The organism is Arthrobacter sp. SO3 (assembly GCF_020532825.1).
In the GTDB taxonomy this organism is placed as follows: domain Bacteria; phylum Actinomycetota; class Actinomycetes; order Actinomycetales; family Micrococcaceae; genus Arthrobacter.
The window spans coordinates 1-55873 of sequence record NZ_MQTS01000148.1 but is presented as its reverse complement, the minus strand read 5'-3'; the positions used below and the strand labels follow the sequence as shown (position 1 = coordinate 55873).

The window sequence follows — 55873 nt, the reverse complement described above, 5'->3', positions numbered from 1 at the left end:
GGCCACATCCTCCGGATTCCAGGCCGGGTTCAGCGCCGGGCCGGTGAAAAGGGAGTCGTCCAGCAGCACAGTCAAGGGGACGGCAGCGCCGTCGTCCTGCAGTGCGTGGATGGTCGACTGCGCGAGGCTGGCGAGCCCGGCGTGGCCCAGCACCGCCCCGGGGGCCGATTCGCCGGCGCCGAGGAGCACGTCTCCGCCGCCGGTGAGGACGACCGAGCCGGGGGCGGCCCCTGCCACCGCCTTGGTGCTGAAGCGGCGCTCCGGCCCGAGGGTGCGCAGGGCCGCCGCGGCCGTGAGGAGCTTCATGTTGGACGCGGGAACGCGGACCGTGTCGCCGGAACGGTCGAAGAGGACCTCCCCGGTGAGGGCGTCCTGCACCACGCCCGTGAAGCTTCCGGCGCCGTCGACCTTCAGGGTTTCGTTGAGCTGGGCCGCCAGCGACCCGGGCGCCGGGACCGGGGCCGAGCCGGTGAGCGGTTCGATGCCGGCCGGGGTGCTGCCGGCCGCCGGGCCGTCGCGGGGGGCCAGCGTGCCGGGGACCTGCTGCCAGGGCGGGGTGGCCGGTGCGGGAGTGTCGGACGGGCCGGGGCCCAGGAAGGCCGGCGCGACCGCAAAGCCGGCGGGGAGGGCGAGCGCCACTACCAGCAGGGCCTGCAGGAGCAGCGGAAGGCTCCGCCGCAACGGCCCGGGCACCGGGTCCGCGCCCGGGCGGCTCGTTCTGCGTTTCATGCTGCTGCTGGTCCTTTAGTCCTGAAATGTCCCCACTAGTTCCTGAAACCAGGGCCTCTCGCTATATCCTCAATAGTAGTCGGCGGCACCGGCAGCCCTTTGTGTGTGCCGCGCAGCCCTGAAAACCGTCGAGGAGCAGTCCATGAAGCATGACGTGACCATCGAGATCCCCAGAGGATCACGAGTCAAGTATGAAGTCGACCACGAAACGGGCCGCGTCCGCCTGGACCGCGTCCTGTTCACCTCCATGCAGTACCCGACGCACTACGGCTACTTCGAAAACACCCTGGGTGAGGACGGCGACCCGCTGGACGCCCTGGTGCTGCTGCAGGACTTCGACCTGCACCCCGGCGTGATCGTTGAATCCCGCCCCATCGGCGTGTTCAACATGACCGACGACGGCGGCGGCGACGCCAAGGTGCTCTGCGTGCCGGTCGACGCCCGCTTCGATCACATCAACGAGATCAGCGACGTCAGCGAATTCCTGATCAAGGAAATCGAGCACTTCTTCACCCGTTACAAGGACCTCGAGCCGGGCAAGTGGGTCAAGGCCGAAGGCTGGGGGGACCGCGCCGCCGCCGAGGCCGAGCTCGAGGCATCCATCAAGCGTTACGTTCCGCATACGCACTAACCTCCCCACCCACCTCCAGCTCCAACGCGGGGTCACTTAGCGCCCATCCGGACACCGGACATGGGCCGTAAGTGACCCCGCGTTGCTGTTTAACGGGCGGGAGTTGTCCGTGGCGGGTCAGGAATGTGTGAAATCGTTAACCCATGAACGTTGTGCCTGCCTTCAGTCCTCCCTGCGGTCCTATCACCGGATGGCGGGACGGCGACGTTGTACGCGCCACGGGGATCCCCTATGCCAGCGCGGGCCGTTTCCAGCCTCCGGTGAGTGCCCCCGACCGGACCGGCGTCCTCGCGGCAACGTCCCTGTCCCCGGCGTGCCCGCAGGGTCCGGTGCCGTTCCTGGACGACATCCTGGGCACTAGTTACGGGGAACTTCCCGGCAGCGAGGACTGCCAGCGGCTCTCCATCACCATGCCCGCCGGCCTCGACGACGGCGAGCGGGTCCCGGTGATGGTGTGGCTGCACGGCGGGTCCTACACGTCCGGCTCCGGCGACCTCGCGATCTTCGATCCCAAAGCCCTCGTCGCCGAAAACCGGGTCATTGTCGTGTCCGTGACCTATCGCCTGGGCCTGTTCGGCTACCTGGCCACCGGCACCGGCCGGCCCGCGAACCTCGGACTGCTGGACCAGCTCGAGGCGTTCCGCTGGGTTCAGCGCAATATCGGCGCCTTCGGCGGGGATCCCGGAAACGTCACCGCCTTCGGTCAGTCCGCCGGAGGCGACGCCGTCGCCCACCTGATGGCGACGCCCGAAGCGCCCGCCCTCTTCCAGCGCGCCATCATTCAAAGCGCACCCCTGGGCATCACACGGGGCCGGGAAAAAATGAGCAGAGCCATGGGCATCGCTGCGGAAACTGTCACCGAAGACACCCCGGCCATGGACGTCGTGGCCGCTGAGGAGCAGGTGTCGCAGGTGGCCCGGAAGTTCGGGCTGATCGCCGCCATGCCGTTCGGCACCCAGTACGGGCACTCCCCCCTGCCGCCGGAATCCGGCATAGAGGACGCCTGGAACGCCACGGCCCCGGAGATCGAGGTTCTCATCGGGCACACCTCCGAGGAGGCGCGGATGTTCCTGCCGCGCAACCGCGCCGTCAGCCGCCTTGGCAGGGTGCCGGGACTCGGGGGCGCCGCCGTCAGGGCCATCAACTGGGGCGTGACGGAGGCGGTGTATGGCCGGTCCGCGAGGAGGTTCGCCCGGCGGCATGCCCAAGCGGGCGGCACAGCCTACAGCTACGTGCTGTCCTGGGCCGCGCCGGGAAACTCTTACGGCGCCGCGCACACCGTGGACCTGCCGCTGCTGTTCGGGGACGAAAAGACCTGGGCGGGAGCGGGGCTGCTCGCGGGCGCAAGCTGGGAGGAAATCGATGCGCAGGGCCGGTCCCTCCGCGCCGTCTGGGCGCGCTTCGCCTCCGGGGAAGGCCTGGACAGCCGGGGAGGGATTCCTGGTGCCCTTCGGTACCATTCGGTCGGCCCTGAGTGACCGGCTGATGGCGTGCCTGCGGCCCCTGACCACCGTCCCCGGCGGACCCCGGTGAGGACCCTCGGCGTCGACCTCGCCGCCGCCGCCAAGAAGACCGCGGCCGCCGTCATCGAGTGGGGCAACGGCACCGCCCGCCTGGCGCACCTTGTCCTCGACGTCGCCGACGAGGAGATTGCGCGGCTCTTCGGCTCCAGCGACATGACCGGGATCGACTGCCCCGTCGGCTGGCCGGACGCTTTCCTGCCGTTCCTTGCCGGGCATCTGGCCTTTGACGCGCACCCCGTGCTGGACTTCGACGGAATCGAAGGCCGCCGGCTCCTGGCCTACCGGGACACCGACCGCTTCGTCACCGCCACGACCGGGCTGATCCCGCTCAGCGTCTCCGCCGACCGGCTGGCCCACCCGGCGATGCGGTGCGCCGTGATCCAGGCAAAGATCTCGCGGGACCACGGCCCGCAGGCAAGGGACGGCAGCGGAAGGCTGGCCGAGGTCTACCCGGCGGCCTCGCTGAAATCCTGGGGCCTGCTGGCCCGCGGCTACAAGGGCCGCGGCGGCGCGGAAACGGAGCGGCTGGCCCTGGTCCTTGACGCGCTCAGGAAGGCTGCACCCTGGCTGGACCTGGCCGGATTCGATGACCAGCTCGCCGGCTCCGATGACATGTTCGACGCGCTCATCGCTTCCCTCACGGCACGGGCCGTCGCCCTCGGGAAGACCGTCCGCCCCGATGACGGCCACGCCAAAGCCGCCCGGACCGAAGGCTGGATCCATCTGCCCTCCGGCGGCCTGGACGGGCTTAACGGCTTCCAGCGGTAGGGAACCCCTGCCATTTCCTCCCGGCACGGTTACGTGCCCGCATCGTGCAAGACTGGCGAAGCATCCAGGCCGGCATGGAAAACGCGCCCGCCGTAGGTTGCCCCGGCCGCCGCAATTAGCCCTCCCGCCCGCCGTCGTCGGACAGCTGATGGGGCTGGGCTGGCGCATTTGCCAGCCTCTGACCACCGGGTAGTGTGGATCCAGAATGTTCACGCTGACCATCAACCAAACAGACAGCAGGCGCGACGGCGACTGCGTGCCGCAGCTCCTCAAGGACCTGCGGCACATCCCGGCGCGCCTCGATTTCGACCGCTCAGTGGAGGACGAGGTCCAGGGCATTGTCGACAGTCCCCGGCAGGCCGTCGATGCGGCAATGATCGCGCTGCGGACCGGCAGCTGGTACGTCGGCATCGGCGTCGGGCCGGTCAATGAACCCCTGCCGAACCAGATCAAGGACGCCACCGGCCACGGGCTGATTTATGCCCGCCGGGCCGTCGACCGGCTCCGCAACGGCAAGGACCGGATCCCGGTGGCCGTGGAGGGCCCGCAGGCCGACCTCGCCGCGGAGTCCGAGGCGGTGCTGCGGCTGCTGGGCCACATCGTGCACGACCGGAGCCCCGCGGAATGGCGGGTACTTGACCTGCTGACCCCCGGGGTCCGCGGGCAGCAGAAGGCGGTGGCCGAGGAACTCGGCATCACCACCCAGGCGGTCAGCAAGGCCGTGGCGCGGGCGCAGTGGAACGAGGAACACGCGGCGCGGCCCGCCGCGGCCAGGCTGCTGGGCCTGATCCTCGACGTGCGCTGACCCGGGTTCCTAGAGCAGCAGGCTGCGAAGCACGTGGGCGGCGCCGTCGTCGAAAACGGAGTGGGTGACCTCGTTCGCGGCGGCGATGACTTCCTCGGGCGCCTGGCCCATGGCCACGCCGCGGGCCGCCCAGCCGAGCATCTCGATGTCATTGCGCCCGTCGCCGACGGCGACCGTAAGGTGCGCCTCGATCTCCAGCCGGCCGCGGAGGTGCTCCAGGGCGCTGGCCTTGGTGACGCCGGCCGCGGCAATGTCCAGCCACGCCGTCCAGCCCACCGAGTAGGTCACCCCGGCCAGGCCGATGTGCCGGATCGCCGCGTTGAACTCCTCGGGGGTGTTCTCGGCGCTGAAGACCACCACGCGCACGGCGGTGGCGTCCAGCATGGTCTGGAAGTCGACGCCGATTGCCTCCACGCCAAAGCTCGCGTCCTGGAAGCGCTCGGTGGAGAGGAAGTTGCCGTCCTCGTCCTCCAGGGCGTACTTGGCAGAGGGCAGCCGCTTGCGCAGGGCGCGGAGGGCGGGGCCCGGGTCGAAGGTGGCCTTGTGCACGATCTCGTAGCCGTCGGACAGGCTGGAGTCCAGCCGCAGGGTGACGCCGCCGTTGGAGCACACGGCGTAGCCGTTTTCGATCCCGATGTGCTCGATGATCGGCAGCGTCGCGTTCAGCGAGCGGCCGGTTGCGATGGTGACGTGGTGGCCCGCAGCCACGACGTCGCGGGCGGCTTCACGGACGGGAACGGACATGTGTCCGTCGTGATCCACGAGGGTGCCGTCGACGTCGAGCGCGACCATCAGCTTGTGGGCCGTGGTGCTGGGGTAGTTCTGGTTGTTGTCTCGCCGGTCATCGTTGCCAGCGACTGAGGTTTCAGTCAATGTTGTCATCTCACAAGTAGAGCAGACACCCCGGGCCGCCGCTAGGACGCAGGCCACAGCACGCGGTGAACCGGGGGTGAACAGCTGTTGACGGACTCTGGCTCAGATGACGGGGAAGACCGTCATGCCGCCGAGGTACTTCTGCAGGGCCTTCGGGATGTTGACGGAGCCGTCCGGGTTCTGGTGGTGCTCCAGGATGGCCACGATCCAGCGCGTAGTGGCGAGCGTGCCGTTGAGCGTGGCGACGGCGCGGGTGCCCTTGGGGGCGCCGTCCTCGTTCAGCACGCGTTGGCGGATGTTGAGCCGGCGGGCCTGGAAGGTGGTGCAGTTGGAGGTCGAGGTGAGCTCGCGGTAGGCGCCCTGCGTCGGAACCCAGGCCTCGCAGTCGAACTTGCGGGCGGCGGAGTTGCCGAGGTCTCCGGCGGCGGTGTCAATCACCCGGTAGGGCAGTTCACACTTGGCCAGCATCTCCTCTTCCCAGGCCAGCAGCCGGGCGTGCTCGGCCGCAGCCTTCTCCACGGTGGTGTAAACGAACATTTCCACCTTGTTGAACTGGTGGACCCGGATGATGCCTCGGGTGTCCTTGCCGTGCGAGCCGGCCTCGCGGCGGTAGCAGGAGCTCTGCCCGGCGTAGCGGATCGGGCCGGCCGAGAAGTCCAGGATCTCGTCCGCATGGTAGCCGGCCAGGGCCACTTCCGAGGTGCCCACGAGGTAGAGGTCGTCCTCGGCGAGACGGTAGATCTCGGCGTCGTGCTTGACGTCGAAACCGGTGCCCTGCATGGTTTCCGGGCGCACCAGCGTCGGGGTGATCATCGGCACGAAGCCGGCGTCGATGGCCTGCTCCATGGCCATCTGCAGCAGCGCCATTTCCAGCCTGGCGCCGGCGCCGCGCAGGAAGTAGAAGCGCGAACCGGACACCTTGGCGCCGCGTTCCATGTCGATGGCGCCGATCAGCTCACCGATCTCCAGGTGGTCCCTGGGTTCGAAGTCGGTGAACTCGCGGGGCGTGCCGACGGTCTTGACCACGATGTAGTCGTCTTCGCCGCCCTCGGGGACGCCGTCCTCGATGAGGTTGGGGATGCCGCGCAGCAGTTCCTCGTGGGCGGCCTGCGCGACGTCGGCCTCGGCGGAGGCGGCCTTGACCTGGCCCGCGAGGACCTTGACCTCGGCCAGCAGGGCCTGCTTCTCCTCGCCCTTGGCCTGCGCCACCTTCTTGCCGAAGGCATTCTGCTCGGCTCTCAGGTTTTCGAAGCGGATCAGGGCCGCGCGCCGGGCCGAGTCCGCGACGATGATCGCGTCCACCACGGATTCATCGGCGCCGCGGGCGCGCTGGCTGGCCCGGAACTTGTCCGGATTTTCGCTGAGGTCTTTTACGTCGATCACCTGACAAGACTATCCAATCCGGCCACCGTTCCCGGGCAATCCGGGCTCCGGCCGCCGGCGGGATAGTGTGGGAGCACAATGCGCGACTGGATGCTTTACCTCGTCATCGCTGGAGTCCTGGCGTTTGCCGTCTCCAGTTGGTGGGGAGTGCGCAAGCTCAAGGCCAGGCACACACGCAGCGCCGTGTGGGAGGAAACGCACAGTCCGGGGCTGGGCCAGCAGAAGGTGGCCGTGGTGATGAACCCGATCAAGTCCCGGTCCGATGAGGCCCGCACCATGATTGAAAGTGCCTGTTCCGCAGCAGGCTGGGTGCCCCCGCGGTTCTTCGACACCACCGCCGAGGACCCCGGGTTCTCACAGGCGCGGGCCGCTGTCGAGTACGGCGCCGACGTCGTCCTCGTGGGCGGCGGTGACGGCACTGTCCGGGTGGTGGCTGACATCCTCGCCGGCACGGACATCGCCATGGGCCTGATCCCGCTCGGCACCGGCAACCTGCTGGCCCGCAACATCCACCTGGATCTGGGTGACCTGCACGGAAGCGTCCAGACCGCACTGTTCGGTCACCAGCGCTTCATCGATACGGCACGGATGCAGGTGGAGAACTCCCGCACCAAAGAGTCCGCGGAGCACACCTTCCTGGTCATCGCCGGCATAGGCATGGACGCCGAGGTTGTGGGCGACACCAACGACGGTCTCAAAAAGGCTGTGGGCTGGCTGGCCTACACCGAAGCCGGCGTGCGGCACCTCCCGGGCCGCCGCAAGAAGGTGTCCATCTCGCTGGACGACCAGCCGGAACAGAGCCGGAAGATCCGCAGCGTACTGTTCGCGAACTGCGGACTGATCCCCGGCGGGATCGATTTCATCCCCCAGGCGATGATCGATGACGGCATGCTGGACGTCGTGGTGATGAGTCCGCGCAGCGCGATCGGGTGGCTGGCAATGTACTGGAAGATCGTGCTGAAGCACAAGAGAAACCTGCCGGTGATGACGTATTACCGTTCCGGCAAGATCACCATCCGCTGCGCGGAGCCGATGCCCACACAGGTCGACGGCGATCCGACCGGCCCGGCCACGAAGGTCACCGTGCAGGTTGCTCCGGGCTCGCTGCTCGTCCGGGTAGAGGACGGCACCGAGGGAGATTAGGCGCTGGCTTCCTTCTTGGAGGCTTCCTTCGCCGCATCCGCGGACTTTTTCGCTTCCGCGGCGGCCTTGGCTGCGCGCGCTTCGGACTGCTCGCGGATCATGGCCTGCTCCTCCTCGAAGCGCAGCCGGTCTGCACGGTCGGCGTCGTCGCCGTCCCAGTCCTGGTTGTCTGCGGTCGGTTTGGGATTCACGATCATTCCCTGGCCGTCGTTTTCTAGGCTGGTATCTGCCATGACCTGCTCCCTCTGTAGAGGACTTCCCCAATATGGATCAGGCAAGCATACGCACAGTTTCCAAGGGGCGGAAGTGCCTGATGTGGCATTTGTCTACGCTGTGGGCGAAGCCTTGGACATATATTCCGGCACCACCGATGCCCCCGACAGTATGTCTTTGACCCAGGCATGCGCCGCCCGGAATGCCTGGTCCGAGGTGTGCGGCTCCACGATCGTGCGGTGCCCGTCGGCCCGGCCGTAGGAGCCCAGGAACCGGGTGGCCGGGCTGATCCGGTGCAGGCCGGCCAGGGCGTCCGCCATGCGGGCGTCGGCCACGTGGCCGTCGGCGTCGATGCTGAAGAAGTAGTGGCCCAGGTACTGGCCGGTCGGCCGCGACTCAATCCGGCTGAGGTTCACACCCCGGGTGGCGAACTGGTCCAGGATCTCCATCAGCGCGCCAGGGCGGTCTTCCGGCAGCGGAACCACAACGGTGGTCTTGTCCGCGCCGGTGGGCTCGGGCAGTTCGCCGGGCCGGCCGACGAGCACAAACCGCGTGACCGCACCGGGGTTGTCGCCGATGTTCTCCGCCAGCACGACGAGCCCGGGCTGTTCGGCGGCCACAATCGGTGCGCAGATTGCCGCGTCGTAGTGGATGTCGCCTTCCAGCAGACCCATCGCCGCCGCGGCCGTCGAGGATCCCGGGATATATTCCGCGTCCGGAATAGTGCTGTCGGCCCAGAGCCGGCACTGTGCCCAGGCGTGGCTGTGGGTGGAGATCCGGCGGATGTCCTCGATCCGGGTCCCGGGGCGGGCCACCAGCACGAAGCTGATCGGTACGAGGGCCTCGCGCAGGATCCGCAGTTCCTGTCCGGTTGCGATCGCATCCAGGGTGGCGGTCACGCCGCCCTCCACGGAGTTTTCGATCGGCACCATGGCCGCGTCAGCCGAGCCGTCGCGGACCTTGTCCAGCGCCGTGTTGACGTTGGACGAGGGAACGCGGATGGCCTGCGCCGCGTCGGGCACCTGCATCAGGGCTGCCTCGGTGAAGGTTCCCGCGGGTCCGAGGAAGGTGTACGTGACGGGTGAGGCGGGCATCGGCGCTTCTTTCTTCAACTACAGGATGACGGGCTTGAGTCCGTTGTCGGACACCAGCGGCATTCCGGTTTCCAGCCACTGGTCCATGCCGCCGGCGACGTTCAGGGCGGAATACCCCTGGCCGGAGAGCCACTGGGCGGCACGGAAGGACCGGCCCCCGGTCCGGCATATGACGTAGAGGTCCTCGTCCGGGTCGAGTTCCCCGAGCCGGGCCGGGAGCTGGTCCATGGGGACGTGCAGCGCCCCTGCCGCGTGCCCGGCGGCCCACTCGTAGTCTTCGCGGACGTCGAGGACCGTGGCCCCTTCAGGGATGTCGGACACGGTCACGGTGTCAAAGTCGCTCATAGTCGTCCTTTCCGCAGAATGCATGGTCTGCCTCCAGCGTATCGCCAGCCACCGGCACCACACCCTTACCCGGCAGCAGGTTACGCTTCTGGCATGGCGCAAAGGAGATCCACGGCAACTGACCGGCTTCCGGCAACTCCCCGCGCCTCCCCCCACCGGACATGCCCTCCCCTTGCCGCCAGGAATGGGCACAATCCCACTATGTCCACCCGCCGGCGCCAGCGCTGGGCATGTCCCGCGGAGCGGACGGCCGGGGAAACGGGGCCGCGTTCCCTTGGCTGAGATCCATGAACTCTCCGCCGTGGAGCTACGCGACGCCCTGCGTTCCGGCGAGCTGTCCTCAAAGCAGGCCACGGAGCATTTCCTGGACCGCATCGCCGCCGAAAACCGGCACCTGGGCGCCTTTATCACCGTCACCGCGGAGCAGGCCCTGCTGGATGCGGCCGCAGCGGACAAGTCCCACGCCCGGGCCGCGCGGGACGGAACCGGGCTGGCGCTGCTGCACGGCGTGCCGGTGGCCTTCAAGGACCTGACGGACGTCGCCGGCGTCGTGACCACCCACGGCAGCGCCGCCCTGGACCACAAACCGGCACTGGCCGACAGCGCCATCGTCGCGACGCTGAAGAGTGCGGGCGTGGTCTCGCTGGGCAAGACCCAGGTTCCGGAGTTCGGCCTCACGGCCTACAGCGAGAACCGGATCGCGCCGCCCTCACGGAACCCGCACGCCCTGAGCCGGAGCTCGGGAGGCTCCTCCGGCGGCAGCGCCGCAGCGGTTGCCGCCGGGCTGGTCCCCTTTGCTCCCGGCTCCGACGGCGGCGGATCGGTCCGCATCCCGGCCGCTGCCTGCGGACTCGTGGGCCTGAAAACCGGCCGGGGCCTGGCGCCCGCGGGTGAAAGCACCGGTGACCCCGCGGGACTGGTCGTGTCCGGCCCGATGGCCCGCTCTGCCGCAGACGCGGCCCTGCTGCTCGATGCGCTGGTGCCGGCTGCGCTGGTCCCCGGCCCGGCCGGGACTGACAGCTCCGGGGATCCCGCTGCCAGCTACCTGGAGCTCGCCCGGCAGGACCCGCCCCGGCTGCGGATCGGAGTAAGCCTGGACAGCCCATGGCAGACGATCTTCCCCTTCACCCCCGCTCCCGAGGCCCTCGATGCCCTCGCCGAAGGCATCAGGCGGCTGGAGGCAGCCGGCCACGAAACCTCGGAAGCCTCCATCCGCTATGACAACCGCTACCCGGCAGCGTTCACCACAGCATGGACCGCCGCCGTCGGGGACGCCCGGATCGTTCCCCAGCGCGAGGCGCTGCTGACCCCACTGACACGGACGTTCCGGCGCCGCGCGCAGCAGCGCGGACCGGCGCAACTCGCCGAGTCGCTCGGGTTCCTGCGCCTGTTCCGGCGCGACACCATCGCCCAGTACGCCGCCTTCGACCTGATCCTGATGCCCGCGCTGGCCCAGACGCCCCGCCCGGTGGGCTGGTTCACCGGTGCGGCCCACGGCGACGGCTATTGGCCCGCCGCCGAATGGACAGGCGATGCCGACGGCGACTACCGCAAGCAATGCGAGTACGCGCCGTGGTCGTCCCTGGTCAACGTGTGCGGGCTGCCCGCAATCACCATCCCGGTGCACTGGACCGGCGGGGCCAAGGGTGCCGGGCTGCCGATGGGCGTGCAGCTGATCGGGCCGATGGGCTCCGAGGCGCTGCTCCTGCAGCTGGCCACCCAGCTGGGGTGCTAGCCCCACGACCCGCGGGATGTGGATGATTTCACGGGCGGGTGCGGATACGGTTTAGCAGAGCAAGGTCAGGACATGTCCAGTCTGGAAACTTCCCACGAGAGGGATCAATGAAGATCACCGGTGCAGTACTTGAGGAAATCGGCCGTCCCCGGCCGTACGCGGACTCCAGGCCCATCAGCATCTCCGAACTGGACCTGGAAGGACCGGGGCCGACCGAGATCCTCGTGCGGATCGAGGCCGCCGGCATCTGCCACTCGGACCTTAGCGTGGTGGACGGCAACCGCGTGCGCCCGGTGCCGATGCTGCTGGGGCATGAGGCTGCCGGACGCGTCGTCGAGGTCGGCTCGTCCGTCACGGACCTCCTGCCGGGCCAGCGCGTCGTAATGTCCTTCCTGCCGCGCTGCGAACAGTGCACGAACTGCGCCGCTGACGGACGGCTCCCTTGCACGGCAGGTTCGAAGAGCAACGGCGAAGGCACGCTCCTGCACGGATCCATGCACCTTGACCGCAACGGCGAAAAGATCTTCCACCACTTGGGCGTCTCCGGCTTCGCCACCCACTCCGTCGTGGACCGCGCCTCGGCCGTTCTGGTCGGCGACGACATCCCGGCGGACGTCGCCGCCGTCCTCGGCTGCGCGGTGCTGACCGGAGGCGGCGCCGTCCTGAACGCCGCCCGGCCGCGGCCGCACGACAGCATCATGATCGTGGGGCTCGGCGGGGTCGGCATGGCCGCGCTGATCACGGCGATCTCCCAGGGTGTCTCGCGGATCGTGGCCGTGGACACGCTGGATGAAAAGCTGGAGCACGCCCGCCGGCTCGGCGCCCACGAAACGTACACCCCGCAGCAGGTCCTCGAGCAGGGCATCAAGGCCAAGTACGTGATCGAATGCGCCGGGAACCCCCGCGCTTTCGAAACCGCCTTCGCCGCGACCGAGGCGGGCGGCACCACGGTCACTGCTGGCTTGCCGCACCCGGACGCCCGCGCCCAGATCCCGCCGCTGACCATCACGGCCCAGGCCCGGACCATCGTCGGCAGCTACCTTGGCTCCGCGGTGCCGTCCCGGGATATCCCCAAATACGCCCAGCTCTGGCGCGAAGGAAAACTGCCTGTCGAGGAGCTGATCACGGCGCGCATCGCCCTGGCGGACATTAACGCGGCCATGGACCAGCTCGCCGACGGGAAAGCGGTCCGCCAGGTCATCATGTTCGACGCCGGCTAGCCCCGGCGCTGGCCCCCCTGCGGCGCCGCCCCATGCAGCTTGCGCTATCACTTGTGGCTGCTAGTGCGCGTCAGTGGCAGCATCATCTGATAGGGCAACGGGGGACGAAACACCCTGCGAATGGCTTGGTCCGGGGCGCCGCTAATGTGACAATCCCGCTTCACACTGTCAGCATTAAGTAAATGAGCACTACTCATTTATCCACGCCCCCCGCTACAACGCCGGGCGACACTTCTTTTTTTGGCCACCCAAAGATGCTGGCCAGCCTCTTCTCCGTAGAGATGTGGGAGCGCTTCTCCTTCTACGGCATGCAGGGGATCCTGCTCTACTACATGTACTTCACAGCCGCCGAGGGCGGACTGGGGATTGAGCAGGGCCTGGCCGCCGGGCTCGTGGGCGCCTACGGCGGCGGCGTCTACCTTTCCACCATCCTCGGCGCGTGGCTCGCGGACCGGCTCTTCGGCTCCGAAAAGGTGCTGTTCGGCTCCGCCATCCTGATCATGGCCGGCCACATCGCCCTCGCCTCCCTGCCGGGCATCCCCGGCCTGATCGCCGGTCTTGTGCTGGTCGGCGTCGGCTCCGGCGGCCTGAAGGCCAACGCCACGGCCCTGGTGGGAAGCCTCTACCGGGAGAAGGATGAACGCCGCGACGCCGGATTCTCCATCTTCTACATGGGCATCAATGCCGGCGCGCTAATCGGCCCGCTGGTCACCGGCTGGCTGCAGGAGAGCCACGGGTTCCACTGGGGCTTCGGCGCCGCCGCGGTCGGCATGGCCGTGGGTCTGGTCGTCTACGCGCTCGGACGCAAGAACCTGCCCGAGGACGCGCACCGGGTGCACAACCCTCTTCCCGCCGACGAGCGCACCAAGTACGGCCTGCGCTTCGGGGCGATCGCCGCCGTGATCGCCGTGCTGCTGGCCACCGGCATCGTCAATGCCGGGAACCTGGCCATGTCCATGGCCTACGCGGCTATCGGTGTGTCCGTGCTCTATTTCGCCCTGATCTTCAGCAGCAAAAAGGTCGACGGCACAGAACGCCGCCGCGTGGCCGCATTCATCCCGCTGTACATAGCCTCCGCCGCATTCTGGGCGCTGTTCCAGCAGCAGTTCACTTTCATCGCCGTGTACTCGGAGGAGAAGCTGGACCGGAACCTGTTCGGCTGGGAAATGCCGGCCGCCTGGGTCCAGTCCATCAACCCGGTGTTCATCATCATCTTCGCCGGCGTCATGGCTGCCCTCTGGACCCGGCTGGGCCGCAGGCAGCCGGGCTCGGCGCTGAAGTTCTCCATTGGCCTCTTTGTGATGGGCCTGGCGTTCCTGGCCTTCATCCCGCTGGCCGGGGACGGCAAGACCCCGATGCTGGCACTGGTGGGGATCCTGTTCCTGTTCACCCTCGCGGAACTGTTCCTGTCCCCCATCGGCCTGTCCGTGACCACCAAGCTGGCTCCGAAGGCCTTCCACACCCAGATGGTGGCGCTGTTCTTCCTCTCGGTGTCCCTGGGCACCACGCTGGCCGGTATTTTGTCCGGCCTGTACAACCCGGCGGATGAACTGCCGTACTTCATCGGCATCGGCGGCACCGCCATGCTGCTGGCCGTCGGCCTGGCCGCGGCCTCGCCGGCGATCAAGAAGCTCATGGGCGGCGTACGCTAAGCCGATGAGCCCGAGGCACCGCGCACCGGTTGAGTCCCGCGTCTACGTCCCCGCCGCAGGCGAGGCGTCCGACGTCGAACTCATGCCGGCGGGCGATGTCACCGACGGCGTGGTGCGGGTCGGCGGCACCATCCGCCGCCCGCACCAGCCGCAGTCCCTGGCCGTCGCCGCTTACCTCGACTGGCTGGAAGACGCCGGTTTCGACGGGTCCCCGCGGTTCCTGGGCCGGGACGCGGAGGGCCGGGACGTGCTGACTTTCCTGCCCGGACGGTGCGCCGGGCCGGTCCCGGCGGCCTGGGTCCAGTCCGAGGAGCTCCTGGCCTCCGTGGCGGAGCTGCTGCGCCGGCTGCATGCGGCGTCGGCCGGGTTCGTGCCGGACGGTCACCCGTTCCCGCCGCGCCCGGTCCGCCAGGATCCGGCAGAGCTCGTCTGCCACCTGGACGTGACCCCGCAGAACGTGGTGGTCCGCGGGGGCCTTGCTGCCGGCGTGGTGGACTTCGACCTGGCCGGTCCCACAACGGCCTTCAAGGATTCCTTCAACACTGCGATGCACTGGGTTCCGCTCCGGGATCCGGCCGATGCGTGGCCCGGATGGGGGGCGGCCGACCCGTTCCGGCGGCTCCGGATCTTCGCCGACGCGTACGGCTGGGATGAAGGGGAACGACGGCGGCTGCCGGCTTTCGGGACCGAGGCCACGGCGCTGAGCTACGAGCGGATGCGGCACAACGCCCACGCGCTCGGCGGCGGCTGGGCCCGGATGTGGGACGACGGCGTGGGCCGCATGATCCGCCGCCGCGGCCTCTGGATCGAGGCCAATGCCGGCCGGCTGGTTGCGGCCCTGACCGGCTGACGGAGGACTCTAGGCCCCGTACCCCCGGTAGCTTGAGCTGCCGATGGCCAGCCCCAGCGCAATGATCACGATGACCAGTATGGTCAGCGCGATCCCCACATATCCCAGCACCAGGCCGGCAATGGCCATGCCCCGGCCCGACGGCTCGCGCTTGAGGGCCAGGTGCCCGAGAATGACCGCCGCGAGCTGCGGCAGGAGGAAGATGCCCAGGCCCACGAAGGCGGCGATGCCGCAGCACAGGCTGGCGATGCTCAGGCCCTTGGATTCCGGCGGCACACCGTAATAGCTCGGCTGCCCGTAGGCATTGAACGGACTGCCCGGCTGGCCATACTGCGGAGGCGCACCATAGGGCTGCTGGCCGAACGGCGGCTGTGGGGCCGCCCCGTAAGGCGTGCCATAGGGCGTGCCGTATGCATCGGCGGGCTGGCTGTAGCCGGGCGCGGGCTGGCCGTACTGCTCCCCGGATTGTCCCGGCGTATCGTTGGGCTGCTGACCGTAGCCTGGCTGTTCGATCTTCGCCGTCGCAGGCCACGAGGGAGCCTTCGGCGGTGCAGGAACGTCGGATTCCTGCGCAGGAATGTACGACGGCGGCTGGTAGCCCTCCGGCGTCCCGTCATGCTCCGGTTTCGGCTGGTCAGTCATGGTTTTCCCCCTCTGGACGTCTCTGGCTTCAGCCTACCGCCGTCCCGTTGCGCTGGGCAGGATATTTCCGCGTCATAGGGGCCGTAATCATGTTCCCTTCCCCGCCGGTCTGGCATGCTGGTGCCATGGCTAGCCGCGCGGGCACTGTTGCCCAACCCCAAGACCTTGTTGATCTCACTGCGCTCCTGGATGCGTACTACGACGTTTCCCCCGATCTGGGCGACCCCGGCCAACGGGTGGCCTTCGGCACCTCCGGGCACCGGGGCTCGAGCCTGAAGGCCTCCTTTAACGAACCCCACATCCTCGCCATCACCCAGGCGATTGTCGAGTACCGGGCCGGCCAAGGCATCACCGGGCCGCTGTACCTCGCCAAGGACACCCATGCGCTGAGCGAACCGGCCCAGAATTCCGCCCTCGAGGTCCTCGCGGCCAACGGCGTCAACGTGCTGATCGACGCCCGCCACGGCTACACCCCCACGCCGTCGCTCAGTCACGCCATCCTGACCCACAACAACAATTCCCCCGCCGGGGCTCCGCAGGCGGACGGCATCGTGGTGACTCCGAGCCACAACCCGCCCGGCGACGGCGGGTTCAAGTACAACCCCCCGCACGGCGGACCCGCTGACACGGACGCCACCGGATGGATTGCCAACCGCGCCAACGAACTGCTGGAGAACGGCCTGCGCGGGGTCAAGCGGATTCCCATTGCCGAGGCCCTCAGCGCCGGCACCACGGGCAAGTTCGACTTCCTCAGCAGCTACGTGGACGACCTCCCTTCCGTGCTGGACCTCAACGCGATCCGCGAGGCCGGCGTCAGGATCGGCGCCGACCCGATGGGCGGCGCGTCGGTGGACTACTGGGGCGAAATCGGCGAACGCCACCACCTCAACCTCACGGTGGTCAACCCCACCGTCGACCCGCAGTGGGCCTTCATGACCCTCGACTGGGACGAGAAGATCCGGATGGACTGCTCCTCGCCCTCGGCCATGGCCTCCCTGATCAACCGGATGTCGGCGGGTGCCGGTTTCGACGTCGCCACCGGCAACGACGCCGACGCCGACCGGCACGGGATCGTGACGCCGTTTATCGATGGGCAGGGCGGGCTGATGAACCCGAACCACTACCTCGCCGTCGCGATCGACTACCTCTACCGGCACCGGACCGGCTGGAACCCGCAGTCTGTGATCGGCAAGACCCTCGTTTCCTCGTCGATTATCGACCGCGTGGCCGAGAGCCTGGGCCGCAAGCTCGTGGAAGTGCCCGTGGGCTTCAAATGGTTCGTCCCGGGGCTGCTCTCCGGCGAGGGCGCCTTCGGCGGCGAGGAATCTGCCGGCGCCTCCTTTAACAAGATGGACGGCAGCGTCTGGACCACCGACAAGGACGGCATCCTGCTGGCCCTGCTGGCGTCGGAGATCACGGCGGTCACCGGCAAGTCACCCTCGCAGCTCTACAAGGGCCTCACGGATAAGTTCGGCGACCCGGTCTACGCCCGGATCGATGCAGCTGCCACCCGGGAGCAGAAAGCGGCCCTCGGCAAGCTCTCGCCGTCGGACGTCACCGCCACCGAACTTGCGGGCGAAACCATCACAGCCAAGCTGACCAAGGCGCCGGGCAACGGCGCAGCGATCGGCGGCCTCAAGGTGGTCACCGAGAACGCGTGGTTTGCGGCCCGCCCCTCCGGCACCGAGGACGTCTACAAGATCTATGCCGAGTCCTTCAAGGGAGCCGAGCACCTCAAGCAGGTGCAGGCCGAGGCCAAGGCGCTGGTGGACGGGGTCATTTCCTAGCTGCCCGGCACTGGGCCCGGACCGATCGGGCGCCCGCTCAGGCCGGCTCTTCCTCGAGGCTGCCGGCGAGCACCGAGCGGTTCCGGCCCAGGGTCTTGGCGCGGTAGAGCGCCGCGTCCGCGGAGGCGATCAGCGCCTCAAGATCCACACGTCCGGGCGCGGTCGAGGCGATGCCGTAGCTGGCGGTGGGCAGCCGCGGGATCACCGGCGACGACGAGGCGTGCAGCCGGGCGCTGATGTCCGCGGCGATTTCCCCCGCCCGCTCCGGGGTCACGCCCGGCAGGAGCATGATGAATTCTTCTCCGCCGTAGCGGCCCACCAGGTCGGTGGAACGGACCGTGGCGGCGCAGGCCTCCGCGAACGCCTGCAGCGCGGCGTCGCCGGCCGAGTGGCCAAACTCGTCGTTGATGCCCTTGAAATGGTCCAGGTCCGCCAGGATCAGCGACGCCGTGGTCCGGCCCCGGTTGAGGCGGCGCAGTTCGTCCTCGGCGAGGTCCAGGAATGCCGTGCGGTTCAGCAGGCCGGTGAGCCCGTCCACCGTTGCCCGGGCGCGGAGGTCCCGGGTCTGCTGTTCGTAACTCAGCTCCGCCATCGTGAAGGATGCCACCACCATGATCACGGCCGAAAAGACCGTCGTCGTCACGGAGCCGAAGACGGACTGGAATACCGGCCCGTCGCGTCCTTCCGCGAGAAAGAAGGCGAAGCGGCCCAGATAGAACCCGGCCAGGATGCCGGAGCCCACCCCCAGCGTGAGGTGAACGCGCGAAAAGTGCCGGTCCAGCAGGAACAGTTCCCGGCAGCCAAGGCCGATCAGCAAGCTCATGAAGCCCAGATAGGCGGGCGCGCCGGACCACACGTTGGTGGCCGGCTGGTCCAGGACCGACGCCACGGCCGTAATGGCCGGGGCCGCCGCGAGGTACCAGATTCTTGGACTGGCGGTCCGCAGTGACCGCGCCCCAGCCCAGATGCTGGCCGCACCCGCCACGAGAAGCACGTTCCCGAGCGGGTTGGACCAGACCTGGTGTGGTGTCCCGTCCAGCAGGTATGCCGCATTGCCGGACAGGAACAGCAGTAGGGCAAGGCACCACCAGCCGCTGTACGCCGAACGCGTCCGGCGGAACGTGATGAAGTAGAAGAGCAGTAGCAGCGTCAGATCGACGACGGCCAAGGCGACCCGCAGGGTTGCGGTGTCAAGCATCATGTAGTGGCCCCCCGGTCCGCTCGCAATAGCCCGATTTGCGCCGACTCCGCGCCGCAGGTGCCCCCAGTATTGCACCCCGTGGCAAAATATGTGACCACCGTCTCCGATATGACCCGCCCGGCACCCGGGGGTACCTGGGGATAACGCCCGCGGTCCTATTATGGACGCCCAAGGGCTCTGGATTGGCTCTGGGGTTATGGCCCCGGGGCGGACTAAGCTGGGAAGCGGCCCCGGATGCGGCCTTGCGCTCACCCGCAGAATAGCGTCCCGAGTGCCTCCGGCCTGTCCCCCATGGTGCCGGAGGCACCTCCGCGCCCGTGCAGTGCCGCAGGGCACCCCACCAGAACAGTCACCGAGCCACCCCACCGCGAGGGAACAGCGTCAGCGCGCGCCTTTCCGTTCGGCAGATTTCGGTTGGGCCGATTTCGCCTAGACCGTGCGGACGACGTCCTCGTAGGCGAACTTCGGCTTCGCGGCACCCCACGCGTCGGCCGCGGGCTGGCCGATGTTGACCACGAGGAAGCTCTTCTGGCCGCCGTCGGGGAAGAAGGCCTCGTCGATCGCGCTGAAGTCCGCGCCCGTCATCGGTCCGGCGGACAGGCCAAGGGACCGGACGGCGAGGATGAAGTAGCCAGCCTGCAGATGGGCGTTGTTGTTGCCGGTGGCCGCGGCGAGCTCCGGGGCGGCGTCGTACATGGCCTTCGGCGCGTTATAGCCGGGCAGGAAGTTGTCCCACTGCTCCTGCCAGGACGTGTCGTAGCTGAGGACGGCGACGAGCGGTGCGGTGGCGGTCTTGGCGCGGTTGCCGTTGGCGAGGGTTCCGACCAGGGTGGCGCGGGCTTCCTCGGAACGGACGTAGGTCACGCGCAACGGCTGCGAGTTGAACGCGGTGGGGCCGAACTTGGTGAGTTCGTAGATGGCCCGGGCCTGCTCGTCGGTGACTTCTCCGGTGAAGGTGTTGGGGGTGCGGGCCTCGGCAAAGATGGCGTCCACTGCGGCGGAGTCGATTACTGCTTCGTCATGGGCGATGGTCATGGGCATCCCTTTCGCTGGATGTGCCCGCCGGGCGGCGGCCACTGGGTGCTGTCCATAGTTGCAACTTCAACCTGCGCCTTCTGCTTCCCGGGACGCCGCGTGACGTGCCGCACAGGGGCGCCGCCGGCGAAGCATGCCGGAAACACCGGCGCGGTAAAGTTGCTCCGGAAGATTCCTTCCCGCCCCGCCACACATTCTCTGAAAGGCCCCGGCAATGAGCATGCTCGGTACCAAATGGAAGCTCCACGGCAACGGCAAGTCCATCCGCCCGGGCGAAGTCGTGAAGCCGGATGAGCGCCTTGCCTGGCCGCTGACCATTGGCGTCGGGATGCAGCACGTTGTCGCCATGTTCGGCGCCACCTTCCTGGTCCCGATCATCACGGGCATGCCGCCGGCCACGACACTGTTCTTTTCCGGCATCGGCACCCTGCTCTTCCTCGTCATCACCAAGGGCCAGGTGCCGAGCTACCTGGGCTCCAGCTTCGCGTTCATCGCGCCGATCATGGCCTCGCAGCAGCAGTACGGCATCCCCGGTGCGCTCGGCGGCGTGGTGCTGGCCGGCGTCGGGCTGGCGATCATCGGCGCGGTGGTGCAGAAGTTCGGTGCCGGCTGGATCAACCGCCTGATGCCGCCCATCGTGACCGGCGCCATCGTCGGGCTGATCGGCCTCAACCTCGCGCCCGCAGCGAGGAACAACTTCGACGCCGCCCCGGTCACGGCCCTCATCACCCTGGCCACGATCATCGTCACCAGCGTCTTCTTCCGCGGCATCCTGGGCCGGCTGAGCATCCTGGTCGGCGTCGTGCTGGGCTATGCCGTGGCGATGATCCGCGGCGAAGTGGACTTCACCAAGGTCGACTCCGCTGCCTGGGTGGGCCTGCCGTTCTTCCAGACCCCCGAGTTCCACCTCGGCGTCGTTGGCCTGTTCGTGCCGGTGGTGCTGGTGCTGGTAGCGGAGAACATCGGCCACGTAAAGTCTGTGTCCGCCATGACCGGCCAGAACCTTGACGGCGTCTCCGGTCGCGCACTGATGGCCGACGGCGCCGCTACCGTGCTTGCCGGCATGGGCGGCGGCTCCGGCACCACGACCTACGCCGAAAACATCGGCGTTATGGCCGCCACGAAGGTTTATTCGACGGCGGCCTACTGGGTCGCCGGTATCTTCGCCGTGGCGCTGAGCTTCTCGCCGAAATTCGGCGAACTGATCGCCACTGTCCCGGCCGGCGTCCTGGGCGGCGCCGCGACGATGCTGTACGGCATGATCGGCGTGCTCGGCGTCAAGATCTGGGTGCAGAACAAGGTGAACTTCGCGAACCCAATCAACCTGACGACGGCCGCCGTGGCGTTGATCGTCGGCATCGCCGACTACACCTGGACCATCGGCGACCTGAAGTTCACCGGCATCGCCCTCGGCTCCGCAGCGGCCCTGGTGATCTACCACGGCATGAAGGCGATCGCGAAGGCCCGCGGCACCGTCGCCGAGCCGGAGACGGAAGGCCCCGTGGCAGCCGCCGCGGCCGCCGCCACCGCCGTGCGGCGTGCGCCGAAGAAGCGCCGCTAGAACCCCTGGCGCCAGGCCGCCGCAGCCGGGAACCGCGCACCAATACGGTGCGCGGTTCCCGGCCTTCGCCGTTCGAAGGCTTTCGCTGGCCGGGGTTTAGCCGGCGTCGAAGGCTTCCTCGTCGTCGCTGTCCTTGTCCTTGGGAGCCTTGTCCTCGGGCAGATCCGTTCCCGATCCGTCGGGCAGCCCGGCCGCGTCCTGGCCGGGCTCTGAGGAGAACGGCCGCCCGGCGTCGGGCTCTTCGGTGTTGCTCTCGTCCATCTCTGCCTCCGAGGACGGCATGGCCGCCTCTGAATTCTCCGAGGCGTCGGCGTCGTAGCCGGGGGTGGTACTGGCGTTTTCTGAACTCATTTGTTCCTCCGTTCCTCCGAAGCGTCCTGCTCCGGGTTCTCCTGCACTGTCCTGGTCTTCGGCGCCGAACTGGCTCAGGTCCGGCGTCCCGGCCGGGTAAGTCTCCCCGTCCGGGCTGTCCTGGCTGAGTCCTGCGGCGTCGAACGCTTCTTCCTCGCGGGGCTGCGCGAACTTCTTGGTGTCACCGGGGGGCAGTTCCTGCTCCGCCGTCGGCGTTCCGTAGCCGCCGGCTTCCTCGATGGGTTCCTGCTGTTTCTCCTGGGTCATACCGTTCCTCCCGTGCTGGAAATGGACGATCGAAGGGCATCTTCCCTGGCCGCGGGCAGTGCCCCGGGCCCTTGAAGCTGTCCCCCGTGAAGTAAACAGTTCCACCCTACCGGGACATTCATCAGCAGCCTTAGTATCGGCTTGAATTTCGCAACACTCAAGCCTAAGTTGAGTGTTAACTGCCCCCGCAGTCTGTTCCGCATCCACCCGGAGGCGCCCCGTGACCGATCCAGAGCCAGTGTCCGCCCCCGGGGGCCCCACCGGAACAACGGAATGAGTCCGCCGTCGAGACACTGGACCGCAACTGGATGGAACTGCTGCAGGAGCTGCGGGTGCTGCAGCCCGGGGTGCAGATCCTGGCGGGATTCCTGCTGACACTGCCCTTCCAGTCGAGGTTCGAGACGCTGGATGGTTTTCAGACCACCCTCTACCTTGCCAACGTGGCGAGGGCCGCCCTCGTGTCCAGCGCGGACAGGATCGCGAAGGTTGCCCTGGCCGGTATCGGGCTGCTCAGCGTCGGCACGTCCGCACTGGTCTCCGACGCCGCGGCGGGCCGGAGAGCGGGCCTGACGGCCGGTGCGGTGCTGCTGACGGTGCTGCTCATCCTGCTCGTCTACGTGCCGAGCAGGCTCCGCCGACAAGCCACCGAAAGGAAATGACATGACGAACACCGTGAGCCAAAAACCCAGCGAGCTGCGAGCCGCCTCTGGTTCGAGTCCTTCCAGAACTGGCAAAGCGAATTCCTCGCCGTCGCCGTGCTCGTTGGCGCTTCGGTGTAGCTGCGCGAGCGGGGATCGTCCGAATCCAAACCGGTCGCCGAGCCGCACTACGAGACGGGCGCGTGAGCGCTCCAGCCCCCTCAGGCCCCCTCGAGCACCTGGCTGGTGGCCCAGGCGAGGTACTTCGCGGCGTTTGCGACGGCGTCCTCCGGGCTTCCGGCCACGTCCAGCAGCTGCGCGGCGGCCACCACGCCGTGCTTGGCGAGGTCTTCCGGGCTGACCAGGATCCGTCCAGCGACCACAATCACCGGGATTCCAAGGCTCTGGGCCGCATCGGCGAGCGCAATCGGCGCCTTGCCGGTGAGCGACTGGGAATCCAGCGAGCCCTCGCCGGTGATCACGAGGTCTGCCTGCGCGAGCTTGGCGGCCAGGCCGGTGAGACCGGCGACCAGCTCGAAGCCGCCTTCCAGGGCGGCGTTGCTGAAGGCCAGGAACGCCGCCGGGAAGCCGCCGGCGGCCCCGGCCCCGGGAACGTTGACGTCCCGCCCGGTGGCCTGGCGCAGCACCGAGGCCCAGTTGCGCAGTCCCGCGTCGAGCAGCTCCACGGCGTCCTCATCGGCGCCTTTCTGCGGACCGAACACGTGGGCTGCCCCGTCGCTGCCCACGAGCGGGTTCTGCACGTCGACGGCGATGCGGAAGGTCACGACGCCCAGCCGGGGGTCGAGGCCGCTGACATCGAGCTGCACCACCTCGGCCAGCGATCCGCCACCGAGCGGCACCACGTTGCCCGCGGCGTCGAGCGGCTTGAGGCCGAGCGCGCGCAGTGCGCCGCTGCCGCCGTCGCTCATCGCCGAACCGCCCAGGCCCAGCACGATCTCCGTCGCGCCGGCGTCCAGGGCGGCCGCAATCAGCTGGCCGCAGCCGTAGCTGTGCGCCCGCAGGGCGTTGGCCGGGGTGGGATCCATGTGCGCCAGCCCGGAGGCCTGCGCGGTTTCGATCACGGCGGTGGCCCCGCCGAAGGCGTCCTTCCGGATCGCCCAGGCTGCGCCGACGGGGGCCAGGATGGGGCCGACGACGGCGTTCAGCCGCTCCTCGTAGCCGGCGGCCACGGCCGCCTCGAGGGTGCCTTCGCCGCCGTCGGCCACCGGAAACTGGATGGCTTCGGCGTCGGGATAGACGCGCAAGGCGCCTTCGGCGATGGCGGAAGCGGCTTCGGCGGCGGTCAGGGAGCCTTTGAACTTGTCCGGGGCGATCAGAATGCGCATGGGTCCATCCTGCCAGCCCCGGGACCCATGCCCGACGCCGGGACAACGGCGACAGGCCACGGCGTCGGGAGTAACGTGGCAGCCACAAAGAATCGACCCGGACACAGGGGGCAATGGTGAATGAAAACGGAAAGACGCGCCAGGGCCTGACCGGCCTGCCCGGCATGACCGAGCTCCTGCTCGTCCGGCACGGCGAGAGCCAGGGAAACGTGGCTGCCACGCTGGCGCACCGGTCCGGAGCCTACGTCATCAATGTTCCGGCCCGTGACGCCGACGTCGAACTGTCCGAGACCGGGCGCGAGCAGGCGCTGGCTCTGGGCCGCCTCCTCGCCGGGTTCGCCGAGGACCGGCGGGCCGCCGTCTGGTCCTCGCCCTATCTCCGGGCCCGGCAGACCGCGGAACTGGCCGTCAACACCGGGGGCTGGAAGACCCAGCCCGTGCTGGATGAACGATTGCGTGACCGCGAGCTCGGCATCCTGGACATGCTCACCTCCGCCGGTGTGGAGGCCCGGCTCCCCCAGGAAGCGGAGCGCCGGCGGTGGCTGGGCAAGTTCTACTAGCGCCCGCCCGGCGGCGAATCGTGGGCCGACGTCGTGCTGCGGCTGCGCTCCCTGATCGCCGACCTGGACCGCCTGTATTCCGGCCAGCGCGTGCTGCTGGTCAGCCACGACGCCGTCATCCTGCTGTTCCGCTACATCCTGGAAGGGCTGACGGAGCGCGAACTGCTGGACATTGCCGCCGCCTCCGCGATTCTGAATGCCTCCGTGACCCGGTTCGTCCGTCCGGGCGGCACCGGACCGTGGCAGCTGGAGAGCTACAACGTGGCAGACCACCTGACAAGCGAAGGGGTCCAAGTGACCGAACATGCCGGGGATACCAATGTCCACCCGCGGTGAAGCTGCCACTCCTGGGTCCGGGCGGGAGCCCGGCCGCCCGGAGCCCGTCACACCGACCCTGCTGCGGGACTGGCCGTTGCCCGGCGGCGGCTCCGGCAAGGACGACCGCGGATCGGTGCTGGTGATCGGCGGGGCGCGGATGACGCCGGGCGCCGCGCTGCTCGCCGGGGTGGCCGCGCTGCGCTCCGGCGCCGGCCGTCTCACCCTGGCCGTGGCGGAATCCGTCGCCGTGCAGCTGGCGGTCGCGGTGCCCGAGGCGGGCGTGCTCAGGCTGCCGGAAACCGCCTCGGGCACGGTCAAGGGCTCTTCGGCAGCCGCCGTCCTCGTCTCAGCGGTCGAAGCCGCGGACGCGGTCCTGATCGGACCGGGCCTCGACGACAAGGACGAGGCCACTGCGTTGCTCCGCGGACTCCTCAAGGTGCCGGCGGGGAATCAACCGCCGGCCATCATCCTCGAAGCCTTTGCCCTGGGCAGCCTGCCCGACCTGACCGGGGAGCTGGGCCCCTGGGCGGGCCGGCTGATCCGGACCCCGAATGTCACCGAGGCGGGCATTGTGCTGGGGCGCGACGCCGGACACTGACCCGTGACGTACCGGAGCTCGCGGAGATGTACGGCGCGGTGGTGAGCTGCCAGGGTGTGATCGCGCGGCCGGTAGCGGCAGGCCGCGGCACGGATTCCGCGGCGAGGGACCCTGACGGCGCCGGGGGCCGAGCTTCGCGGTGGGAAATCACCACCGGACACAGCGGCCTGGGCACTTCGGGTTCCGGAGATGTGCTGTCCGGGACGATTGCCGGGCTGCGGGCGCGGGGAGCCTCGGACGCGCAGGCCGCCTGCCGGGGAACCCATCTGCATGCGGCCGCCGGGGACCGGCTCGCGAGCCGGCTGGGCAGTCTCGGCTACCTCGCCCGCGAACTTACGGAGGAATTGCCGCCCCTGATGATGGAGCTCAGTTCCTGACCCGGCCCTGGCCGGGTGTCATCCTCTCCAGCCGCCGCGTTCCTGCAGGACTTCCTTGAGCAGGTCCGCGCGGTCGGTGACGATTCCATCGACCCCGAGGTCCAGCAGCCGGTGCATTTCCGTGGGTTCGTTGATGGTCCAGACGTGCACCTGCAGGCCGTGCCGGTGGGCGCGCCGGAGGAAACCGGGGGTCACCACGGTCACGGCACCGTAGCTGACGGGAACCTGCAGCGCGTGGACGCCGCGCAGCGCACGTCCTGCGGTGAGGCGCAGCAGGGCCGCCGGGAGCACCGGGCCCAGCAGGACAAAGAGGGCATTGGACACGATTCCGGCGGAGCTGGCGGCGGGGCGGCTCAGCTGGTCCAGCACGGCACGCCGCCGGCGGTCCGAGAAGCTGGCAATCAGCACGCGGTCGTGCAGTCCGTGGCGTTCGATCGCAGCGACCAAGGGCGCCACCGAGTTCCAGTCCTTGACGTCGAGGTTGATCCGGACATCCGGGAAGGTGGTGGCGAGTTCCTCGAACAGCGGGATGGGCTCCGCGCCGCCGATCCGTGCCAGTGCCACGGTCTCCGCCGGAAGTTCGGAGATCCGGCCGCGGCCATCCGTGACGCGGTCCAGGGTTTCGTCGTGGAAGAGCAGCAGGACGCCGTCGGCGGTGGTGTGCACATCGGTCTCCAGGTGCCGGAACCCCAGTTCGACGGCGGCGCGGAACGCCGCCATGGAGTTCTCGAGGCCGTCCAGGGAGAAGCCGCGGTGGGCCATGGCCACGGGACGTTCCGGGCCGTCACCGGCGGCGAAGAAGGGGTGCGGGGTGCTCACTCTTGAAGCCTAGCCCAGCCGAGCCGGCGGCTCCGGATCAGTTCGTGGGCGGGAGGATCTCCACGCCGTCGCTGCAGTGCAAAAGGGTGCGTCCGCGGCCGCCGTCGAGATGCACCCACACGGCAGTGTGGTCCGCCGTGACGGCGTCCACCTGGCCTTCGGTTTCGTAGCCGGGCGCCAGCCGGATGCTGACGCGGTCGCCCTGCTGCAGGCTCTTCCAGTGGGCGTCCGGCGCCACCCGGCGCAGGGGGGTATCGTCCGTGTTTTGCGTGCGGTACTTAGCCATAATTTCCCACCGTCAGTCAGCTGATCCGTCGTGAAATTCCAGCGTAGGACGACAAGGTGAACGCCAGTTGACCGTGAGCTGGTAGTCCGGTGTCTGCGCCGGGAACCGCCGCAGGCCGTGTTGCGGGTCCGTGGCGTGGGCGCGCCTGGTCAATCAGGGGCGGGCGGATCAGCCAGATCAGGGGCGGGGCAGCCGGACACCCAGGGCTGCGAGCTTGGCCTCGAGGACCTGGGCGACGCCGTCGTCGTCGAAGTGCGGCGCCTGCTGCCCGGCGGCGAGGATGGCCTCGGGGTGTCCGCTGGCCATCGCGTAGCCGTCGCCGGCCCAGCGCAGCATCTCGATGTCATTGGGCATGTCCCCGAAAGCCACCACATCGGCGGAGTCGACGCCCAGGCCTGCCGCGTATTCGGCGAGCGTGACAGCCTTGTTGACCCCTGGCAGGGACAGTTCCAGGAGGGCGATGTTCGGCGCGGAGTGGGTTGCCGCGGCGAGGTGGGCGACGGCCGGCGTGACTTCGGCCAGGAACTCGTCAGCCGAACCCTCCCGGACCACAGCCAGGAACTTCACCACGGAATCGGCCGCAGTGAGGGTGGTGTCCAGCGGCGCGGGGGTGAACTCGGTGAGCAACCTGCTGGAGCCGTTCTCGATGAACCCGGGTTCCAGATGGAAGCCGGTCAGGGTCTCGGCGGCGAACAGTGCGGACGGGCGCAGCCGCTGGATGATGCGGCGGGCCTCGAAGACGGCGTCGAGCTGCAGGGCCCGGGCCGAGACCATGCGGTCCGCCTCCAGGTCCCAGACGACGGCGCCGTTGGAGCAGATGACGGTGCCGGTGTGGCCCAACTGCTCCTGGAGGGGGTGCAGCCAGCGCGGCGGCCGACCCGTGACGAATACCAATTCGATCCCGGCGTCCCGGCAGGCGTGGAACGCACGGACGGTCCGGTCACTGATTTTGCCGTCGTGGCCGAGGATCGTTCCGTCAATGTCACTTGCTACCAGCCGCATACTGCCAGTCTACTGGGGCGGCAGCGGGGCGGGTTCCGGTGCGGCTGCCCCCGGCGACGGCCCGCAGTTAGTGGCGTTCGTAGATGCCGGTCAGGCTCGCCGTGGCCAGGGTGTGCGGGGCGAGCTTGGCCTCCAGCTTCGCCGGGTGGGCTCCGGCGTCCAGCCCGGAGTGCGCGACGTCAAGGGCGTGGACCGTGACGATGTACCGGTGCGGGCCGTGGCCCTTGGGCGGAGCCGCCCCCAGGTAGCCGGTGGCGCCGCCGTCGTTCTTCAGCTGGAAGGCGCCGGGTGGCAGATATCCGGTCTGGCGCGACCCCGCCCCGGCGGGCAGGGACGCGGCGTCGGCGGGGAGGTCGAGCACGGCCCAGTGCCAGAAGCCGCCGCGGCCCGGGGCGTCGGGGTCGAACATGGTGACGGCGTAACCCCGGGTTCCGGCCGGGGCCCCGGTCCAGCTCAGCTGCGGGGACTCGTCCTTGGCCCCCGCCCCGGTCGAGGCGCCGCGCTGGGCCGGCGGCAGGGTCTGCCCGTCCTGGAATGACTCACTGCTGACGCGGAACGAGGGGGCATCGTGGTGTGTCATGGCTGCCTTTCAGTTGCTGGGGAGTTCTGCACTTTCGGGGTCGCGGCCCACGGCTTCCGTCGGGTGCGGGGCCTGCGCGCCCAGCTCCATCCGGTTCAGTTCGGCACGGGTGGGCGGGTTGGCGCCGGCCCGGGAAACGGTGACCGCGGCGGCCCAGGCGGCATGGGCCAGGAGTGCGCGGAGGCTTTCGGCGGAGAGCCCACGCAGATCCTTGCGGTTCTGCGCCCCGTCCAGGCCCAGGTCCACGATTGCGGAAAGCAGGGCCGCCATGAAGGAATCGCCCGCGCCGACGGTGTCCGCCACTTTCACGGACGGCGCCGGGAAATGCGCTTCGCCGGCGGCATTCACCCCCCAGGGACCCTGGGCGCCACGGGTGACCACCACCATGGCGGGGCCTTCCGAGCCGCCGAGCGAAAGCCAGCGCCGGGCCGAATCCAGCGGATCCTCGCCGGGGTACAGCCACTGGAGATCCTCATCCGAGGCCTTGACCACGTCGGCCAAGGTGACGAACTTTTCTGCCTGCGCGCGCGCGTAATCGACGTCGGTGATGATGCTGGGCCGGCAGTTGGGATCGAAGCTGATGGTCGCCAAAGGATGGGCATGCTCGACGGCGCTGAGCACCTCGGCGGCCCCGGGCGCCAGCATCGTGGCAATCGAGCCGGTGTGCAGCAGGGTCGTTGCCTGCAGCATGAACGGCAGCCGGTCCGCGAGCCCGGGGAGCTGCCAGGCGAGGTCGAAGGTGTAGCTGGCGGCGCCGTCGTCGTCGATCAGGGCGGTGGCGACGGAGGTGGGGATCTCGTCCGGGCCCAGCGGGAGCAGCACCGAACTGGACTTCAGGTGGGCCGCCACCGATTCACCGTAGGCGTCGCGGCCATAGCGGCCGATGAACTGCACCGGGTGGTCCAGCCGGGCCAGGCCCACGGCGACGTTAAGGGGGCTTCCGCCGACATGGGCCTGGATACCGGAGGAACGCTGGACGACATCGACCAGGCCCTCGCCAATAACTGTGAGCATGCTCATACTCTGCCAGAGAACGCGGCCCGGCGCCCCAGTGTTTCGGAGCGGGGGTGTTTGGTTCAAGACGGGGCGGCCAATCGGCAGATCGATGCGATCGTGCTCCAGCTCGGCGTCACGGATGTGGCCGCAAGCAAGAAGTTCTATCTCAACCACGGTCTGGCAGTAGCCAAGAGTTATGGAACCAGATAGGTCGAGTTCGACACCTCTCCAGCTGACGCTCAACAAACGGCAGCGATGCGGGCGCCTTCACCGACTCAGACGGATTCGTCCGGGAAGCACCGGTGGACTGAGGGGTGCTTCCGTGGATCTCTTCGTATCCGCCGCAGGCCAGGCTCCGCTCGAATGCTGACATTTCTGGCCGATGCCCTGATGCCGGCCGGCGCCAGCCGAACTGAATGCAACTCGTTCTGGTGCTAGCGGCTGATAGCGGATCGGCTTGCGGGCGCGACTTCGGACTCACCACGTTAGGATGTCGTGTCCGGCCCGGTGGCATCCCTGCCACGACGCATCACACGGGGCTCGTCAGACCGGAGACACCCTTAAATTCATTACCCTTCCCAACCAGGCGAGGATCGTTTCCAGGCTTTCGGGGTCGAGATGTGTGTCCGGTTCGTTGTATCCGTTCCCTGGTGACGCGGCCACCTCCGCCGGGCTGCGGGTATCTTCCTTGAACACGTGATTCGCGTTGGGCGGGAATGCGAACGTCACGTTCGTCATCCCGGCGGCGGATTCCTGGAGAGGGCCCCCGTCGGCGTGCAGATCGATCTGCACGTCTCTCCCGCCGACCAATACCAGGGTGGGGATCTGCACTTTCCTGAGCGAGTCGCAGGTGGACTCGACCCACAGCTCACGGGCGAGCGGCAGATTCGCCGGAGCCTCGAAGCTCGCGAGCACCATCTTCACGCTGTCGGGCAAGCCAGGATCGGGATTCATCGGCTGTCCGGCCGCGTAACGCGCAGCGGCTTCCTCGACCTTGGGCATCAGCTCGGCTCCACCGGGGACCTGGGCGGACTGAAGCGCCAATTGGGACAGCAGCACGGCCTGTATCGGGCGTCCGGGGGTGCGGCGAGCACGATCCCGACGAAGGGAATTTCCTGGGTACTGGTGGCGTAATGGAGCACATGGAGGGCGCCCTCGCTGTTGCCGAGCCCTGCAATCCTGGAGGAGTCAATGTAGTCCAACCCGGCGAGCACTTGAACGGCCGAGACCAGCTCATCCAGATGCGACTGCATGCTGAGTTTTCCGATGAGCTTCCGGACGTTCTCCATCGCGTGCGGGCCGGTCACCCGCTTGTCATAGCGCAGGGATGCGATACCGGCACGGGCGAACTCCTCCGCGAAGAGCCGCCCGCTACCGTTCGTGCCGGGAAGCAGCGGCGAACACCAATCCCGGTCAGTAGGGCCGCTGCCTGCGACGAGGACCACCGCCGGGAACGGCCCGTCGCCGTCGGGCCGGACAACGGTCCCCTCCATGTTGAGGCCATCCAGCTGCCAGGACACGTCACCAGAGTTCGCCATGCTCACAGTTTCACAGCGAACCACGAACAGGACAACCGTTCCCATCCTCCACTGCGGCCGAGGCGCGGTGACGAACCTAACCCGCCAACACCAATACACCCACTCAGCCCAACGGGCACCTGTGTTCCGGTGGATGCCCAAGGCTCTGCACGACTCGGAATTCGAATACCCCTGTTTCATCAGCTGGACATCTCTCGGCCGCCTCTCCACCAAGCCAGCAGGCCCCCATCTCCGCCAACGGCCCGCCGAACCTCCTACAACCACACCACCTTCAGCCAAGCGAGGTTCGTTAGAATCCGGCTGTTCCCACCAGCGGTTTTGGCGGCTCCGCCGACGAGGCGACGGACGGAGGCGTACTGGTGATGGGTGAGGCCGAGGGTGTCGCCGGCGCCGACGAGGTCCGCGCGTCCGACCGAGCCATATAGCAGGCTTCCGCCGGAGAAGACCGCCTGCTGGGCGCCATCGTCGACGATGAAGGACAGGTGGGTCTGGGTGTGGGTGTGGCCCGGTGTGGCGACGGCCTGCCGGGTGTGCCACGATCGGCCGCAAGGCCGTCAGCTGCGCACACCTTAATCACCAAACCCCCTGGGGTATGAACGCAAGCCTGATCCCGTGGCGAAAACCGGCGCCGCCGGCCACGGCTGTGGTGCCAACCGGCTACCGGGCCGTGCCGTCCTGCTGGTAGACGTCCGGAATCCCGTCATGGTCCGAGTCGACTTTCTCCGCCTCTTCGGCCTGCCGGTACTGCCGGTTCCGTGTCCTCAGCACCAGCGTGGCGAGCAGTGCCGCCAGCATGGAGGCCGCGAGGATGCCCACCTTGGCGTGGTCGTCATGGATGCTGCCCTGGCCGAAGCTCAGCTCCGCCACCAGAAGCGAGACTGTGAAGCCGATGCCGGCCAGCAGGGACACTCCGAAGACGTCGATCCATTTGAAGCTGGTGTCGAGCCGGGCCTTGGTGACCTTGGTGAGCAGCCAGGTGGTGCCCATGATGCCGATCGGCTTGCCAAGGACCAGCGCCACGATGATGCCGACAGCCACCGGGTCCGCCAATGCCGAGGCCAGCCCGTCCCAGCCGCCCACGGCCACACCCGCGGAGAAAAACGCGAAGATCGGGACGGCGACGCCGGCCGAGATCGGGCGGAACCGGTGTTCGAAGATCTCCGCGAGGCCGGGTCCGGCCGCCGGGCCGCCGCTGGCCTGGGAGCGCAGGACCGGAATGGCAATCCCGAGCAGTACTCCTGCCACGGTCGCATGGATGCCGGAGGCATGGACCAGGGCCCAGGTGGCGGCACCCAGCGGCAGGAGAATCAGCCACGCGGCGGCGGTCTTCATCCCGAAGAAGCGCCGGTATTTGTGCGCCAGGTAGGTGTAAAGGGCCAGGGGAACCAAGGCCAGCAGCAGCGGCAGCGGCTGGAGGTCACTGGTGTAGAAGACGGCGATGATGGTGATGGCGATCAGGTCGTCCACCACGGCAAGGGTCAGCAGGAAGATCCGCAGGGCGCTGGGCAGATGCGAGCCGATGATGGCGAGCACGGCGACGGCGAAGGCGATGTCGGTGGCGGTGGGGATGGCCCAGCCGCGCAGGGTTTCCGGGCTTGCGAGGTTGACGACGGCGTAGATTACGGCCGGGATGGCGACGCCTCCCACGGCGGCAGCGACCGGAACGATCGATTTGTCCAGCTGCCGCAGGTCGCCGGCGATGAACTCACGCTTGAGTTCGAGTCCGACCAGGAAGAAGAAGATCGCCAGCAGCCCGTCGGCTGCCCAGGCGCCCAGACTCAGTTCCAGGTGCCAGGGTTCGTAGCCGAACTTGAAGTCCCGCAGGGCGAAGTAGCTCTCGGAGATTGGTGAGTTGGCCCAGATCAGGGCGATGACGGCGGCGGAAACCAGGAGGGCGCCGCCGACTGTCTCTTTGCGGAGGATCTCGCCGATCCGGAGGGATTCGGCGTAGCTGCCGCGGCCAAAGATGGTCAAGCGCGGCCGGGGGGGTGTGGGGGTGGGGCCCATGCGGGAGTCCTAAAAGTTGGGTCGACGAAACTATGCCGACCAGACTTCCCGGCGCACCTGCACCCCAGTCTAGCGGGTCAGGACATCGTGCTGAACCGTTCGGCCTTGGTCTTGCTGCCCTGAACGATGATCTGGTCGTCGTCGTAGAGCACCGTTTGCGCCGTCGTATGGCCCCATTTTCCGCCAGGCCGTTTGACCGCGACAATGGTGACGCCGTACTTGTCCCGAAGGCCGAGCACGCCCAGGGGCCGGTCGCGGATGCCGGAGGGCGGGCTGGTTCGGATCATCACGAAGTCGTCCTCGAATTCGACATAGTCAAGAATCGAGCCGAGGACCAGGTGCGCCACGCGCTTGCCCATGTCGTGTTCCGGCCGGATGACGTGTTCGACGCCGAGCTGGGCGAGGATCTCGGCGTGCGGTTCGCTGATGGCCTTCGCCCAGATCTGCGGACGCTGGAATTTGAGGATCCGGGAGGTCGTGAGGATGCTGGCTTCGATATCCGAGCCGATCCCCACCACCGCCCGGTCGAATTCATGGACCGAGAGCTGGCGCAGCACCTCCTCCTTGGTGGAATCGGCCCGGACCACGTGTGTGAGGCGCCCGTTGAAGGACTGGACGATTTCCTCGTTGGCGTCGATGCCGAGCACCTCGGTACCTTGCGCCTCCAACTCCAGGGCCAGCGAGCCGCCAAAGCGACCCAGGCCGATGACCACCACCGAGGACGCCTTGTCACTGGCCGTGGCGGAGTGGGACGAGAAGATGTTCCTAGCCAATGAGGGGCCTTTCCTTGGGGTACTCGTAAAGCATGGGTCGTTCGCGCAGAGCCAGGGCCGCGCCGAGCGTCACCGGTCCAAGTCTCCCGACGAACATCAGCAGGATCAGCACGAGCTGACCCGCAGGAGGGATCGCGGCGGTGATGCCGGTGGACAGCCCGACTGTGGCGAAGGCCGATATGACCTCGAGCAGGATTCTTTCCTGCCCGAAGTCGGTGATCAGCATCAGGAACATCGTCGAACCGGTGACGAGGGCAATCGCCAGGAGGACCACGGTGATCGCCTGGCGGTGCACCGCCCTGGACAGCCGCTTGCCGAAGATGTTCACGGCCGTTCCACCCTGGAGTTCGGTGCTGAGAATGAAGAACAGGACGGCGAAGGTGGTGATTTTCAGTCCACCGGCGGTACCGGCCGGGCCGCCGCCGATGAACATCAGGATGTCCATGCCCAGCCAGGACACGGGATTCATCTGGGCGATGTCGACGCTGTTGAAGCCCGCGGTGCGGGTGATGGCGGACTGGAAGAAGCCGGCCAGCACCCGATCGGCAGGGCTGAGTCCGCCAAGGGTGGCCGGGTTGGCCCATTCGACGGCGGTGAGGAACACTGTTCCGCCGGCCAGGAGAATGGCTGAGCCCACCAGGACGAGTTTCGTGTTCATGCTCCAGTGGATGGGACGCCGGAATTGCCGGCCCAGTTCGAAGAGGACCGGGAATCCGAGACCGCCGATGATCACGGCCGCGGATATCGGCAGGCAGATCCAAGGGTCGCCGACGAACCCCATCAGGTTGTCCGAATAGAGGGCAAAGCCGGCGTTGTTAAAGGCCGAGATGGAGTGGAACACCCCGTGCCAGACGGCGTCACCCGGCGGATAGCCGTACCCGGCCATGAAGTGGATCGTGAGAATCAGCGCCAGCGCCGCTTCCACGATGAGGCTGATGAGCAGGACTCCGACCAGCACCTGGCGGACGTCCCCGAAACCGCTGCTCTTGGTCTCGGCGGCGGCAGAAATCCTGGACCTCAGGCCCAGCCGGCGGGCGGTGAGGACCCCGAGCAGCGTGCCGAAGGACATCACGCCGAAGCCACCGATCTGGATCAGTACCAGGATGACCACCTGGCCGAACCCACTCCAGAAAACAGGTGTGTCCACAGTGATCAGGCCGGTAACGCAGACGGCGGAGGTGGCCGTGAACAGCGCGTCCAGCGGGCTGGCGCCGCCGCCGTCGGCCGTGGCCACAGGGAGCAACAGCAGTCCCGTGCCGGCGGCGACTGCCCCGGCGAAGCCGAGGACGATGACCTGGGCCGGGTGGTGCGGCGCGAAGGCCCGGATGAACCTGGTGAAGCCCGCCGCCAGGGCGCGCAGGATCGCGGGAGCTTCGACTTGCATAGGGCTCACGCTATCACCGGGCGGCGGCTGCGCCGGATGGAACTCAGCCGAGCAGGAGTTGCACGAGTTCGCGGCACTTCCGGTACGCGGCAGCCTTCGGATCGATCAGCGCGAAGTGATCGCCCGGGACCTTCAGGAGCTGGACCGGGGCGCCGGCAGTCTTGGCCGCCGCGGCGTAGGAGTCAGACTGGCTCACGGGGACCGTGTCATCGTCTGTGCCGTGGACGGCATAGACGGGGACCGTCAGCGGCACCGCGCTCATCGGGTCCGCATATTTATGCCGTTTCGGGTACTTTTCGGAGGAGCCGCCCAGCAGGTTGCTGACCGCGCCGTTGCTGAGGTTCAGCCGTTCGGCCTCCGCGAGGTTGAGCACCCCGGACTGGCTGACGACGCCGGTGAGGTGCAGCGCGCCGTCGTCGGCCCGGCGGAGCAGCTGGCGGTCCGCGTCCGGTGCGCCGAGCTGGGCAAGGCGGCGTCGTCCCGCAGCCCACACCGCAAGGTGGCCGCCGGCCGAGTGTCCCAGCGCCACGACCCGCTCCAGCCCGACGCCGTGTTCACCGGCAATGTCGCCGAGCTTGTCGATGCCGGCGAGCACGTCGGCGAACGTGTGGGGCCAGCCGCCGCCGTTGCCGGCGCGGCGGTATTCCAGGTTCCAGGCTGCCATGCCGTGCGCTGCGAGGTCCTTGGCCAGGGGTTCGCCGAGTTCCGCGCCGTACTGCGAGCGCCAGTAGCCGCCGTGGATCACCACAACCACACCCTGGGTTGCGGCGGCATCCGGCAGGAAGAGCTCGCCCCATTGGCTGGGGTCATCGCCGTAGCTGTACCTATGCCGCTTCACAGTGTCCTCCTTGGGGCCCGGTGAACAGGCGGCGGAGACTGCCCCCAGAGTCACCGTCGCTGCGGCCGCGATCAAAGCCCGACGCCGCACATCAGCCATGTGCCGAGCCTACCTTGAGCGCCGCGCGGCACGGCGTAAGGCGGCCCGCCGCGGGGGTGTCAGCCCGCCGCCGTCGTACCCCGGCCGTAAGCTGGAAGCATGGCGAGCAACTGGGATCGGCTGGACCCTAACCTGCGCGAATCTGTGCAGGACAACGTGGAACTCTACGAGCGGGTGCGCCCTGCCCTGAAGCTGGTCACCCGCGAGGTCCTGCTGACGCTGCGGACCATGCTCAAGGGCACCGAGGTGACGCCGCTGTTCGTCACGGGCCGGACCAAGACAGTCGAATCGTTCCGCGAGAAGATCTCCCGCATTGAGGAGCCGCTGGAACCGGGCGGTCCGCCGGTGCTGAAGTTCCCGGACCCGTTCCGGACCCTGAATGACATGGTAGGCATCCGCGTGATCACGAAGCTGCCGGCGGAAAACGCGGTGGTGGCCAACCTGATCAAGCGCCAGCGCCACCTCTTTGACTGCCGTGGTGACCGTGAGAAGGACATCGGCTCCATCGAGTCGGGAACCTACGGCTATTCCAGCCGCCACCTGATCCTCCGGACCATCCAGAACGACGCCGTCAAGGAGTACCAGCAGGCGTTCAACCCGGAAGTCCCGCCGAACGGCAGCTACTTCTTCGAATGCCAGATCCGCACCGTGTTCGCGCACGCCTGGAGCGAGATCGAGCACGACATCCGCTTCAAGGCCGAGGACCCGCGCGCCTGGACCCCGCACTTCGACCGGCAGTTCACCGCCACCGCGGCCATGCTGGAAACCGTGGAGGGTGCGTTCGCTGACCTGCATGAACGCTACGAAGAGGTCCGCAGCTATTGGGACATGGACGGCGAAGGCGCCGCCCAGCTGACTCCGAACCGGATCCGCGACGTCTGGCGCACGCTGCTGCCGCACGTGGACCGGAAGGTCGACGACGACTGGGGCTGGGCCGCCGAGCTGATGGCCGCCCACGGCCTCAACCAGACCATGCAACTGGCCGGGCTGCTCAGCGCCAACCGGATCACCGAGGTCCGCAAGGCCCTGGACCACCGCTACTCCCCCGGCCCGGACCGGCTCCTGGATGATCTGCTGCTCTGGCAGTACGGCACGAAACACATCGACCTCACCGCCGAACCGGCCGACGCCGTCCCGCACCCGCGGCGCGACAGCCTCCAGCGACGGCTCAAACAGATCGAGCGCTACCGCCTGACTCAGGGGTAGGGCCGCGGATGGGTGAGCCTAGAGCTCGGTTGGCTCCAGCCGCTCCTCGACCACTCCAGCGGCCGGGGCGCCGGCCTGGACCAGCGCGACCCGGTAGGCGGCTTTGCCTGGCGATTCCGTGACCGCCTCGACCAGTTCCGTCCCGCGGTAAAGCAGGCCCACGCCGTCGTCGGTGCAGTGCGTCTCGCCCAAGGTTCCGTCAGCCACCAGACGGTGCACGAGAGGCCGGCGCGCCGGTTCGGAGTCGTAATGGACCCCGTTGTCGAAGGGAAGCAGTCCCAGTCCGTTGTTCACCGCGCGGAGTTCAGGGCCAAACGAATCGGTCGTCCCGCCGTTGAACCAGCAGATCGAACCGGCCGAAACACCGGCCAGCACCACTCCTGCCTCCCAGACCCGCCGGAAGATCGAGTCCAGCTCATGGGCGCGCCAGACGGCCAGAAGGTTGACCACCGAGCCGCCGTTGACCCAGACGACGTCCTGGCCCAACAGGTACTCCTCGACGTTGTCGACGTTGGGCATCGTGAACAGGTTCAGGTGGCTGAGCTGGAAGCCGGCGACGTTCCCCGCTTCGCTGACCTCGTTGTTGAACCACCGCTGATCGCCGCTGGCCGTGCCGACGTGGGCGACCTTGGGCGCCCTTCCGGCGACACCGGACAAGTCCACCGCGTAGTGGACCAGCTTGTTAAATTCCAGGCGTGTCCGCGCCCCCGGTTTGTAGCCCCCGGAGGTTGCAAGAATTGTCGGGCGCTCGGCGGCCATGGTTCTCCTTCTACGGGAAGTGAGGTCTAGCTTTTGAGACTACCTATGCCCGCGGAATTTCCAAGCCGCCGGCAAGTCAGCAGCTGGCGCGGCGCTATTGCGTCCTCGAGGCGGGAATTTCCGAACGCTAGCAGAATTCGGGCGCGCTCAGAATTTGGCGCGTCGCAGTGCGGTTGGCGCGTCACGGTGCGGCCGGCGCGTCGCAGTGCGGTTGGCGCGTCACGCCTCCGGGTTTCGGAACCGGGCGACGTATTTCCGCTGCCACGGAGTCTCGACGGCGCCCCGGCGGTAGCGTGCGCGCACGAAGGCCACGGCCTCCGCAGGCGGGACGCCGTCCAGGACCGCCAGGCAGGCAAGGGCGGTGCCGGTCCTGCCACGGCCGGCCCAGCAGGCAACTTCAACCCGCTCGGTCTCGGCACGGCGCAGGGCCTCCATCAGCGCGTCCAGGGTATCGGCGTCGTCGGCCGGCACGCGCAGGTCCTGCCAGCGGACCCAGCGGGAATCCCAGCCCACCGGGGCCGGGCGCTTCCCCAGCAGGTACAGGCCGAACTCGGGCCGCGGCCCGGCGGGAAGTGGCCTGAGCAACGCGCGCCCGCGGATGAGCAGGCCGGACGGAAGTTCAAGGATTCCCGTCTGGCCCGGGTCCCAGGTCTGCGTCATGTTCCCGAGCGTAGACCTTCCGCCGGCAACACGCACCGGCCCAATTTCGGGCTAGCCCAGATGAACCACGGGGGCGTCACCTTGTGTTCCGGTGAAGACCTTGCGGTCGATGTTGATGAGCAACAAAGCAATCGGGGCAATCAGGATCGCGAAGCCCGCAGCCCACAGGAAGACCATGGAGTAGCCGGTGGAGAGGGCGGCCAGCGAGACACCACCGGCCGTGGCGGCGGCAGCGATCGTACTGAAGAGGGCGATGCCGAGGGAGCCGCCGATCTGCTGCGAGGCGTTGACGAGGGCGCTGCCCACCCCGGAATCATCCTTGTCCACACCGAACAGGGCGAGGTTCTGCATCGGAACGAAGACCATGCCCAGCCCGACACCCATGAGCAGCAGTGCGGGCAGCATGTTGGCGAGGTAGCTGCCCTCGGCGCTGACCTGCGTGAGCCACAGCATCGCGGCCGCCAGGAAGGCCGGGCCAACGGCCGTTGGGATCTTCGCACCCAGTTTCGGCAGGTTCTTCGCGACGAGCGCTGCCGTGATGAGCACGGCCACTGTCATCGGCAGGGAAGCAAGCCCGGCGAGGAACGGTGCGAAGCCAAGCACGATCTGGATGTAGAAGTTGATGAACAGGATGCCGCCGATGAGGACCGCGCCGGACAGGAACGAGGCCAGGAAGGCCGCGGCCCGGTTGCGCTCGGTGGCCACGCGCAGCGGCAGGAGCGGGTGACTGACTTTCCGTTCGACGACGACGAACAGCGCCAGCAGCGCGACGCCGGCAGCAATGAAGCCCCAGGCGTCGGGGGCATCCCAGCCGTGCTCCGCGTTGGTGAAACCATAGACAAGTGACCCCAGCCCCAGGGCGGCCAGGATAACTCCGGGCCAGTCGTACTTGGTGGACCCCTGCGCCTTGCTTTCGCTGACCAGTGACCACACGCCGACGAAAGCGATGACTGCGATCGGCACGTTCACGAAGAAGCACCAGCGCCAGCTCACATGCTCCGTGAGAAATCCGCCCAGCAGGACGCCGACGGCGGCACCGACGCCGGTGATGGAACCGAAAATCGCGAACGCCGTGCCGCGGTCCTTGCCGCCCGGAAAAGCGACGGTCAGGAGGGCCAGGGCAGCAGGGGCCAGCAGGGCAGCGAACACACCCTGCAGGGCCCGGGCACCAATGAGTTCCCACGGCTGTTGCGCGATGCCGCCGATCAGGGACGCGACGGCGAAGCCGACGGCGGCCACGATGAAGGTCCGCTTGCGGCCCCAGAAGTCCGCGATTCGTCCGCCAAGCAAAAGAAAGGCGCCGAAAGCGAGCGCGTAGGCCGTGACCACCCAGGAACGCGTCGAGTCACTGATGCCCATGTCGATCTGCAGACGCGGCAGCGCAAGGTTCACGATGGTGCCGTCCAGTATCACCATAAATTGCGCCAGGGACAGGAAAACCAGCGCCCACCAGCGGCTTCCGGGCCCGCTTCCCTGTTGTACACCCGGATCTGATAACTGTGTTGCCACGCCCATTTTCACCCTTCAAAGTAATAATACTTATAAAAGTATAAGTACTTGCCGGCCCTGGCTTAGGACCATATTGGGGGTGATCCGGGTTACTCCGGCTCGGCGAGGATCGAAGCCAGGCGCTGCAGGGCCGGCAGGCTGGCTGCGATCTGCTCGCGCTCGTCGGGTCGCAGCCGGGCACTCGCCGAGGCCAATGCATCCGCCCAGGCGCCCTCAAGGAGCGACTTGATCCGCAGGGACTCCGCCGTGGGATGGAGGGCAACGTAGCGCTTGTCGGCGGCATCGCGGGTACGGGTGACGAGGCCCGCCGCGACCAGCTCGCGGAGCTGGACACTGACGTTGCTGAACTGCCGGCCCAGACGGGAGGCGACTTCCGCGACGGTGATGCCGGGGTGGTTTTCAATGACGCGGAGGATTTCCAGCACGCCGTTCGACAACGGCCGGACGCCGGTGTCATTGAGCGACTTCCGGCGGACATCGGAGGAAATGTCGATCAATGACACGGCCAGGGCCAGGTGGTCCACAGCCGTCGCTGATCCGTCAGCTGCCCCAACACTTTCCATTCCATAAGCATAGGCTTCGGGCCGAGCTGGCCGGATCCGGGACCTCCTGGGGCTCGAGCCCCACGAGCGGCTCCTGCATCGGCTGGGGACCCAACTGCCCTGGACACCGCAAGGCGTCCGGGGCATTTTTTCTCCAGTGCCGGCGTCGGCCGGCCTCTCAGCCTTCGTCGCAGAGCAGGTGGTACCAATTCTCGGCGAGTATCTCGAGCGCGTGTTCGCGATTTGGTTCAAACTTGCGCCGTGTCCAGAGCGTGGCCACGTAGTCGAGTGAGGTGAAGGCGAGGGTTCCGCGGATATGGTGGGTTTCTTCCGAGAAGCACCCGGCCAGCCGCATTCCGCGGACCAGGTCGGAGATAACCTCCTCATGCCATCGCTCGACCATGGCGCGTACTTCGCGGTCGACGGCGGCGGCCTCGTCGAGCACGTCGAGGTAAGGGCGGAAGACCGGCCATAGCGCCGCCCGCGACTCCAGCCAGGCCAGAATGCCCGGCAGCTCTCCTGCGCGCACCACGTCAACGAGGTCGAGTGCCGTGGAGCCGCTCTCCGGGCCGTCCGCACGGTCCAGCACGGCGTTGACGCGCGCCATGAAGTCCCGCATCAGATCACTGCGTGACGGATAGTAGGCGTAGAAAGTCACCCTGGTGGTGCCGGCCGCTGCAGCGATCTCGTCGATGGTGGTCGCGGCGTAACCTTTCTCAGTGAACAGCTCAAGCGCGCGCTCCACGATCACGTCGCGGGTGAGCTTCTTCTGGGCTTCTCGCAGCGACGACATAGCTCAATCCTAACGGTGGTGTGCTGCCTCAGACCCGGGCGGCGGCCGCGGGACGCAGTGCGGCCGGACCGGCGTCCGCCAGCCGGCGCAGTTTGGGGATCGGGATCCGGTAGTTGACCGCGGCGGCGGTCCCGGAGCCGTCGTCGTTCTGCCAGCGCATGAGCACCGACCCGTTCTCCCGGCCCGGTTCGCAGAAGTCCGGGGTACCCGCCACCGGTGTAAAGCCGACCGATTTGAGCGACACTCCGAAGCCCTCCGTCCAGAAATACGGCGTGAAGTTGAGCTCCGGTGCGGCATCGCCCTGCAGCAGGCCGACCGCCGCGACCTTGGCCTGGTCGATGGCGCTCGTCCACAGCGGAACCCGTTGCATGCCTCGGAGGGTGGGGAAGAACGCCACGTCGCCCGCTGCCACGATGTCCGCCCGGACCCGGCCGCGCGAATCGACACGCAGCGACCCGTTCGTGAGGAGGTCAGAGCCGGCCAGCCAGCCGACATTCGGCTCGTCGCCGATGGCGGTGACCACGAGATCCGCCGCATGTTCAGTACCGTCGGCGAGGACAACCCGCGTCCCGGCCCCATGATCGATCAAACGGGCCTTGCCGCTGCCAACCACCCGCAGTCCGCGCCGGATGGCGGCGGAGGTGAAGATGTCGGCCAAATGGGCGCCAAGCTGACGCGACAGTGGCTTGACGTCGGAGACGACGGTGACCTCGCAGCCCGCGTGCAGGCACCCGGACGCGACCTCCATGCCGAGCGGTCCGCCGCCGATCACGATGACCGAGGGGCGCGATGCCACGCGTTCCTTGAGGAGGATCGCATCCTCGATGGTACGCAGGGTGAGCTCCCGGTGGAAGCCGTCCTCTCGAGGCACTCCCGCTCCCTGCACGGGGACGAGACTTTTCGCGCGGGAGCCGGAGGCGATGACGAGGCCGTCATACGGCAGTTCACCGCCCCCGTCGAGGCGGACCAGCCGGGCGTCGACGTCCAGGCCCGTGGCGCTGATGCCGAGCAGCTCCGTTGCAGCGTGGGTCGGCTCGGGGAGCTCGTGCGCCTGGAGGGCGTCGTTGCCATGCAGCAGCGCCTTCGACAGGGCCGGGCGGCTGTAGGGATGATGGCGCTCGGCACCCACAACCGTGAGCTCGCCGTCGAAGCCGGCCGAGCGCAGTGAGTCGCAGGCCGTGAGCCCGGCGATGCCGTTTCCGACCACCACGATCCTGCGCATCGTCATGCCGCCGCCAATCGCAGGGCGGCCACCGGGCAGACCCTGACCGCCGCCTTGGCAGCGTCAAGCTCCGCCCCGTCCACCTCCGGCACATCGATGACCAGTTCGCCGTCGTCATCCAGATGCATCAGCTCAGGTGCGGCTTCCTCGCACAGGCCGTGTCCTTCGCAGCGCGGCCGGTCCAGTTCGATCTTCATGCTGCCACCACCTTTTCGACCTGGAGCAATTCGAGGCTCCGCGTGATGTTGCTGGGTTCGCGGACCTCGTCGGAGATCGTCAGCGTTTTTACCCTGCGGGCAAGTGCCTCGATGATCGCGTGCGCTTCAAGTTTCGCCAGGCCCTGTCCTGCGCAGCCGTGCGGTCCGTAGCCGAAGGAGAGGTGGTCCATCGGGTTGCGTGTCACGTCAAAGGTGTCGGGATTTTCGTAGTGCCGCGGGTCCCGGTTGCCGGCGCCAAAGAGGATGCCGACCTGGGCGCCTGCAGGAATGGTGACTCCGTCGATTTCAACGTCGCGCGTTGCCTTGCGGCCCCAGATGTGGACGGGTGCCCAGTAACGCAGCACCTCGGCGAAAGCTGCGGGGACGAGCTCCGGGTTCTTCCGGACCAGCTCGAACTGCTCCGGGTAGTGGCCGAACAGTGCCACGATGTTCCCGATTGAGGCGATCGTCGTGTCGACGCCTGCCCCCAGGTACTGGTGGATGATGTGCCCTGCGGAGCCTTTGGGGATATCGCCCCGGGTCTCGGCGTCGAAGATTCCGCGGCCGATTGAGCCTGGCATGAGGTCCTCGGCGGTGACCGAGGAGCACCAGCCGTAGAGCTCGCCGGCGATCGGGAAGCTCTCCTGGGTGCGCTGGTTCAGCGGGCCGATGACCTGCATTGCGGCCTGGCCCCAGCGCAGCATGTTGTCCTTGACGTGGCCACTGAATCCAATGAGGTCGGCCACGATTTCGATCGGGAAGGCACGGGCCAGCGAATCGATGGCCTCGAAACTGCCGCTGGCGGCAAGCTCGGCGACGAGCTTGTCCGCCTTCTCGTCGATGACGACTTTCAGGCTGCGGAGCGCGCGGGGGGTGAGGTTCTGGGACAGCGTGGCGCGGAGCTGCGTGTGAACGGGCGGGTCCGAGGCAAGCGAGGTGCCCTGCAGCGCCTCATTCACCATGGGGTTGAAGCCGATGCTGGTGGACGAGAAGGTTTCCGGATCGCCGAGTGCGTCGCGGATGACGTCGTAGTGCGTCAGGACGTACAGGCCGTTCTTGGGCAGGTGGACCACTGCGGCCTGCTCGCGCAGCGCGGCGTAGGTGGGGTAGGGATCGACGAGGATATCGTCATCCCAGATGTCGATGTCTGATTCGATGGGTGCAGTCACGGTGTTCTCCTTGCGGATGGTGGGTGGTCGTGGGTGAAGCCGTCAGTCCTAGACGGCCGCCTCGGCGTTCGCTTCGGTGGTCTCCGCGATGGCATCGGGTGTGGGCGCCGAGGACGGTACGGAGATGAAGAGGGTCAGCACAGCGGAGAGGGCCGCCGCGATGCCCGCGGTGAGGTAGACAGTCTGGAACCCCTGGCCGAGGGAGGTCCCGGCCGCGCCCTGGATCTGCAGCTGCGCAGAGGTGAGGGCCTTGACCATGCCGTCCACGGCCTGGGCGGGTGCGCCGCCAGCCGTTGCCTGCCCGGTGAATTGCGCGATGACGCCGTCCCAGCCTGAGAGGTAGCCCAGCGGCGGCACGTTCGCCAGCCCGGCGACGGCGTCGGCGGGCAGCCCTGCCCCGCCGAGTATCCCGGCGAGGGGTCCGGCGAAGGCCGTGGCGCCGACTCCGAACGCGATGGCTGAGCCGATGACGGGGCCAAGGGCGAAACCGAGGTCGCGCAGCAGGTTGGTCGTGGCCGAAGCCATGCCGATTTGCTGTGGCGGCACGGTGTTGATCGCCACGGCGGTGACGGAGCCGACGGTGAGCGCGAACCCGATACCCAGCAGCAGGAGCGGCGGAATGAAAGCCGTCCAGGGAGTTCCGCCGAAGGCTTCCGGCGCGCCCAGGGCGAAGGTCGAGAGCCAGAATCCTGAGGCGGCCATGAAGGCAAACCCGGCGGTGAGCACCCAGCGCGGGGCGACATGGTGGATGAGCCAGCCCACCACGGGAATGAAGGCGAAGGCCGGACCCTGGATGAAGACGAACAGCACGCCGACCTTCCACGCTTCAGCGAGGGCGAGCCCGCCGACGGCGACACTCGTGCTGAAGGCGATCGCGAGGAAGGCGAACATGCCGGTGACCGCAACAATGCCGGTGATCGAGTAGGCGCTGTTCCTGAACAGCGACAGGTGGATCAGCGGCTGCGGGGTGCGTGTTTCGATGACGACGAAGGCGACGAGGAGGACGACGCCTGCAACGTAGCTGGCGATGACCTCGGCGCTGCCGAAGCCGGCGTCGACCGCCGTCACCGTGGCGAAGAGGACAGCGATCAGGCCGAACGCGAGCGTGAACTGGCCGGGCAGGTCCAGTTTGCGGCCCTCGGCCGCTGCGGAGTCTTTCGCCCGGACCGCGACGATAATGACGCCGACGGCGATCGCGGCGGCAATGTAGTACGCCACGCGCCAGCCGCTGAAGACGTTGGGGGCGCCCGCCACAGGACCCGCCACCGTGAAGGCCTGTGCCGTCAGGCCCGCAAGCATGGGGGAAATCACCGCACCCAGCGATAGGAACCCGGCCCAGGTGGCGATAACCTTCGCCCGGGCGCGGTGGTCCGGAGTGATCGCCGCGATCATGGACAGCGAAATGGGGAAGAGGATGCCCGCTCCGATGCCGCCCACCGCTTGCGCCGCAATCATCATTTCGGTGGTGGATGCCAGCGCCGCCAGGATGGAACCGGCGACGCTGACTGCAGCGCCCGCATATAGCAGCCTCTTGCGGCCGAACATGTCTCCCAGGAGCCCCCAGCTGAGCTCAAACACCACGATGCCCATCATGAACATGCCCGCGATCCAGGTCAGGCCCGCGCCCGAGGTGTGGAATTCCACGGCAAAGGTGCCGTTGAGGGCACCCGGCAGTGCGTTGGTGATTTGGGCCAGTGCAACCGCGCTGTAGGCGGCTACGAAGGTGGCTCGTACCGAGCCGCCGCTGGGCGCTGTGCCCGTCTGCGCAGTGGTGGTCTGACTCATCAATGAAACTCCTTTGTTTCCGGTCGACACTCCGGTGGCGCGCCAAGAGAGAAGCTGCTCTGCCGGACGAGAGCCGGCAGAGGCCGGAGATGGTTGTGGCGCCTGCCACATTCTGTGCCCAAGGTTTACATGATGTCAAGAGCATTGACGGACTGTTGGCTTCATAAACGTTCTGAATGCAACTTGATGGTCATTAGACATACGTACCGCCTATTTGCTTGACACTATGTAAAGCAATATGTGATGCTGGCTACACCGCAAGGGAGCGACGGCACGGTCAGGCTCCGCGGCACCTCCGCACCTCCGCACCAGTACCGACCTTCAAGGAGAAGCCAAGTGAGTCACACCACACCCGCCAAAGCCGGTGACGCGTTCCCTGCCCGGGCCGGGCGAACCGTCAACACGGTCCTGGGGCCGGTCCCCGCTTCTGAACTGGGAGTTGTCGCGGTCCATGAGGCCCTGCTGTCAGTGCTGCCCGGTGCCCAGTACGCCCCCGACATCTCCATGGACCGGGCAGAGATCTTCGAGATCCTGGCCGCGAAGCTGACGGACTTCCGCGACCACGGCGGAAAGACGATCGTCGACAGCACCGGTATGTTCCACGGCCGCGACCTGAAGCTCTACGAGGCTCTCTCGCGCTCAACCGGTGTGAACATCGTCGCCTCGACGGGCATGGGCCCGGAAGAGATGCTCGGCGGCTACTTCCTGACCCCGCAAACCAACCCGCCGACGCCGTGGCCCGCCGAGAAGTTCGCCGACCTCTTCTCCAAGGAGGTCACCGAGGGCATGGTGGTGCCGCGCGTCGAGCGTCGCGGCGCGGCCGGGCTCGTGACCACCACCGCTGACCGCAACGGCATGACACCGACTGAGGAAAGCCTGTTCCGCGGCTCCGCCCGCGCCGCCAAAACCACCGGCATACCGGTCTCTATCCGTTTCGGCGCCGATGCCCTGCATGATCTGGACATCGTTCTGGACGAGCAGATCGGGGCCGACCGAGTCCTGGTCGGCGGCCTGGACCGTAAAGACGCCGCCGGCGCCGCCGTTGACGTGGCCCGCCGTGGGGCATTCGTCGGCATCGACCACGTGGGCCTGAACGACCACGCGGACTACCTCACCGACCACGACCGCGCCGAACTGGTGCTTGAGCTGGTCAAAGCCGGCCACGCCGACAAGATCATCCTTTCGGGCAACTCGATCGGCGTAGCCAAGGGACAGCCGGACTACGATCTGCCCTACAGTCACCTCCTGACCACTTTCGTGCCTTTCCTCAAGGCCCAAGGCCTGAACGAAGAAGACGCCCGGCGCATCCTCGTGGACAACCCGCGCAACCTGCTCACCGTGCGCTAAGCACGCGTCGGCCCACACCCAACAAACTTTCGAACCCTGAGGTGAGTGAACGAGTGACCAAGGTCAACACCGTGCTGGGAACCATCCCGGCCGAAGAACTGGAAATCGTGGCGGTCCACGAACACATCGGCTACGGCATGCCCGGGTCCGAACTGGACACCAAGTGGTGGAAGACCCCCGAGCAGGCCTACGAGGAAACAGTGCCGAAACTGCGGAAATTCCGTGAGTACGGCGGCGGTACCTTTGTGGACGCCACGGGCATCTGCAACGGCCGTGACGTGGACTACTACAAGTCCCTGTCCCGGAAGACGGGCGTGCACATCGTGGCCTGCACCGGCTTCGTCGGCGGCGACACCGCCCTGCCGCACTTCTCCCGCGCCACCGTGGACTACCTCACGAAGGTCTTCATCCACGAGATCACCGTCGGCATCGGCAACACCGGCGCCAAGGCCGGCGTCATCAAGGTCGGTGTGAGCCGCGGCGGACGGATGACGGACCTGGACAAGCGCATCTACCGGGCGGCGGCCCGCGCCGCCGTCGTGACCGGCGCGCCGATCCTGACCCACCTGGCCATCGACCCCGAACCGGCAGTGGACATCTTCAATGAAGAGGGCCTCCCGCTGGACCGCGTGCTCTTCGGCCACGCCGACGACGGCCTCAACGCCCCGATCACACCGCACGACTGGATCTACGAGCAGGGCGGGCGCATCGGCTTCGACACCTTTGGCTACGATCTCGAGCTGCCGGACCCGCCGTTCTGGGGCCGCAAGCGCGCCGAACGCATGGACCATTTCGTCAACCTCGTCAACAAGGGTTACGCGGACAAGCTCCTCGTCTCGGCCGACGCAAACTGCAGCCCGCTGGGCTGGCCGGGAGTGAAGGGCCACACCATCAACTACATCTTCGAGGACATGATCCCCGACATGCGCGCGGCCGGCATCGACGACGCCACCATCAAACTCCTGCTCGAGGACAATCCGGCCGACTTCCTGTCGCTCCACGCCTGATCCCCCGGCAAACCACCACACAACAAGTTCTTCCAGGTACGCCCTGGGTCGAGAAAGAGATGAACAAAATGAAGGCTTCGGAAATTAAGAACCTCAAGATCGCCATCATCGGCGCAGGCTACGGCGGCGCTGCCGCGGCGAAGGCCCTGAGCCTGCTCGGTGCAGACGTCACGGTGTACGAGCAGGCTCCCCAGATGGGAGAGGTCGGCGCCGGCATCGGTCTGCGTCCTGCCACCATGGCCCGGTTCCGCCAGTGGGGAACCTTCGACGCGATCGCCAAGGTGAGCTCGGCGAGCGACTACTTCGAAATCCTCACGGCCACCGGTGAGCCGATCATGAAGGACACCTGGCCGGAGTCCGGCGAAGAGAAGCAGACGTACCTCATTCACCGCCGCGACTTCATCGAAGCCCTTCTAGGCGTGCTTCCCGAGGGCATGGTGCAGCTTGGCCACAGGCTGGAGACCATCAAGGACAATGGCGGCAGCTCCGTCCTGACCTTCGCCAACGGGGAGACCGTCGAGGCCGACCTGGTGGTCGGTGCCGACGGCATCAAGTCAGTGGTGCGTGAGCAGCTCTTCAGCGACAAGGGCCCCGTGTTCTCCGGCGAGCACGCTTACCGCGTGGTGATCTCCGCCGACGACGCCCACGGAATGGTGGTCGACGACAACCTGAGGATGTACATGGGCCGGGGCACCAAGGTCTACCTGCTGCCGCTGCGCCACCGCAACCAGATGTCCTTCGACATCACCGCGCTGAACCCGGACAGCACCTGGGCGCCCCGGATCACGAAAGAGGACCTCCTGGCGACAGTGGAGGGCTTCGACGAGCGGATCGTGAATATCGCCCGCGGCCTCGACATGGAGGCGGTCAACATCCGCGCCGTCTACGACATCGACCCGGTGGACACCTGGCACACGAACTCCGTCGTGCTGATGGGGGACGCGGCCCACTCGATGCTGCACCACCAGGGCCAGGGCGCGAACTCGGCCATCGAGGATGCCGGCGCCCTCGCCGACGCCCTCGCGCAGGCCGGTTCCGTGAAGGAGGCGCTGGCCCTGTTCCAGGCCACCCGCAAGCCGGTAACGGACGAGCTGCAGCGCATTTCCCGCCAGGGGTGGACCGAGGACGAGGTCAACGACGTCTTCCCCGGGCAGAAGCCCACCTCCCAGAAGCCCACGACCGCAGCGAAGGCCTGAACGCCATGACCATCCATCCCGAAATCGCCAATATCCTCAGGACCCTGCCGGTGCCCGACGGTTCTCCCTTGAACCCCGAAGCCATGCGCGCCGGCGAGCAGGTCCCGCCTTTGGAGGACAGGCTGCCGCTGCACGCGGTCGAGGACCTCACCGCCGCGACGCCGTCGGGCGCTGTGCCTGTGCGGATCTACACGCCGGTCGAGGCCGACGCCTACGGCCTGCTGGTGTACTTCCACGGCGGCGCGTTTTTCCTGGGCAGCCTGGACACCCACGACCATGTGGCGCGGTCCCTGGCCAAGGAAACCGGCCACAAGGTCATCTCCGTCGGCTACCGCCTGGCCCCGGAGGCCGCCTTCCCGGCCGGCCTCGAGGACTGCTACGGGGTGGTCCGCTGGGCCGCCGAACAGGGCGGGAGCCTGGGCTGGGACGGGAAGAACCTCGCCATCGCGGGCGACAGTTCGGGCGGCAACTTCGTCGCCGCCGTCGCCGCGAAGGCCCACAATGACGGGTTCAACCGGATCACTCACCAGGTCTTGTTCTACCCGTCCCTGGACCTGGACTTCGACGTCGACCGCTACGCCTCTCTGCGGGAGAACGCCGAGGGGTACGGGCTGGAGACGGCGGGCCTGCTGCCGTTCAACTCCTTCTACCTCAAGAGCGGGGCGGATCCGGCGGATCCCCTCGTCTCCCCCGTCAAACGCGAGGACCTCACCGGGCTGCCGCCCGCCCTGGTCATCACGGCCGAGCACGACCCCCTGCGGGACGAGGGCGAACTCTACGGCCGGCGCCTGACGGAGGCCGGCGTCGACGCAACAGTCAGCCGCTACGAGGGTGCCAACCACGGTTTCATGCAGAACTTCTCCTGGATCCCGGAGTTCTACCGGGCGTTCGAGGAGACAGGTGGATTCCTGAACGCCGGGGCCGGGCAATGAGCGAGTCCGTCGCTGTTCATCCCCTGGTCTCCCCGTGGGGCCGGTTCGGTCTCTACAGCTTCTTCATCGACGCCCCGGAGCCCGCCATCGTCGACACGGGGATCGCATCCTCGCCCGCCGAAGGCATGGTGCCGGCGCTGGAGGCGATCGGCCGCCGGATCGAGGACGTCCGCTGGATCTTGCTGACCCACGGACATATCGACCACATCGGCGGCGCGCACGCCCTGTGGGAGCTCACCGGACGGCGCGCGCAGGTGGTTATCCACGAGGCTGACGCCCCGATGTTGCGCTCGCGCCGGGCCCACGTGGACGAATACCTTTCCGGCCGGGCGCAGTACCTGCACGACCCCGACGGCGAGGCGAAGCTGACGGCGGCCACAAACGCCGTCATCTCGGGGGAGATGGAGCCGACGATGTTGGTGCGCGGCGGGGAGACTATCTCCCTCGGCGGTGACGTCACTGTCTCGGTGCACTCGATTCCGGGCCACACCCGCGGGTCGGTCGCCTATGTCATAGACGGACAAAACGACGTGTTCGTCGGCGACGCCGTCCAGGTCCATGGTGCCGCCAACGGATTCCCCGGGTTCGTGGACCCGGCCGGCTACCGCTCAAGCCTGCACTACCTCAGCGACGAGATCCGTCCGCAGCATCTCTACCTCGGGCACCCGTACCGCCGCGCTGACGGCACGCCGTACGGCGTCGAACTCGACGCCTGGCAGGCCCAGGAAGCGCTGCAGGCGAGCCTGGAGCTCGAAGCCCGCGTCAGTGACTCGGCCTGCGGCTGCGTGGCTGCCGGACTGCGGGACACGGACTCACCGTACTCGCCCTTCGCCCGCGTAGCCGAGGACCTTGGTTACGCCGGGGACCCCACACTGGAGCCCTCCCCGTTCTTCACAACACTGCACGGCTACCGCACCACCTTTGACCAAAAGACCAAGCATGAGGAGCGACGCACCCATGGATGACCTTAAGATGTTGGCTGCCGGCGGCGAGAAGATCGCTGTCCGCAAGGACCTCCGGGTTCCGATGCGGGACGGCGTCGAGCTCGCCGCGGACGCCTACCACGGCCCCGGGGACGAGCCGCGGCCCGCGCTGGTGGCCCTCAGCCCATACGGCAAGGAGCTGCAGGCCCTTGCCCTCACCACGCCGCCGCAGCGGCGCCCCAGCCCGATGTGGGACGGCTGCATCGAGGCCGGCGACATCGCCCGCATCGTCAAGGAGGAGTACGTCCACGTCATCGGCGACCTGCGCGGCTCCGGCCACTCCGGCGGCGAGCACATCGGCAACTACAACGCCGGCGGTGTTTCGCTGGGCCAGGACGCCTACGACTTCATCGAGTGGGTCGCCGAGCAGCCGTGGTGCGACGGCAACGTTGGCATGGTGGGCATCTCCTATTTCGGCTCGATGCAGGTGCTGGCCGCGGCCGAGCGCCCGCCGCACCTGAAGGCGATCTTCGTCTCCGGCGGCCACTACGACTTCTACGAGACCACCTACCACGGCGGCGTCATGTGGTTCATGCCGCGGGCCGCCCGCGAGGGCCGCGGCGGCGACTCCGGCTGGGCGTTCACCGACGGCGTCAAGTCCCGAATGATCGAAAAGTACCCACCCGGGGAGCTGAAGAAGCTTGTCGAGAAGCGCCTGCAGGATCCGGACGTGGCCGCCTGGCCGAACCTGGTCCACGTCCTGAACTACCCGAAGAACCACGAGGCCTGGTTCGACATTGTGATGAACGAACTCGACGGGGACTGGTACGAGGAGCGCAACCCCATCACGCTGGCCCCGAACATCGACATCCCGGTGTGGCTGCAGATCGACCAGGGCCGCGGCTGGACCATGGACGGCACCATCGAGCTGTTCGACTCGCTGAAGGGCCCCAAGAAGCTGGACATCGGCCCCTACCCGCCGATGCAGTCCCGGCCCTTCATCGAGGAACACGACAAGATGTTCCGCTGGTATGACTACTGGATCAAGGGGATCGACAACGGCGTGATGGACGAGCCGGCCGTCAGTGTGTTCGTGGAGGGCTCCCGGGAGCTCGTCACCGGCGGGGCATGGCCGCCGAAAGACATCGAATACAAAAACGTGTATCTGCGCCCGCGCCACAAACTCTCGGCCGGCCCCGAGACGATGGGCCCGGAGTACGCCGCCCCGGACGGGTTCTACCAGGCGCCGCTGACGGTGACCGACAAGGTGGAGATCATCAGCTGGTCCACTCCTGCCTTCGAGGAGGACACGGAGATGATGGGCACCGGCGCCGCGCACATCTTCGCCGAGATCGACCAGCCGGACACGAACTTCATCCTGCGCCTCTGGGACTATGCCCCCACCGGCAAACGCCAGCTCATCACCAGCGGCTACCTCAAGGCCTCGCACCGCGAGCTCGACGAGCGGAGCACCGAGGGCAGCCCGCACCACCCGCACACCCGTGCCGTGCCGGTGGAACCGGGGAAGATCGAGGAGTACGTGCTGCGTCTGTACCCGTTCGCGAACACGTTCAAACCGGGACACAGGCTGACCGCAGAGCTGTCGAACGCCGAACCGCTGGCCGACGAGCACAACGCGCTGCTGCCGCCGGATGCCTTCCACCTCCCCGTGGGCCGGCCCGTCACCCACAAGATCTACCGCGACGCCGCCCACCCCTCCCGGCTCGTCCTGCCGTTCACCACGCGCAAGGCCGCGGGAAACCAGGCGCGCTGACCCTTTCGGGGCACCTGGTGCTTCCTGCTCACTCAGCCAGCAGGAAGCACCAGTTCTCGACCATCAGATCGAGTGACACGTCGCGGTCGACGGTCCAGCCGAGCCGCATCCAGCGCCGGGAAAAGAACTCCAGTTCCCCGAAGGCCAGCGCGCACCGCACACGCCTGCTGGACGGCTCGAACCGGCCGGCCCGGTCAAGGCCCGCTTGCATGTCGTCGATCGCGGTGTCGAACCATTGGTCCAGGGCCGCCTGGATATCCGGTTCACTGGCCGCGGCCTGGTGCGCCGCCACCACGTAGGGGCGGATTTCGGCCCACTGGTCAAATTTCCGTGCGAGCCAGACCCGGATCAGCTCGCGGTCCCCGGATTCCACCACCGAATGCAGCGGCGGGACATCCGCCTCGGTCAGCATCTCGTTGGACCGCTCGACCAGCGACCGCATGAGCTGGGCTTTGGACGGAAAATGCGCGTAAAAAGTGGCCCGGGTGGTGCCTACGGCCGCGGCAATGTCATCCACCGTGGTGGCCGCGAACCCCTTCTCTTCAAAGAGCTCCAGCCCTTTCTCAAGCAACAGCCTGCGGGTCATCTGCTTTTGAGCTTCTCTAATGCTTGCCACTCCACCAGATTAGTGCCCCACGCCCGAGCAGGCCGGTCCCGGCATCGCGGTCTTCCGTGACGGCGGCGTGCACAAATGCCGCCTAGTCGCCGGAACCGAGCTTTCCGGCGAGGCGTCCGCGCATCAGGAGGCTGGCGTCATTGAGGCCCACGACGTCCACGGTCTTACCGTGGTGCCGGTACTTCTCGGTGATGGCATCGAGCGAGGCGATCGTGGAGGCATCCCACAGGTGGCTGGCGTGCATGTCGATGACTACCCGGTCCGGATCCAGGGCGTATTCGAACTGGGTGTAGAGGTCGTTCGATGAGGCGAAGAAGAGCTCGCCGTCGACTGTATAGGTGGCGACCGGACCGCCGTCGACCTCTCTCAGGGTGCGGTCCACCGTGACGAAGTGCGCGACGCGGCGGGCGAACAGCACCGTCGCCACCAGCACGCCCACGCCGACACCGATCGCGAGGTTGTGCGTCGCCACGGTGACGCTCACGGTGGCCGCCATCACGAGCGTTTCGCTCTTGGGCATTGCCTTCAGTGTGGCCGGCCGGATGCTGTGCCAGTCGAACGTGGCCACGGACACGAAAATCATCACGGCCACGAGGGCGGCCATGGGGATGAGGGACACGATGTCGCCGAGGGCCACCACGAGGATGAGCAGGAAGACGCCGGCCAGGAACGTGGAGATCCGGGTGCGGGCGCCGGAGGCTTTGACGTTGATCATGGTCTGGCCGATCATCGCGCAGCCGCCCATGCCGCCGAAGAATCCGGTGACGATGTTGGCGACACCCTGGCCCCAGGCCTCGCGGGTCTTGTGGGAGCGGGTGTCCGTGATGTCGTCCACGAGTTTCGCGGTCATCAGGGATTCGAGCAGCCCCACAAAGGCCATCGCCAGGGCGAAGGGAAAGATCACCTGCAGCGTCTCGAGCGTGAAGGGGATGTTGGGCACGAACAGGGACGGCAGCGATTCCGGAAGTGCGCCCTTGTCCCCCACCGTGGGGACGGCGACGGAGGCCAGCACGGTGACGAGCGTCAGGACCACGATCGCGACGAGCGGGGCCGGCACAGCTTTGGTCAGCCTGGGCAGGCCGAAGACAATCAGCAGGCCCGCCGCGGTGAGCGGATAGACCAGCCAGGGGACGCCGATCAGCTCGGGGACCTGGGACATGAAGATCAGGACGGCCAAGGCGTTGACGAATCCCACCATGACCGAGCGCGGGATGAACCGCATCAGCTTCGCGACACCCGAGAGGCCCAGGATGATCTGGAAGATTCCGGCCAGGATCACCGCGGCGACTAGGTAGTCCAGGCCGTGGGACTTCACCAGCGGGGCGATCACCAGGGCGACGGCGCCGGTGGCCGCCGAAATCATGGCCGGGCGGCCGCCGACGAAGGCGATCGTGACCGCCATGGTGAAGGAGGCGAAGAGCCCGATCCGGGGGTCGACGCCGGCAATGATCGAGAAGGCGATGGCCTCGGGGATGAGGGCCAGTGCGACGACGAGCCCGCCAAGGACCTCGGTCTTCAGCCGGCGCGGGGAACGCAGGGTGCCGCGGACAGACTGGAGCTGTTCCGGGGTTAGGGCCGGGGTGGTAGCGCCGGTTTGGGTGGCCATTGATGGCTCCGTTCATGGTCAGGAAGGCGCTCGACGGCGGCTTCGTAATGCGAATGAATGAGGGGCGCAGCGCCGCGCCGGGAGGAGGGGGATAGTCTTGAAGGTCTCAACCCCACCACCCAAACCCTACCCTAACGTGATGGTAGGGTTTAAATTCGGAACAGAACGGAGGCCCGATGGCGGCTGAAACCGGCAGCACCCACACCATGCATATCGGCGAACTGGCGGAGCGGACCGGTCTGTCCCTGCGGACCATCCGCCACTACGACGACGTGGGGCTGCTGCCCGCGACGGCACGGACAGGCGGCGGCTTCAGGGTGTATTCGGAGGCTGATGTCGAACGGCTGATGCTCATCAAGCAGATGAAGCCGTTGGGGTTCTCGCTGGAGGAAATGGCCGAGATTCTGAGTCTGCTCACGGACGGGCCGGACGCGCCGGGGTCGGCTGGACGGCTGGCGGAAATCCTGGAACAGGCAGCGCATCAGCGCGCCAAGATGGCCCGCAACCTCGCACAGGCCGACGACTTCATCGCCCTGCTGGGGCGCATCATCCCCTGATCACCCTCCGTTTGTGCCCGGCTCCACTAGTGTTCCGTGTTAATGGTTTGTTTGCGTTTCATCTTGCCCAGGAGATACTCCGCTGATTTGGTCCAGGTGAATGGTT

General features: G+C 67.7%; 55 protein-coding genes and 3 pseudogenes (1 of these 58 cut by a window edge). 24 read left to right on the top strand and 34 right to left on the bottom strand.

Going from position 1 to position 55873, the window contains the following annotated elements; genetic code table 11:
• Positions 1-729 carry the 5' end (the start) of a D-alanyl-D-alanine carboxypeptidase/D-alanyl-D-alanine-endopeptidase gene (dacB, locus tag BJQ90_RS14080; RefSeq protein WP_226760871.1) on the bottom strand. 780 nt of this gene lie to the left of the window's left edge, so only the first 729 of its 1509 coding nucleotides appear in the window; the start codon lies at positions 727-729; its stop codon lies beyond the left edge, outside the window.
• A 142-nt stretch (positions 730-871) separates the two neighbouring features.
• On the opposite strand from dacB, the gene BJQ90_RS14075 reads away from it, so the two are divergent.
• The 4 genes from BJQ90_RS14075 to BJQ90_RS14060 all read left to right on the top strand — a co-directional run bounded on the left by BJQ90_RS14075 (position 872) and on the right by BJQ90_RS14060 (position 4456).
• Positions 872-1360, top strand: coding sequence for an inorganic diphosphatase (locus BJQ90_RS14075; protein ID WP_226760870.1), 489 nt, complete (start codon positions 872-874; stop codon positions 1358-1360).
• A gap of 143 nt (positions 1361-1503) precedes the next feature.
• Entirely contained in the window at positions 1504-2838 is a 1335-nt protein-coding gene (locus BJQ90_RS14070) for a carboxylesterase family protein (protein WP_226760869.1), read from the top strand.
• A gap of 51 nt (positions 2839-2889) precedes the next feature.
• Positions 2890-3651 carry a DUF429 domain-containing protein gene (locus BJQ90_RS14065; protein WP_226760886.1) on the top strand — a complete coding sequence of 254 codons (762 nt, stop codon included), beginning with the start codon at positions 2890-2892 and terminating at the stop codon, positions 3649-3651.
• A gap of 205 nt (positions 3652-3856) precedes the next feature.
• The gene (locus tag BJQ90_RS14060; protein ID WP_226760868.1) at positions 3857-4456 is read left to right on the top strand and encodes a MarR family transcriptional regulator; all 600 of its coding nucleotides are present in this window, start codon (positions 3857-3859) and stop codon (positions 4454-4456) included.
• Positions 4457-4465: 9 nt separating this feature from the next.
• On the opposite strand, the gene BJQ90_RS14055 is transcribed toward BJQ90_RS14060, so the two are convergent.
• Both BJQ90_RS14055 and serS read right to left on the bottom strand, forming a co-directional pair.
• The gene (locus tag BJQ90_RS14055) at positions 4466-5338 is read right to left on the bottom strand and encodes an HAD family hydrolase (RefSeq protein ID WP_226760867.1); all 873 of its coding nucleotides are present in this window, start codon (positions 5336-5338) and stop codon (positions 4466-4468) included.
• Between the two features lie 93 nt (positions 5339-5431).
• Complete coding sequence (serS, locus tag BJQ90_RS14050; RefSeq protein WP_226760866.1) at positions 5432-6712, bottom strand: serine--tRNA ligase; 1281 nt, start codon at positions 6710-6712, stop codon at positions 5432-5434.
• A 78-nt stretch (positions 6713-6790) separates the two neighbouring features.
• Here serS and BJQ90_RS14045 point away from each other — a divergent pair, with 78 nt between their 5' ends.
• Positions 6791-7855, top strand: a complete 1065-nt coding sequence (locus BJQ90_RS14045; RefSeq protein WP_226760865.1) for a diacylglycerol/lipid kinase family protein — start codon at positions 6791-6793, stop codon at positions 7853-7855.
• On the opposite strand, the gene BJQ90_RS14040 is transcribed toward BJQ90_RS14045, so the two are convergent.
• The 3 genes from BJQ90_RS14040 to BJQ90_RS14030 form a co-directional block, all read right to left on the bottom strand.
• Entirely contained in the window at positions 7852-8088 is a 237-nt protein-coding gene (locus tag BJQ90_RS14040; RefSeq protein ID WP_226760864.1) for a hypothetical protein, read from the bottom strand. The genes BJQ90_RS14045 and BJQ90_RS14040 overlap by 4 nt on opposite strands.
• Before the next feature lie 93 nt (positions 8089-8181).
• Entirely contained in the window at positions 8182-9162 is a 981-nt protein-coding gene (gene pheA / locus BJQ90_RS14035) for a prephenate dehydratase (RefSeq protein WP_226760863.1), read from the bottom strand.
• An 18-nt stretch (positions 9163-9180) separates the two neighbouring features.
• Positions 9181-9507, bottom strand: coding sequence for a rhodanese-like domain-containing protein (locus BJQ90_RS14030; RefSeq protein WP_226760862.1), 327 nt, complete (start codon positions 9505-9507; stop codon positions 9181-9183).
• Positions 9508-9781: 274 nt separating this feature from the next.
• On the opposite strand from BJQ90_RS14030, the gene BJQ90_RS14025 reads away from it, so the two are divergent.
• The 4 genes from BJQ90_RS14025 (at position 9782) to BJQ90_RS22550 (ending at position 14964) form a co-directional block, all read left to right on the top strand.
• Positions 9782-11242 (top strand): amidase, encoded by a 1461-nt coding sequence (locus BJQ90_RS14025; RefSeq protein WP_226760861.1) that lies wholly within the window; start codon positions 9782-9784, stop codon positions 11240-11242.
• Positions 11243-11349: 107 nt separating this feature from the next.
• The gene (locus tag BJQ90_RS14020; protein WP_226760860.1) at positions 11350-12462 is read left to right on the top strand and encodes an alcohol dehydrogenase catalytic domain-containing protein; all 1113 of its coding nucleotides are present in this window, start codon (positions 11350-11352) and stop codon (positions 12460-12462) included.
• Between the two features lie 182 nt (positions 12463-12644).
• Positions 12645-14114, top strand: a complete 1470-nt coding sequence (locus tag BJQ90_RS14015; RefSeq protein ID WP_226760859.1) for a peptide MFS transporter — start codon at positions 12645-12647, stop codon at positions 14112-14114.
• Between the two features lie 4 nt (positions 14115-14118).
• Positions 14119-14964: an aminoglycoside phosphotransferase family protein gene (locus tag BJQ90_RS22550; protein WP_264197288.1), complete on the top strand. Its 846-nt coding sequence runs from the start codon at positions 14119-14121 to the stop codon at positions 14962-14964.
• 9 nt (positions 14965-14973) lie between these two features.
• Here BJQ90_RS22550 and BJQ90_RS14005 read toward each other — a convergent pair whose 3' ends face one another.
• Positions 14974-15606, bottom strand: coding sequence for a DUF4190 domain-containing protein (locus BJQ90_RS14005; protein WP_226760858.1), 633 nt, complete (start codon positions 15604-15606; stop codon positions 14974-14976).
• Positions 15607-15731: 125 nt separating this feature from the next.
• Here BJQ90_RS14005 and pgm point away from each other — a divergent pair, with 125 nt between their 5' ends.
• Complete coding sequence (pgm, locus tag BJQ90_RS14000; protein ID WP_226760857.1) at positions 15732-17393, top strand: phosphoglucomutase (alpha-D-glucose-1,6-bisphosphate-dependent); 1662 nt, start codon at positions 15732-15734, stop codon at positions 17391-17393.
• Positions 17394-17430: 37 nt separating this feature from the next.
• Here the strand turns inward: pgm and BJQ90_RS13995 are convergent, their stop codons facing one another.
• On the bottom strand, positions 17431-18594 hold the full coding sequence (locus tag BJQ90_RS13995) for a GGDEF domain-containing protein (RefSeq protein ID WP_226760856.1): 1164 nt from the start codon (positions 18592-18594) through the stop codon (positions 17431-17433).
• A gap of 429 nt (positions 18595-19023) precedes the next feature.
• On the bottom strand, positions 19024-19629 hold the full coding sequence (locus tag BJQ90_RS13990) for a malonic semialdehyde reductase (protein WP_226760855.1): 606 nt from the start codon (positions 19627-19629) through the stop codon (positions 19024-19026).
• A 214-nt stretch (positions 19630-19843) separates the two neighbouring features.
• On the opposite strand from BJQ90_RS13990, the gene BJQ90_RS13985 reads away from it, so the two are divergent.
• Entirely contained in the window at positions 19844-21190 is a 1347-nt protein-coding gene (locus tag BJQ90_RS13985; RefSeq protein ID WP_226760854.1) for a uracil-xanthine permease family protein, read from the top strand.
• 96 nt (positions 21191-21286) lie between these two features.
• On the opposite strand, the gene BJQ90_RS13980 is transcribed toward BJQ90_RS13985, so the two are convergent.
• Positions 21287-21808, bottom strand: coding sequence for a hypothetical protein (locus BJQ90_RS13980; protein WP_226760853.1), 522 nt, complete (start codon positions 21806-21808; stop codon positions 21287-21289).
• A gap of 227 nt (positions 21809-22035) precedes the next feature.
• Between BJQ90_RS13980 and BJQ90_RS13975 the strand changes: the two genes are divergently transcribed.
• On the top strand, positions 22036-22467 hold the full coding sequence (locus BJQ90_RS13975; protein ID WP_226760884.1) for a DUF6328 family protein: 432 nt from the start codon (positions 22036-22038) through the stop codon (positions 22465-22467).
• Positions 22468-22515: 48 nt separating this feature from the next.
• Positions 22516-22587: pseudogene (locus tag BJQ90_RS22915) on the top strand (DUF6766 family protein); the annotation flags it as partial.
• Positions 22588-22667: 80 nt separating this feature from the next.
• Here BJQ90_RS22915 and BJQ90_RS13970 read toward each other — a convergent pair.
• Entirely contained in the window at positions 22668-23792 is a 1125-nt protein-coding gene (locus BJQ90_RS13970; protein ID WP_226760852.1) for a glycerate kinase, read from the bottom strand.
• A 113-nt stretch (positions 23793-23905) separates the two neighbouring features.
• Between BJQ90_RS13970 and BJQ90_RS13965 the strand changes: the two are divergent.
• From BJQ90_RS13965 to BJQ90_RS22755, 3 genes and pseudogenes are all read left to right on the top strand, one after another.
• Positions 23906-24688 (top strand): annotated as a pseudogene (locus tag BJQ90_RS13965) (histidine phosphatase family protein).
• Positions 24672-25268 (top strand): NAD(P)H-hydrate dehydratase, encoded by a 597-nt coding sequence (locus tag BJQ90_RS22760; RefSeq protein ID WP_319004638.1) that lies wholly within the window; start codon positions 24672-24674, stop codon positions 25266-25268. The pseudogene BJQ90_RS13965 and the gene BJQ90_RS22760 overlap by 17 nt, the downstream one beginning before the upstream one ends.
• Before the next feature lie 41 nt (positions 25269-25309).
• Positions 25310-25645: an NAD(P)H-hydrate dehydratase gene (locus BJQ90_RS22755; protein WP_319004637.1), complete on the top strand. Its 336-nt coding sequence runs from the start codon at positions 25310-25312 to the stop codon at positions 25643-25645.
• An 18-nt stretch (positions 25646-25663) separates the two neighbouring features.
• On the opposite strand, the gene BJQ90_RS13955 is transcribed toward BJQ90_RS22755, so the two are convergent.
• The 12 genes and pseudogenes from BJQ90_RS13955 to BJQ90_RS13900 form a co-directional block, all read right to left on the bottom strand.
• The gene (locus tag BJQ90_RS13955) at positions 25664-26407 is read right to left on the bottom strand and encodes a glycerophosphodiester phosphodiesterase (protein WP_264197294.1); all 744 of its coding nucleotides are present in this window, start codon (positions 26405-26407) and stop codon (positions 25664-25666) included.
• Positions 26408-26501: 94 nt separating this feature from the next.
• Positions 26502-26750, bottom strand: coding sequence for a hypothetical protein (locus BJQ90_RS13950; RefSeq protein WP_226760850.1), 249 nt, complete (start codon positions 26748-26750; stop codon positions 26502-26504).
• 177 nt (positions 26751-26927) lie between these two features.
• Positions 26928-27752, bottom strand: a complete 825-nt coding sequence (locus BJQ90_RS13945) for an HAD family hydrolase (RefSeq protein WP_226760849.1) — start codon at positions 27750-27752, stop codon at positions 26928-26930.
• Positions 27753-27819: 67 nt separating this feature from the next.
• Positions 27820-28332: a YbhB/YbcL family Raf kinase inhibitor-like protein gene (locus tag BJQ90_RS13940; RefSeq protein ID WP_226760848.1), complete on the bottom strand. Its 513-nt coding sequence runs from the start codon at positions 28330-28332 to the stop codon at positions 27820-27822.
• Positions 28333-28341: 9 nt separating this feature from the next.
• Positions 28342-29346, bottom strand: a complete 1005-nt coding sequence (locus BJQ90_RS13935) for a PfkB family carbohydrate kinase (RefSeq protein ID WP_226760847.1) — start codon at positions 29344-29346, stop codon at positions 28342-28344.
• A 525-nt stretch (positions 29347-29871) separates the two neighbouring features.
• Complete coding sequence (locus BJQ90_RS13930) at positions 29872-30330, bottom strand: hypothetical protein (RefSeq protein WP_226760846.1); 459 nt, start codon at positions 30328-30330, stop codon at positions 29872-29874.
• The gene (locus tag BJQ90_RS13925; protein WP_226760845.1) at positions 30330-30866 is read right to left on the bottom strand and encodes a dienelactone hydrolase family protein; all 537 of its coding nucleotides are present in this window, start codon (positions 30864-30866) and stop codon (positions 30330-30332) included. The genes BJQ90_RS13930 and BJQ90_RS13925 overlap by 1 nt, the downstream gene beginning before the upstream one ends.
• Positions 30867-31177: 311 nt before the next feature.
• Positions 31178-31390, bottom strand: a pseudogene (locus BJQ90_RS13920) (MBL fold metallo-hydrolase); the annotation flags it as partial.
• A gap of 133 nt (positions 31391-31523) precedes the next feature.
• Positions 31524-32873: a Na+/H+ antiporter NhaA gene (nhaA, locus tag BJQ90_RS13915; protein ID WP_226760844.1), complete on the bottom strand. Its 1350-nt coding sequence runs from the start codon at positions 32871-32873 to the stop codon at positions 31524-31526.
• Positions 32874-32950: 77 nt separating this feature from the next.
• Positions 32951-33646 carry a potassium channel family protein gene (locus tag BJQ90_RS13910; protein ID WP_226760843.1) on the bottom strand — a complete coding sequence of 232 codons (696 nt, stop codon included), beginning with the start codon at positions 33644-33646 and terminating at the stop codon, positions 32951-32953.
• Positions 33639-35030: a TrkH family potassium uptake protein gene (locus tag BJQ90_RS13905; protein ID WP_226760842.1), complete on the bottom strand. Its 1392-nt coding sequence runs from the start codon at positions 35028-35030 to the stop codon at positions 33639-33641. Before BJQ90_RS13905 ends, BJQ90_RS13910 begins: the two co-directional genes overlap by 8 nt.
• A gap of 43 nt (positions 35031-35073) precedes the next feature.
• The gene (locus BJQ90_RS13900) at positions 35074-35868 is read right to left on the bottom strand and encodes an alpha/beta hydrolase (protein ID WP_226760883.1); all 795 of its coding nucleotides are present in this window, start codon (positions 35866-35868) and stop codon (positions 35074-35076) included.
• A 198-nt stretch (positions 35869-36066) separates the two neighbouring features.
• On the opposite strand from BJQ90_RS13900, the gene BJQ90_RS13895 reads away from it, so the two are divergent.
• Complete coding sequence (locus BJQ90_RS13895; RefSeq protein WP_226760841.1) at positions 36067-37173, top strand: GTP pyrophosphokinase family protein; 1107 nt, start codon at positions 36067-36069, stop codon at positions 37171-37173.
• A gap of 18 nt (positions 37174-37191) precedes the next feature.
• Here the strand turns inward: BJQ90_RS13895 and BJQ90_RS13890 are convergent, their stop codons facing one another.
• From BJQ90_RS13890 to BJQ90_RS13850, 9 genes are all read right to left on the bottom strand, one after another.
• On the bottom strand, positions 37192-37932 hold the full coding sequence (locus BJQ90_RS13890) for a peptidase E (RefSeq protein WP_226760840.1): 741 nt from the start codon (positions 37930-37932) through the stop codon (positions 37192-37194).
• Between the two features lie 219 nt (positions 37933-38151).
• On the bottom strand, positions 38152-38592 hold the full coding sequence (locus BJQ90_RS13885) for a protein-tyrosine phosphatase family protein (protein WP_226760839.1): 441 nt from the start codon (positions 38590-38592) through the stop codon (positions 38152-38154).
• A gap of 51 nt (positions 38593-38643) precedes the next feature.
• Entirely contained in the window at positions 38644-40107 is a 1464-nt protein-coding gene (locus tag BJQ90_RS13880; protein WP_226760838.1) for an MFS transporter, read from the bottom strand.
• Positions 40108-40190: 83 nt separating this feature from the next.
• Positions 40191-40664 carry a MarR family winged helix-turn-helix transcriptional regulator gene (locus tag BJQ90_RS13875; protein ID WP_226760837.1) on the bottom strand — a complete coding sequence of 158 codons (474 nt, stop codon included), beginning with the start codon at positions 40662-40664 and terminating at the stop codon, positions 40191-40193.
• 157 nt (positions 40665-40821) lie between these two features.
• The gene (locus BJQ90_RS13870; RefSeq protein WP_226760836.1) at positions 40822-41436 is read right to left on the bottom strand and encodes a TetR/AcrR family transcriptional regulator; all 615 of its coding nucleotides are present in this window, start codon (positions 41434-41436) and stop codon (positions 40822-40824) included.
• Positions 41437-41464: 28 nt separating this feature from the next.
• The gene (locus BJQ90_RS13865; protein WP_226760835.1) at positions 41465-42664 is read right to left on the bottom strand and encodes an NAD(P)/FAD-dependent oxidoreductase; all 1200 of its coding nucleotides are present in this window, start codon (positions 42662-42664) and stop codon (positions 41465-41467) included.
• The gene (locus BJQ90_RS13860; RefSeq protein ID WP_226760834.1) at positions 42661-42855 is read right to left on the bottom strand and encodes a ferredoxin; all 195 of its coding nucleotides are present in this window, start codon (positions 42853-42855) and stop codon (positions 42661-42663) included. The genes BJQ90_RS13865 and BJQ90_RS13860 overlap by 4 nt, the downstream gene beginning before the upstream one ends.
• Positions 42852-44024, bottom strand: coding sequence for a cytochrome P450 (locus BJQ90_RS22750; protein ID WP_226760833.1), 1173 nt, complete (start codon positions 44022-44024; stop codon positions 42852-42854). The genes BJQ90_RS13860 and BJQ90_RS22750 overlap by 4 nt, the downstream gene beginning before the upstream one ends.
• Positions 44025-44072: 48 nt before the next feature.
• Positions 44073-45809 carry an MFS transporter gene (locus tag BJQ90_RS13850; protein ID WP_226760832.1) on the bottom strand — a complete coding sequence of 579 codons (1737 nt, stop codon included), beginning with the start codon at positions 45807-45809 and terminating at the stop codon, positions 44073-44075.
• A 336-nt stretch (positions 45810-46145) separates the two neighbouring features.
• Here BJQ90_RS13850 and BJQ90_RS13845 point away from each other — a divergent pair, with 336 nt between their 5' ends.
• From BJQ90_RS13845 to BJQ90_RS13820, 6 genes are all read left to right on the top strand, one after another.
• Positions 46146-47156, top strand: a complete 1011-nt coding sequence (locus BJQ90_RS13845) for a phosphotriesterase (protein WP_226760831.1) — start codon at positions 46146-46148, stop codon at positions 47154-47156.
• Positions 47157-47197: 41 nt separating this feature from the next.
• Positions 47198-48163 (top strand): phosphotriesterase, encoded by a 966-nt coding sequence (locus BJQ90_RS13840; protein WP_226760830.1) that lies wholly within the window; start codon positions 47198-47200, stop codon positions 48161-48163.
• A gap of 68 nt (positions 48164-48231) precedes the next feature.
• Entirely contained in the window at positions 48232-49359 is a 1128-nt protein-coding gene (locus BJQ90_RS13835) for an FAD-dependent oxidoreductase (protein WP_226760829.1), read from the top strand.
• Between the two features lie 5 nt (positions 49360-49364).
• Positions 49365-50291, top strand: coding sequence for an alpha/beta hydrolase (locus BJQ90_RS13830; RefSeq protein WP_226760828.1), 927 nt, complete (start codon positions 49365-49367; stop codon positions 50289-50291).
• Positions 50288-51256, top strand: coding sequence for an MBL fold metallo-hydrolase (locus BJQ90_RS13825; protein WP_226760827.1), 969 nt, complete (start codon positions 50288-50290; stop codon positions 51254-51256). The genes BJQ90_RS13830 and BJQ90_RS13825 overlap by 4 nt, the downstream gene beginning before the upstream one ends.
• On the top strand, positions 51249-52988 hold the full coding sequence (locus BJQ90_RS13820; RefSeq protein WP_226760826.1) for a CocE/NonD family hydrolase: 1740 nt from the start codon (positions 51249-51251) through the stop codon (positions 52986-52988). The genes BJQ90_RS13825 and BJQ90_RS13820 overlap by 8 nt, the downstream gene beginning before the upstream one ends.
• A gap of 28 nt (positions 52989-53016) precedes the next feature.
• On the opposite strand, the gene BJQ90_RS13815 is transcribed toward BJQ90_RS13820, so the two are convergent.
• Both BJQ90_RS13815 and BJQ90_RS13810 read right to left on the bottom strand, forming a co-directional pair.
• Positions 53017-53604: a TetR/AcrR family transcriptional regulator gene (locus tag BJQ90_RS13815; RefSeq protein WP_226760825.1), complete on the bottom strand. Its 588-nt coding sequence runs from the start codon at positions 53602-53604 to the stop codon at positions 53017-53019.
• Positions 53605-53686: 82 nt separating this feature from the next.
• The gene (locus BJQ90_RS13810; RefSeq protein WP_226760824.1) at positions 53687-55210 is read right to left on the bottom strand and encodes a SulP family inorganic anion transporter; all 1524 of its coding nucleotides are present in this window, start codon (positions 55208-55210) and stop codon (positions 53687-53689) included.
• Between the two features lie 176 nt (positions 55211-55386).
• Between BJQ90_RS13810 and BJQ90_RS13805 the strand changes: the two genes are divergently transcribed.
• Positions 55387-55767, top strand: coding sequence for a MerR family transcriptional regulator (locus tag BJQ90_RS13805; RefSeq protein WP_226760823.1), 381 nt, complete (start codon positions 55387-55389; stop codon positions 55765-55767).
• The last annotated feature ends 106 nt before the right edge of the window (positions 55768-55873 follow it).

Excerpts from the sequence above, each read along its gene's own strand:
- BJQ90_RS13850 (WP_226760832.1), bottom strand. The coding sequence starts at position 45,809 with ATGAGTCAGACCACCACTGCGCAGACGGGCACAGCGCCCAGCGGCGGC.
- BJQ90_RS13865 (WP_226760835.1), bottom strand. The coding sequence starts at position 42,664 with ATGACGATGCGCAGGATCGTGGTGGTCGGAAACGGCATCGCCGGGCTC.
- BJQ90_RS22550 (WP_264197288.1), top strand. The coding sequence starts at position 14,119 with ATGAGCCCGAGGCACCGCGCACCGGTTGAGTCCCGCGTCTACGTCCCC.
- BJQ90_RS14070 (WP_226760869.1), top strand. The coding sequence starts at position 1,504 with ATGAACGTTGTGCCTGCCTTCAGTCCTCCCTGCGGTCCTATCACCGGA.
- BJQ90_RS13820 (WP_226760826.1), top strand. The coding sequence starts at position 51,249 with ATGGATGACCTTAAGATGTTGGCTGCCGGCGGCGAGAAGATCGCTGTC.
- BJQ90_RS13955 (WP_264197294.1), bottom strand. The coding sequence starts at position 26,407 with ATGGCCCACCGCGGCTTCTCCCTGGACGGCCTCGAGAACTCCATGGCG.
- nhaA (WP_226760844.1), bottom strand. The coding sequence starts at position 32,873 with ATGGGCCCCACCCCCACACCCCCCCGGCCGCGCTTGACCATCTTTGGC.
- BJQ90_RS14015 (WP_226760859.1), top strand. The coding sequence starts at position 12,645 with ATGAGCACTACTCATTTATCCACGCCCCCCGCTACAACGCCGGGCGAC.
- BJQ90_RS13970 (WP_226760852.1), bottom strand. The coding sequence starts at position 23,792 with ATGCGCATTCTGATCGCCCCGGACAAGTTCAAAGGCTCCCTGACCGCC.
- BJQ90_RS13945 (WP_226760849.1), bottom strand. The coding sequence starts at position 27,752 with ATGCGGCTGGTAGCAAGTGACATTGACGGAACGATCCTCGGCCACGAC.
- BJQ90_RS14005 (WP_226760858.1), bottom strand. The coding sequence starts at position 15,606 with ATGACTGACCAGCCGAAACCGGAGCATGACGGGACGCCGGAGGGCTAC.
- BJQ90_RS14075 (WP_226760870.1), top strand. The coding sequence starts at position 872 with ATGAAGCATGACGTGACCATCGAGATCCCCAGAGGATCACGAGTCAAG.
- BJQ90_RS13890 (WP_226760840.1), bottom strand. The coding sequence starts at position 37,932 with ATGGCCGCCGAGCGCCCGACAATTCTTGCAACCTCCGGGGGCTACAAA.
- BJQ90_RS13995 (WP_226760856.1), bottom strand. The coding sequence starts at position 18,594 with ATGATGCTTGACACCGCAACCCTGCGGGTCGCCTTGGCCGTCGTCGAT.
- BJQ90_RS22760 (WP_319004638.1), top strand. The coding sequence starts at position 24,672 with ATGTCCACCCGCGGTGAAGCTGCCACTCCTGGGTCCGGGCGGGAGCCC.
- BJQ90_RS13830 (WP_226760828.1), top strand. The coding sequence starts at position 49,365 with ATGACCATCCATCCCGAAATCGCCAATATCCTCAGGACCCTGCCGGTG.
- BJQ90_RS13985 (WP_226760854.1), top strand. The coding sequence starts at position 19,844 with ATGAGCATGCTCGGTACCAAATGGAAGCTCCACGGCAACGGCAAGTCC.
- BJQ90_RS13880 (WP_226760838.1), bottom strand. The coding sequence starts at position 40,107 with ATGGGCGTGGCAACACAGTTATCAGATCCGGGTGTACAACAGGGAAGC.
- BJQ90_RS14060 (WP_226760868.1), top strand. The coding sequence starts at position 3,857 with ATGTTCACGCTGACCATCAACCAAACAGACAGCAGGCGCGACGGCGAC.
- BJQ90_RS13930 (WP_226760846.1), bottom strand. The coding sequence starts at position 30,330 with ATGCCCAAGGTCGAGGAAGCCGCTGCGCGTTACGCGGCCGGACAGCCG.
- BJQ90_RS13885 (WP_226760839.1), bottom strand. The coding sequence starts at position 38,592 with ATGACGCAGACCTGGGACCCGGGCCAGACGGGAATCCTTGAACTTCCG.
- BJQ90_RS14055 (WP_226760867.1), bottom strand. The coding sequence starts at position 5,338 with ATGACAACATTGACTGAAACCTCAGTCGCTGGCAACGATGACCGGCGA.
- BJQ90_RS13835 (WP_226760829.1), top strand. The coding sequence starts at position 48,232 with ATGAAGGCTTCGGAAATTAAGAACCTCAAGATCGCCATCATCGGCGCA.
- BJQ90_RS13940 (WP_226760848.1), bottom strand. The coding sequence starts at position 28,332 with ATGACACACCACGATGCCCCCTCGTTCCGCGTCAGCAGTGAGTCATTC.
- BJQ90_RS14045 (WP_226760865.1), top strand. The coding sequence starts at position 6,791 with ATGCGCGACTGGATGCTTTACCTCGTCATCGCTGGAGTCCTGGCGTTT.
- BJQ90_RS13875 (WP_226760837.1), bottom strand. The coding sequence starts at position 40,664 with ATGGAAAGTGTTGGGGCAGCTGACGGATCAGCGACGGCTGTGGACCAC.
- BJQ90_RS14030 (WP_226760862.1), bottom strand. The coding sequence starts at position 9,507 with ATGAGCGACTTTGACACCGTGACCGTGTCCGACATCCCTGAAGGGGCC.
- BJQ90_RS14040 (WP_226760864.1), bottom strand. The coding sequence starts at position 8,088 with ATGGCAGATACCAGCCTAGAAAACGACGGCCAGGGAATGATCGTGAAT.
- BJQ90_RS13870 (WP_226760836.1), bottom strand. The coding sequence starts at position 41,436 with ATGTCGTCGCTGCGAGAAGCCCAGAAGAAGCTCACCCGCGACGTGATC.
- BJQ90_RS13860 (WP_226760834.1), bottom strand. The coding sequence starts at position 42,855 with ATGAAGATCGAACTGGACCGGCCGCGCTGCGAAGGACACGGCCTGTGC.
- BJQ90_RS13805 (WP_226760823.1), top strand. The coding sequence starts at position 55,387 with ATGGCGGCTGAAACCGGCAGCACCCACACCATGCATATCGGCGAACTG.
- BJQ90_RS13825 (WP_226760827.1), top strand. The coding sequence starts at position 50,288 with ATGAGCGAGTCCGTCGCTGTTCATCCCCTGGTCTCCCCGTGGGGCCGG.
- BJQ90_RS13810 (WP_226760824.1), bottom strand. The coding sequence starts at position 55,210 with ATGGCCACCCAAACCGGCGCTACCACCCCGGCCCTAACCCCGGAACAG.
- BJQ90_RS13990 (WP_226760855.1), bottom strand. The coding sequence starts at position 19,629 with ATGACCATCGCCCATGACGAAGCAGTAATCGACTCCGCCGCAGTGGAC.
- pheA (WP_226760863.1), bottom strand. The coding sequence starts at position 9,162 with ATGCCCGCCTCACCCGTCACGTACACCTTCCTCGGACCCGCGGGAACC.
- BJQ90_RS13925 (WP_226760845.1), bottom strand. The coding sequence starts at position 30,866 with ATGGCGAACTCTGGTGACGTGTCCTGGCAGCTGGATGGCCTCAACATG.
- BJQ90_RS13935 (WP_226760847.1), bottom strand. The coding sequence starts at position 29,346 with ATGCTCACAGTTATTGGCGAGGGCCTGGTCGATGTCGTCCAGCGTTCC.
- BJQ90_RS13980 (WP_226760853.1), bottom strand. The coding sequence starts at position 21,808 with ATGACCCAGGAGAAACAGCAGGAACCCATCGAGGAAGCCGGCGGCTAC.
- BJQ90_RS13895 (WP_226760841.1), top strand. The coding sequence starts at position 36,067 with ATGGCGAGCAACTGGGATCGGCTGGACCCTAACCTGCGCGAATCTGTG.
- BJQ90_RS14020 (WP_226760860.1), top strand. The coding sequence starts at position 11,350 with ATGAAGATCACCGGTGCAGTACTTGAGGAAATCGGCCGTCCCCGGCCG.
- pgm (WP_226760857.1), top strand. The coding sequence starts at position 15,732 with ATGGCTAGCCGCGCGGGCACTGTTGCCCAACCCCAAGACCTTGTTGAT.
- BJQ90_RS13905 (WP_226760842.1), bottom strand. The coding sequence starts at position 35,030 with ATGCAAGTCGAAGCTCCCGCGATCCTGCGCGCCCTGGCGGCGGGCTTC.
- BJQ90_RS13950 (WP_226760850.1), bottom strand. The coding sequence starts at position 26,750 with ATGGCTAAGTACCGCACGCAAAACACGGACGATACCCCCCTGCGCCGG.